51 protein-coding genes (2 of these 51 running past the window's edge) are annotated in these 57,671 nt (G+C 56.2%); 30 read left to right on the top strand and 21 right to left on the bottom strand.

Going from position 1 to position 57,671, the window contains the following annotated elements; translation table 11 throughout:
* Window positions 1–874: the 5' portion of a CaiB/BaiF CoA-transferase family protein gene (locus GGE09_RS13650; protein WP_309746699.1), read on the bottom strand. 308 nt of this gene lie to the left of the window's left edge; only the first 874 of its 1,182 coding nucleotides appear in the window; it begins with the start codon at window positions 872–874; its stop codon lies beyond the left edge, outside the window.
* A gap of 97 nt (window positions 875–971) precedes the next feature.
* Between GGE09_RS13650 and GGE09_RS13655 the strand changes: the two genes are divergently transcribed.
* Window positions 972–1,904, top strand: coding sequence for a LysR family transcriptional regulator (locus GGE09_RS13655; RefSeq protein ID WP_309746700.1), 933 nt, complete (start codon window positions 972–974; stop codon window positions 1,902–1,904).
* A gap of 16 nt (window positions 1,905–1,920) precedes the next feature.
* Here GGE09_RS13655 and GGE09_RS13660 read toward each other — a convergent pair whose 3' ends face one another.
* On the bottom strand, window positions 1,921–3,390 hold the full coding sequence (locus tag GGE09_RS13660; protein WP_309746701.1) for a LysR family transcriptional regulator: 1,470 nt from the start codon (window positions 3,388–3,390) through the stop codon (window positions 1,921–1,923).
* A 177-nt stretch (window positions 3,391–3,567) separates the two neighbouring features.
* Between GGE09_RS13660 and GGE09_RS13665 the strand changes: the two genes are divergently transcribed.
* The 5 genes from GGE09_RS13665 to GGE09_RS13685 all read left to right on the top strand — a co-directional run bounded on the left by GGE09_RS13665 (window position 3,568) and on the right by GGE09_RS13685 (window position 9,334).
* The gene (locus GGE09_RS13665) at window positions 3,568–4,467 is read left to right on the top strand and encodes a siderophore ABC transporter substrate-binding protein (protein ID WP_309746702.1); all 900 of its coding nucleotides are present in this window, start codon (window positions 3,568–3,570) and stop codon (window positions 4,465–4,467) included.
* Between the two features lie 7 nt (window positions 4,468–4,474).
* Complete coding sequence (locus tag GGE09_RS13670) at window positions 4,475–5,479, top strand: iron chelate uptake ABC transporter family permease subunit (protein WP_309746703.1); 1,005 nt, start codon at window positions 4,475–4,477, stop codon at window positions 5,477–5,479.
* On the top strand, window positions 5,476–6,441 hold the full coding sequence (locus GGE09_RS13675) for an iron chelate uptake ABC transporter family permease subunit (RefSeq protein WP_309746704.1): 966 nt from the start codon (window positions 5,476–5,478) through the stop codon (window positions 6,439–6,441). The genes GGE09_RS13670 and GGE09_RS13675 overlap by 4 nt, the downstream gene beginning before the upstream one ends.
* Window positions 6,438–7,196 carry an ATP-binding cassette domain-containing protein gene (locus GGE09_RS13680; RefSeq protein WP_309746705.1) on the top strand — a complete coding sequence of 253 codons (759 nt, stop codon included), beginning with the start codon at window positions 6,438–6,440 and terminating at the stop codon, window positions 7,194–7,196. Before GGE09_RS13675 ends, GGE09_RS13680 begins: the two co-directional genes overlap by 4 nt.
* An 89-nt stretch (window positions 7,197–7,285) precedes the next feature.
* Window positions 7,286–9,334: a TonB-dependent receptor domain-containing protein gene (locus tag GGE09_RS13685; protein WP_309746706.1), complete on the top strand. Its 2,049-nt coding sequence runs from the start codon at window positions 7,286–7,288 to the stop codon at window positions 9,332–9,334.
* Between the two features lie 74 nt (window positions 9,335–9,408).
* On the opposite strand, the gene GGE09_RS13690 is transcribed toward GGE09_RS13685, so the two are convergent.
* The 4 genes from GGE09_RS13690 to GGE09_RS13705 all read right to left on the bottom strand — a co-directional run bounded on the left by GGE09_RS13690 (window position 9,409) and on the right by GGE09_RS13705 (window position 15,132).
* Window positions 9,409–12,579 carry an efflux RND transporter permease subunit gene (locus tag GGE09_RS13690; RefSeq protein WP_309746707.1) on the bottom strand — a complete coding sequence of 1,057 codons (3,171 nt, stop codon included), beginning with the start codon at window positions 12,577–12,579 and terminating at the stop codon, window positions 9,409–9,411.
* 3 nt (window positions 12,580–12,582) lie between these two features.
* Complete coding sequence (locus GGE09_RS13695) at window positions 12,583–13,731, bottom strand: efflux RND transporter periplasmic adaptor subunit (protein WP_309746708.1); 1,149 nt, start codon at window positions 13,729–13,731, stop codon at window positions 12,583–12,585.
* A 137-nt stretch (window positions 13,732–13,868) separates the two neighbouring features.
* Window positions 13,869–14,483, bottom strand: a complete 615-nt coding sequence (locus tag GGE09_RS13700; protein ID WP_309746709.1) for a TetR family transcriptional regulator — start codon at window positions 14,481–14,483, stop codon at window positions 13,869–13,871.
* 193 nt (window positions 14,484–14,676) lie between these two features.
* The gene (locus tag GGE09_RS13705) at window positions 14,677–15,132 is read right to left on the bottom strand and encodes a MarR family winged helix-turn-helix transcriptional regulator (RefSeq protein ID WP_309746710.1); all 456 of its coding nucleotides are present in this window, start codon (window positions 15,130–15,132) and stop codon (window positions 14,677–14,679) included.
* A gap of 85 nt (window positions 15,133–15,217) precedes the next feature.
* Here GGE09_RS13705 and GGE09_RS13710 point away from each other — a divergent pair, with 85 nt between their 5' ends.
* Genes GGE09_RS13710 through GGE09_RS13725 form a run of 4 tightly spaced genes read left to right on the top strand, consistent with a single transcriptional unit; the run spans window position 15,218 to window position 19,039 of the window.
* Window positions 15,218–15,736 (top strand): TRAP transporter small permease subunit, encoded by a 519-nt coding sequence (locus tag GGE09_RS13710; protein WP_309746711.1) that lies wholly within the window; start codon window positions 15,218–15,220, stop codon window positions 15,734–15,736.
* Complete coding sequence (locus tag GGE09_RS13715) at window positions 15,733–17,043, top strand: TRAP transporter large permease subunit (protein WP_309746712.1); 1,311 nt, start codon at window positions 15,733–15,735, stop codon at window positions 17,041–17,043. Before GGE09_RS13710 ends, GGE09_RS13715 begins: the two co-directional genes overlap by 4 nt.
* A 14-nt stretch (window positions 17,044–17,057) precedes the next feature.
* On the top strand, window positions 17,058–18,089 hold the full coding sequence (locus GGE09_RS13720; RefSeq protein WP_309746713.1) for a TRAP transporter substrate-binding protein: 1,032 nt from the start codon (window positions 17,058–17,060) through the stop codon (window positions 18,087–18,089).
* A gap of 56 nt (window positions 18,090–18,145) precedes the next feature.
* Complete coding sequence (locus GGE09_RS13725; protein ID WP_309746714.1) at window positions 18,146–19,039, top strand: alpha/beta fold hydrolase; 894 nt, start codon at window positions 18,146–18,148, stop codon at window positions 19,037–19,039.
* Between the two features lie 133 nt (window positions 19,040–19,172).
* Here the strand turns inward: GGE09_RS13725 and GGE09_RS13730 are convergent, their stop codons facing one another.
* Window positions 19,173–19,838 (bottom strand): hypothetical protein, encoded by a 666-nt coding sequence (locus tag GGE09_RS13730; RefSeq protein WP_309746715.1) that lies wholly within the window; start codon window positions 19,836–19,838, stop codon window positions 19,173–19,175.
* Between the two features lie 413 nt (window positions 19,839–20,251).
* Between GGE09_RS13730 and GGE09_RS13735 the strand changes: the two genes are divergently transcribed.
* A complete protein-coding gene (locus GGE09_RS13735) occupies window positions 20,252–20,605 on the top strand; it encodes a PRC-barrel domain-containing protein (protein ID WP_309746716.1) in 354 nt (117 codons plus the stop codon).
* Between the two features lie 134 nt (window positions 20,606–20,739).
* Here the strand turns inward: GGE09_RS13735 and GGE09_RS13740 are convergent, their stop codons facing one another.
* The 3 genes from GGE09_RS13740 to GGE09_RS13750 all read right to left on the bottom strand — a co-directional run bounded on the left by GGE09_RS13740 (window position 20,740) and on the right by GGE09_RS13750 (window position 24,212).
* Complete coding sequence (locus GGE09_RS13740) at window positions 20,740–21,372, bottom strand: glutathione S-transferase family protein (RefSeq protein ID WP_309746717.1); 633 nt, start codon at window positions 21,370–21,372, stop codon at window positions 20,740–20,742.
* A 295-nt stretch (window positions 21,373–21,667) separates the two neighbouring features.
* Entirely contained in the window at window positions 21,668–22,597 is a 930-nt protein-coding gene (locus GGE09_RS13745) for a dimethylarginine dimethylaminohydrolase family protein (protein WP_309746718.1), read from the bottom strand.
* A gap of 16 nt (window positions 22,598–22,613) precedes the next feature.
* Window positions 22,614–24,212, bottom strand: coding sequence for an amidohydrolase (locus GGE09_RS13750; protein ID WP_309746719.1), 1,599 nt, complete (start codon window positions 24,210–24,212; stop codon window positions 22,614–22,616).
* 149 nt (window positions 24,213–24,361) lie between these two features.
* Between GGE09_RS13750 and GGE09_RS13755 the strand changes: the two genes are divergently transcribed.
* The 6 genes from GGE09_RS13755 to GGE09_RS13780 all read left to right on the top strand — a co-directional run bounded on the left by GGE09_RS13755 (window position 24,362) and on the right by GGE09_RS13780 (window position 30,848).
* Entirely contained in the window at window positions 24,362–25,240 is an 879-nt protein-coding gene (locus GGE09_RS13755; protein WP_309746720.1) for a LysR substrate-binding domain-containing protein, read from the top strand.
* Between the two features lie 100 nt (window positions 25,241–25,340).
* The gene (locus tag GGE09_RS13760; protein ID WP_309746721.1) at window positions 25,341–26,387 is read left to right on the top strand and encodes an ABC transporter ATP-binding protein; all 1,047 of its coding nucleotides are present in this window, start codon (window positions 25,341–25,343) and stop codon (window positions 26,385–26,387) included.
* A gap of 72 nt (window positions 26,388–26,459) precedes the next feature.
* A complete protein-coding gene (locus tag GGE09_RS13765; protein WP_309746722.1) occupies window positions 26,460–27,548 on the top strand; it encodes an ABC transporter substrate-binding protein in 1,089 nt (362 codons plus the stop codon).
* A 51-nt stretch (window positions 27,549–27,599) separates the two neighbouring features.
* Window positions 27,600–28,427, top strand: a complete 828-nt coding sequence (locus GGE09_RS13770; RefSeq protein WP_309746723.1) for an ABC transporter permease — start codon at window positions 27,600–27,602, stop codon at window positions 28,425–28,427.
* A gap of 16 nt (window positions 28,428–28,443) precedes the next feature.
* The gene (locus GGE09_RS13775) at window positions 28,444–29,241 is read left to right on the top strand and encodes an ABC transporter permease (RefSeq protein WP_309746724.1); all 798 of its coding nucleotides are present in this window, start codon (window positions 28,444–28,446) and stop codon (window positions 29,239–29,241) included.
* A complete protein-coding gene (locus GGE09_RS13780; RefSeq protein ID WP_309746725.1) occupies window positions 29,238–30,848 on the top strand; it encodes a 5-guanidino-2-oxopentanoate decarboxylase in 1,611 nt (536 codons plus the stop codon). Before GGE09_RS13775 ends, GGE09_RS13780 begins: the two co-directional genes overlap by 4 nt.
* On the opposite strand, the gene GGE09_RS13785 is transcribed toward GGE09_RS13780, so the two are convergent.
* A complete protein-coding gene (locus GGE09_RS13785) occupies window positions 30,845–31,549 on the bottom strand; it encodes a GntR family transcriptional regulator (protein ID WP_309746726.1) in 705 nt (234 codons plus the stop codon). The genes GGE09_RS13780 and GGE09_RS13785 overlap by 4 nt on opposite strands.
* 175 nt (window positions 31,550–31,724) lie before the next feature.
* Between GGE09_RS13785 and GGE09_RS13790 the strand changes: the two genes are divergently transcribed.
* From GGE09_RS13790 to GGE09_RS13820, 7 genes are all read left to right on the top strand, one after another.
* Window positions 31,725–32,762 carry a C-terminal binding protein gene (locus GGE09_RS13790; protein WP_309746727.1) on the top strand — a complete coding sequence of 346 codons (1,038 nt, stop codon included), beginning with the start codon at window positions 31,725–31,727 and terminating at the stop codon, window positions 32,760–32,762.
* A gap of 69 nt (window positions 32,763–32,831) precedes the next feature.
* The gene (locus tag GGE09_RS13795; protein WP_309746728.1) at window positions 32,832–33,848 is read left to right on the top strand and encodes a TRAP transporter substrate-binding protein; all 1,017 of its coding nucleotides are present in this window, start codon (window positions 32,832–32,834) and stop codon (window positions 33,846–33,848) included.
* A gap of 90 nt (window positions 33,849–33,938) precedes the next feature.
* Entirely contained in the window at window positions 33,939–34,538 is a 600-nt protein-coding gene (locus tag GGE09_RS13800; protein ID WP_309746730.1) for a TRAP transporter small permease, read from the top strand.
* Entirely contained in the window at window positions 34,531–35,859 is a 1,329-nt protein-coding gene (locus tag GGE09_RS13805) for a TRAP transporter large permease subunit (RefSeq protein ID WP_309746731.1), read from the top strand. The genes GGE09_RS13800 and GGE09_RS13805 overlap by 8 nt, the downstream gene beginning before the upstream one ends.
* Before the next feature lie 36 nt (window positions 35,860–35,895).
* Window positions 35,896–37,512, top strand: coding sequence for a GMC family oxidoreductase (locus GGE09_RS13810; RefSeq protein WP_309746732.1), 1,617 nt, complete (start codon window positions 35,896–35,898; stop codon window positions 37,510–37,512).
* A gap of 36 nt (window positions 37,513–37,548) precedes the next feature.
* Window positions 37,549–38,391 (top strand): fumarylacetoacetate hydrolase family protein, encoded by an 843-nt coding sequence (locus GGE09_RS13815; RefSeq protein WP_309746733.1) that lies wholly within the window; start codon window positions 37,549–37,551, stop codon window positions 38,389–38,391.
* 208 nt (window positions 38,392–38,599) lie between these two features.
* Window positions 38,600–40,348, top strand: a complete 1,749-nt coding sequence (locus GGE09_RS13820; RefSeq protein ID WP_309746734.1) for a sugar phosphorylase — start codon at window positions 38,600–38,602, stop codon at window positions 40,346–40,348.
* On the opposite strand, the gene GGE09_RS13825 is transcribed toward GGE09_RS13820, so the two are convergent.
* The 4 genes from GGE09_RS13825 to GGE09_RS13840 form a co-directional block, all read right to left on the bottom strand.
* Window positions 40,345–41,565: a glycosyl transferase gene (locus GGE09_RS13825; protein WP_309746735.1), complete on the bottom strand. Its 1,221-nt coding sequence runs from the start codon at window positions 41,563–41,565 to the stop codon at window positions 40,345–40,347. The two genes, GGE09_RS13820 and GGE09_RS13825, sit on opposite strands and share 4 nt — an antisense overlap.
* Before the next feature lie 12 nt (window positions 41,566–41,577).
* Window positions 41,578–42,363 (bottom strand): HAD-IIB family hydrolase, encoded by a 786-nt coding sequence (locus GGE09_RS13830; RefSeq protein ID WP_309746736.1) that lies wholly within the window; start codon window positions 42,361–42,363, stop codon window positions 41,578–41,580.
* Window positions 42,364–42,524: 161 nt separating this feature from the next.
* Complete coding sequence (locus GGE09_RS13835) at window positions 42,525–43,139, bottom strand: hypothetical protein (RefSeq protein WP_309746737.1); 615 nt, start codon at window positions 43,137–43,139, stop codon at window positions 42,525–42,527.
* Complete coding sequence (locus tag GGE09_RS13840; RefSeq protein ID WP_309746738.1) at window positions 43,136–43,858, bottom strand: hypothetical protein; 723 nt, start codon at window positions 43,856–43,858, stop codon at window positions 43,136–43,138. Before GGE09_RS13840 ends, GGE09_RS13835 begins: the two co-directional genes overlap by 4 nt.
* Before the next feature lie 160 nt (window positions 43,859–44,018).
* Between GGE09_RS13840 and GGE09_RS13845 the strand changes: the two genes are divergently transcribed.
* Genes GGE09_RS13845 through GGE09_RS13865 form a run of 5 tightly spaced genes read left to right on the top strand, consistent with a single transcriptional unit; the run spans window position 44,019 to window position 49,589 of the window.
* Window positions 44,019–45,338, top strand: a complete 1,320-nt coding sequence (locus GGE09_RS13845) for a homoserine dehydrogenase (RefSeq protein ID WP_309746739.1) — start codon at window positions 44,019–44,021, stop codon at window positions 45,336–45,338.
* Window positions 45,335–46,336 (top strand): thiamine pyrophosphate-dependent dehydrogenase E1 component subunit alpha, encoded by a 1,002-nt coding sequence (locus GGE09_RS13850; RefSeq protein ID WP_309746740.1) that lies wholly within the window; start codon window positions 45,335–45,337, stop codon window positions 46,334–46,336. The genes GGE09_RS13845 and GGE09_RS13850 overlap by 4 nt, the downstream gene beginning before the upstream one ends.
* A complete protein-coding gene (locus tag GGE09_RS13855; RefSeq protein WP_309746741.1) occupies window positions 46,333–47,322 on the top strand; it encodes an alpha-ketoacid dehydrogenase subunit beta in 990 nt (329 codons plus the stop codon). The genes GGE09_RS13850 and GGE09_RS13855 overlap by 4 nt, the downstream gene beginning before the upstream one ends.
* The gene (locus GGE09_RS13860) at window positions 47,322–48,572 is read left to right on the top strand and encodes an acetoin dehydrogenase dihydrolipoyllysine-residue acetyltransferase subunit (protein ID WP_309746742.1); all 1,251 of its coding nucleotides are present in this window, start codon (window positions 47,322–47,324) and stop codon (window positions 48,570–48,572) included. Before GGE09_RS13855 ends, GGE09_RS13860 begins: the two co-directional genes overlap by 1 nt.
* A gap of 48 nt (window positions 48,573–48,620) precedes the next feature.
* On the top strand, window positions 48,621–49,589 hold the full coding sequence (locus GGE09_RS13865; RefSeq protein WP_309746743.1) for a sugar-binding transcriptional regulator: 969 nt from the start codon (window positions 48,621–48,623) through the stop codon (window positions 49,587–49,589).
* On the opposite strand, the gene GGE09_RS13870 is transcribed toward GGE09_RS13865, so the two are convergent.
* The 6 genes from GGE09_RS13870 to GGE09_RS13895 form a co-directional block, all read right to left on the bottom strand.
* Window positions 49,586–50,908: a hypothetical protein gene (locus tag GGE09_RS13870; RefSeq protein ID WP_309746744.1), complete on the bottom strand. Its 1,323-nt coding sequence runs from the start codon at window positions 50,906–50,908 to the stop codon at window positions 49,586–49,588. The two genes, GGE09_RS13865 and GGE09_RS13870, sit on opposite strands and share 4 nt — an antisense overlap.
* 73 nt (window positions 50,909–50,981) lie before the next feature.
* Complete coding sequence (locus GGE09_RS13875) at window positions 50,982–51,728, bottom strand: 5'/3'-nucleotidase SurE (protein ID WP_309746745.1); 747 nt, start codon at window positions 51,726–51,728, stop codon at window positions 50,982–50,984.
* Window positions 51,728–52,894 carry an MBL fold metallo-hydrolase gene (locus GGE09_RS13880; RefSeq protein ID WP_309746746.1) on the bottom strand — a complete coding sequence of 389 codons (1,167 nt, stop codon included), beginning with the start codon at window positions 52,892–52,894 and terminating at the stop codon, window positions 51,728–51,730. Before GGE09_RS13880 ends, GGE09_RS13875 begins: the two co-directional genes overlap by 1 nt.
* Window positions 52,891–53,970, bottom strand: a complete 1,080-nt coding sequence (locus tag GGE09_RS13885; protein ID WP_309746747.1) for an ABC transporter ATP-binding protein — start codon at window positions 53,968–53,970, stop codon at window positions 52,891–52,893. Before GGE09_RS13885 ends, GGE09_RS13880 begins: the two co-directional genes overlap by 4 nt.
* Window positions 53,958–55,661 carry an iron ABC transporter permease gene (locus GGE09_RS13890; protein WP_309746748.1) on the bottom strand — a complete coding sequence of 568 codons (1,704 nt, stop codon included), beginning with the start codon at window positions 55,659–55,661 and terminating at the stop codon, window positions 53,958–53,960. Before GGE09_RS13890 ends, GGE09_RS13885 begins: the two co-directional genes overlap by 13 nt.
* A gap of 8 nt (window positions 55,662–55,669) precedes the next feature.
* Entirely contained in the window at window positions 55,670–56,650 is a 981-nt protein-coding gene (locus tag GGE09_RS13895) for an ABC transporter substrate-binding protein (RefSeq protein ID WP_309746749.1), read from the bottom strand.
* 335 nt (window positions 56,651–56,985) lie between these two features.
* Between GGE09_RS13895 and GGE09_RS13900 the strand changes: the two genes are divergently transcribed.
* A protein-coding gene (locus tag GGE09_RS13900) for a Na/Pi cotransporter family protein (protein WP_309746750.1) crosses the window boundary here: on the top strand, window positions 56,986–57,671 show its beginning. Its footprint extends 940 nt past the window's final position; 686 of the gene's 1,626 nt are visible here — the first part of the coding sequence; it begins with the start codon at window positions 56,986–56,988; its stop codon lies off the right edge, out of view.

Below are 57,671 nucleotides of genomic sequence, written 5' to 3' on the forward strand. Positions count from 1 at the left end.
CGATTTTGGCGGCGACCAAGGGAATGGTCCAGTCGCGGGCGTTGATCTGATCCATTCTGTTTTGCAGTTGCGGGTGCGTCAACAGATCGTCGAGTTCCAGCAACTTGCAGATGGCGGCCCACTGGCCCTCGGTCACGGCACCAACAAAGATCTGTTTGCCGTTTTTGTCTTTGAAGATGTCATAGACGGGCCATGAAAACTCTCGCTCGGGCATGGGCGGCGGGTTTTTACCCTCTAGTTCGAACTGCACCATATGTTGCGCGACCAACAGCAGGCAGTTTTCGAACAGGCCCACACGAACCTCGCGGCCTTTGCCGGTTTCTTTGCGTTCCATCAGCGATGCGATGACCGAAAATGCCGCAAATAGCCCGCCCATGATGTCATTGGCCGAAGACCCGACGCGCAGCGGGGTGCCCGTTGGGCCGGTCATATAGGCTAGGCCCGTCATCATTTGCACCACTTCATCCAGCGCGGTGCGGTTTTGATAAGGGCCAGACAGAAAGCCCTTGCAGGCGGCGAAAACCAGTTTGGGGTATTTCGCCCGCAGAGTTTGCGCATCGACACCTGCTTTCACCAATGACGCATCGCGGAAGTTTTCGACAAAGACATCGGCCGTGGACAAAAGTTTGTCCAGAGCGGCGCGGCCTGCATCGGTTTTCACGTCGATGGTGACGGATTTTTTGCCCCGATTGAACAGTGGAAACATCGGCCGCCCCATGCCCGTCAGGCTGCGGGTTTTGTCGCCCTGCGGCGGTTCGACCTTGATCACCTCGGCCCCGAGATAGCCTAAAAACATGCCGCAAGACGGCCCCATGATCATATGGCTCATTTCAACAACGCGGATGCCCGCCAAAGGGGCAAAAGTATCAGTCATTTAAGAATCCTCCAGTTGAAGACAGGTTAGTTGGCAATCTTCCCACAATGAATTATATAGTTTCGATCATCGGTCTCTATTTTTTCGAGAGTGGATTATGGACATTCGCCAGATCAAGATTTTCAAAGCCGTATTTGATGCGGGCAGTATTGTCGGGGCGGCGGAACTGGAACGCTGTGCGCCTTCGGTGATTGCGCATCATCTGGTTAATCTGGAACATCGGCTGGGTCAGACCTTGTTTGACCGAACCTCGCGCGGGGCATTGCCGACGGTGGCAGGGCAGCAGTTTCACACCCATGCTCTGGCGATTTTGCGGGCCATCGACAATGCCGCGAGCGACATGCGCGATACGCAGGAAACCCTGTCAGGGCGGGTGACCATCGGGCTGGCTTTTTCGGCGGTTTATGGTGTGGGGCTGCAACTGATCAACAGCATGGCAGAGCGTCAGCCCGGTGTGCAATTGGAACTGGCCGAGAGCGTTTCCGGCACCAGTATTGATCGTCTTCTGGCGGCGGATATCGACCTTGCGCTGGCCTATAATCCACCTCGGGACTCACGGCTGCAACTGACGGCTGTTCTTGAAGAAGACATGATTTGTCTGGGCAAAAGGGATCTGGTGGGCGACCCTGCAACCCCGATGACGCTGGCGGATTTTTTGACTTGTAAATACGTTTTGACCCGCAAAGGTGCGCGGGGGCGGCCTACGGCGGATGACACGGATATTCAGAAACGTCTGGAACATACCGCCAGCTTCTTTTCCGAGAATGTATCCGCCGCCGTGTTGTTCGTGAACAGCGGGTCTGGCGTGATGCTAGGCACCCGCAGCAATCTGTTACAGGGCGCGTTTGACGGGGATGTTATCGGGCGCGAGATTACGACCCCCGTGATCACCCGTTCGTTGTTCCTGTGCGTGCGGCGTGACACACCGACCACCAAATCAATGGCGTTCACGCGGGAATTATTGATACAGCTTTTGAAAGAGGAAATCTCCTCGGGGCGCTGGCATTGCCGGTCTTTGTTGGCGGAATAGACAGCGCTTTTGTGTCTTATAACACCGTGCTGGTTGGCTCGGAACGGGCGGTTTTCCCCCCGCCGCGCCGCGCTGCCCAAAGGTCTTTGGCCTGTTCGCGTGCCTGTTCGATGGATGTGGTCTTGGACAAAACTGTCAGCGCCAGTGCGGCGGTTTCAAGGATGGTTTCAAGGGCCGCTGTGGGGGCGACCTCTCCGTCCCAAATTGCCTGCCATGTTTCAAGGCGGTTGAAGTCGTCCCTTTTATCAGCGCTTTTATCTGCCCGCCGGACCATTTGAGCAGCTGAACTGCCCACCCTTTCCTTCAAAAGCGTTCCCGCACGCATCAAAAACAGATCCTGTCCTTTGCCGGGTACAACTTGCGCCACGTCGCGGTGGCCTGATAGCACGGCGTAGGTTTCCCATCCCAGCCGAACCGCCGCATCCCGTTGCAGCATCGGGCGCCCGTGGGCGCGCATGCCGGTCAGCGTCACGGCAGCCCCGCCGGGGTTGAGCATGGGGGCGATAAAATGGGTGGCGTTGGGCATCATAAATAAGGGGTAAAGCCACAAAAGCTGCCGTAAACTGGGGGCAAAGTCTTCGATGGGCAGAAAGGACAGACCCGCGTTCCGGGGCGTTGGCAGGCTGGAATCGCAGTTTCGCACGACGGGCAGTTGGGCATGTTCAAAAGCGCGCCGCACGACGCCGTCTTCATAACCGTGCATAACAACCCTGTACCCCGCTTGTGAAACAAGACGGGCAGAGTGGATAAACAGGGGCAAGCCGTGGGCACGGGGGGACAGATAGGCGGGCCAATCCAGATCGGCCTGACCTGCACCCGGAGCTGCAAGGCCGCTTTGGCTGCGGGCAGCGCGCGTGAACCCGGCAAGTTCCTGATCCGTCATGCCGCGTGATTGCAGCGCAATCAAAAATGCGCCGATTTGCACATCAACTACCTGCTTTGATAGCAAAATGCGAAAGGCGTCTTCGGCCTCGGTTTCGTCCAGAGGGCGGGTTTGCCCTGTGGCATTCCCTATGGTTGCGATATAGGCTGCCAAGCGCCGTACAGGGTCGGAATCACTGCCCAAAACGGCGATGCGGTGGGCAATATCAACCGCGCTCGGGCCGGTGCGGGGTTCTTTCCATTGATTCAGAGCCAAAGGCGGGCGGCGCAGCAAAGGCGTGCTTTTGGGCGTGTCGTCTTGGGATGGACCCAATAGGGAATTCGCCTCGGCCACAAGGGCGCGGATGCGCGGGCGCAGGTCTTCGGCAAAACGGGTTGGAACCAAGCCTTTGCCAGTGCGCTCAAACAGCTCATCGTCAAAGTGATCCCGCAGTTTTTTCAGTATCCTGCTCATGGCGGGGGGTGTTTTGCCCAGCTTTTCCCCTGCGCGCGCCAGACTGCCCTCTACCAGAATCGCATCAAACACGACCAGCAGCTTAAGCCGGTCGATGTCTTGAATCATTTCAGCGGCAGATGGGCCGATGCGCCCCGTCGCGATATTCATGAAAGTGCGTCCTTCCGGAAACTACAATTTAGAACCATTCCAATTCGAACGGGTTTGTCTTGGGATTGAACTGCCTATAACAAACAAAACTAGTCAGGAATAGGGTTTACGGCCTGCAATCGCAAAACCGTGAGCACCCAAGCTGAAAACCAGAAACCACATGAACGGAAAATGAACATGCGAGCCCTTTTAAGTGCGGTAGTTTTAAGCACGGTTGCAACTTTGGTAAATGCGCAGGATAGCACGATTGAAACGGCACGGGGGGCTGTCACGTTTGCAGCAGTTCCGCAGAAAACAGTTGTGCTGGATTTGGCGGTTCTGGATATTTTTGACCGTTTAGAAATTCCTGTGGCAGGTGTGACCAGTGGTGTGAAGCCGGAATACCTGAACGGCTATGCAGATGCGCCTTATGCGCAATTGGGCAGTGCGTTTGAGCCGGACATTGAAAAACTAAACGCGCTTTCCCCTGATCTGGTAATTGTAGCGGGGCGTTCCAGCACAAAATTTGACGATCTTTCGAAGTTTGCCCAAACGATTGATCTGACCTCGGACAGCACCGATTTGTTCGGCTCGCTGACGCGCAATATGACTGAACTTGGCAAGCTGTTTGGCAAAGAAGAACAGGCAGAAACCACGCTGGCTTCCCTGAATGAAAGATTTGCGGCTGTCCATGACAAGGCAGCCAATGCGGGCACGGCCCTTGTTCTTATCACCACTGGCGGGCGGATGAGCACCCACGGCGCAAAGGGGCGTTTTGCTACGATCTTTAACGAGATGGGCTTTACTCCGGCGGTTGCAGACGTGAAAGCAGGCAACCACGGGCAGCCGATTTCCAACGAGTTTATTCTTGAAACCAATCCCGACTGGATTTTTGTGGTGGACCGCGATGCAGCGATCGGGCGGGATGGGCAGCCTGCCAAACAGATGTTGGATAACCCGCTGGTACACAAAACAACCGCTTGGACAAAAGGCCATGTGGTGTTTCTGGACCCGGCCGACTGGTATCTTGTCGGGGCAGCCGGCCCATCCGCACTGGATCGGGCTTTGAACCAGATTTCGACAGCACTGCAAGACTGACCCTTTGATGCGCGCTGACCTGCAAATCCCCGTGCCCGCAAGGGCGCGGATCGGTGCCATATTGTGCCGCTCGCCTTTGGCTGGCGGCATGATTTTGGGGATGTTGGTGGTGGGCAGCCTGCTGGTTGGCGCTACGGGGATTGGTTTGTCGAACCTGATGAATGACCCGGATGCGCGGGCAATTTTTCTGATCAGCCGACTGCCCCGCACGGCGGCGCTGCTGCTGGCGGGGGCAAGTTCGGCAATTATGGGGGCTATAGTCCAGCGGCTTGTCAGTAACCGGTTTGTGGAACCTTCGACCATGGGCACTGTTGATAGCGCGAGTTTGGGTCTGTTGATCGGGTTGTTGTTTCTGCCCGAAGCGCCGCCAATGGTGCGCATGTGTATTGCAGCCCTAAGCGCGTGGATTGGCACTGCTTTGTTTGTGCTATTGTTGCGGGCGGTTCCGCTCCGCTCGCCTTTGATGCCGCCTTTGCTGGGTATTGCGTTTGGCGGGATTATCGGTTCTGCCACCAGTTTCATCGCCTATCGCTATGATCTGATGCAATCCCTGTTTTCATGGACATCGGCTGATTTTTCGGTGGTCCTAAGCGGGCGCTACGAGTTGCTGTATATCGCAGCGGGGATTACTGCGCTTGGCTGGTTTGCGGCGGACCGGTTTACTTTGGCTGGGCTGGGGGATGATGTGGCCCGCGGGCTGGGGTTGAACCCGACGGCCATTCTGGCCTTGGGGATTTCGATTGTTGCAGCGGTTACTGGCGCGATTGTTGTAACGGTCGGGTTTATTCCGTTTCTTGGACTGGTGGTGCCCAATTTGATCGCCCGCTGGCGTGGCGATAATCTGCGCCGCGCCTTGCCTTTGGTGGCGTGGCTTGGGGCATCAGTCACGCTGGCCTGTGATATTTTCGGGCGGCTGGCATTTTATCCCTATGACTTGCCGATTGGTGTGACCATGGGCGTGCTGGGCGCTTTTGTATTCCTTTGGCTTTTGCTTAACAGGTTCGCGCGATGACCCCTGCAACCCGCAGCTTGCGGGCCAGAAAAGTGCTTGGCGGCGGGGCGGTTCTGTGCGCAGCGCTGGTACTGGCGTTTATGACGATTGGGGCGAGCGGAAGCTGGTCTTTCATCCTGTCGTTTCGTGGGGATAAACTAATCACTATCGCGCTTGTGGCTTGGGCCGTGCCGCTGTCCACCATCTTGTTCCACACGTTGTCAAACAACCAGATACTGACTCCTTCGATCATGGGATTTGATGCGCTTTTTGTGCTGGTGCAGACCTTGGCTGTCTTCCTGCTCGGCTCTACCGTTGTGGCGCGGATTGATCCGGTTTTGGTGTTTGGCGCAGAACTGGCGCTTATGACGCTGTTTTCGCTGGCGCTGTACCGCCTGTTATACGTCAGACTATCCCAGTCGCTAGAGCTGTTACTGTTGGTCGGGATCATCTGCGGGGTTTTGTTCCGTTCCATCGCAGGTCTGTTGCAGAGGTTGATTGATCCGGGTGAATTCCTTGTGCTGCAAGACCGTATCTTTGCCAGCTTCAGCAGTGCCACTCCGTCAGAGCAAGCCTGCGCTGCCGTTTTAATTGTGGGCTCTTCACTTTGGGCCTGGGTGCGCCTGCCTGCCATTGACGCCATGATGCTGGGACGTGACCGCGCCATCGCGGTTGGGGTGAACCACCGGCAACTGTCCGTTGAACTGTTTCTGATCGTTACCTTTCAGGTCGCCGCCGCTACAGCGCTTGTGGGGCCGATTACGTTTTTCGGCCTGCTGGTGGTGCATCTTGTCTATCGCCTTTTGCCCGGTGCCTCCCACCGGGTCACCATCCCGCTGTCTGTCATGTTGGGCTTTCTACTGCTGATCAGCGCGCAAGTGGTGCTGGAGCGGATTTTGGGTTTCGTTGGTACCGTCGGCATGATTGTCGAGTTTCTGGGCGGCATCGTTTTTGTTCTACTACTGATCGGGAGCCGCAGATGATCCGCGCCGAGAACCTAATGAAATCCTACGCTGATACGACTGTTGTCGATATTGCGGAACTGAAGTTGCCACAGGGCGGGGTGACGGCGCTTATCGGGCCGAACGGTGCGGGAAAATCAACGCTGTTGTCGATGATCGGTCGGCTGGAAACGCCAACTAAAGGCAGTGTTTTTCTGGATGGTCAAGACATTCGCAGCATCCGCAACACAGATCTGGCGCGCCGCCTTGCGGTTTTGAAACAAGACAACACATTGTCCGCGCGCCTGACAGTGCGCGACCTTGTTACCTTTGGCCGCTATCCCTATTCCAAAGGCCGCACCACGCCGCAAGACCGCCAGAAAGTAGCAGCCTCCCTTGAACTGGTCGCTTTGACGCCCTTTACGGACCGGTTTCTGGATGAATTGTCAGGGGGCCAGCGGCAGCGGGCTTTTGTGGCTATGGTTCTTGCCCAAGACACGGAATACGCGCTGTTTGACGAACCCTTGAACAGTCTGGATATCAGCCACGCGGTTACGGTCATTCGCCTGTTGCGGCAGGCGGCCTCGGATTTGGGCAAGACCGTTGTTGTTGTGCTGCACGACCTGAATTTTGCCGCGCGCCACGCCGATCACATCATCGCCATGCAAGCTGGCAGGATCGTTGAATCAGGCCCCGCCAAACAGATCATCCGCGAAGACCTTTTACGGTCTCTCTATGACACTGAACTTAGCGTAACCACCAGAAACGGAAGGGTGTTTGTCGATGTTTTCGGCTGAAACCCTTCTTCAGAACTGCCCCTCCCGCCACTTGGCACATGCTGACAGCCAGACACTTCGGGCACCCCACACTTTCGAAAGGATTTAAGATGAAAAGTGTAATGAGAACCCATCTTGGGCGGACAGCAGGCGTCAGCGCCATTCTGGCCTCTGCCGCGCTGGGAAAACCTGCCTTTGCCCAAACTGCCGAGCCACTGCCCTTTGACCTTGGCTCGATCACAATTACCGCAGGCGGGTTTACCCAAAGTGTGACGGACGCACCCGCGTCTGTGACAGTTGTGACCAGTGAAGAACTGGAAAAGGGCAATATCACCAACCTGTCCGATGCCCTGCGCGAAGTGCAGGGCGTGACAACCACGGGTGTCGCAGGGGAAAAAGACATTAAAATTCGTGGCTTGCCCGGGGATTACACATTGATCCTGGTGGACGGAAAACGTCAGGGCACACGGGAAAGCCGCACCAACGGGTCGGCTGGGTTTGAACAAAGCTTCATTCCTCCTGTCGGGGCCATTGACCGGATCGAAATCGTCCGTGGGCCGATGTCCTCGCTTTATGGATCGGACGCGATGGGGGGGGTGATCAACATCATCACCAAACCGGTGTCAGCGGAGTGGGGCGGCTCTATCACGGCGGAAACGCGGATACCTGAAAATGGTGAAGACGGTGCATCGAACCAGTTGTCGTTCTATCTGAACGGGCCGCTCGTAAAAGATAAGCTGGGGCTGCAACTATGGGGACGGGGGCTTGTTCAGGACGAAGCAAACCTGATCGGTGGCCCTGCGGAACAGCGCGACATCGACCTGACGGGGCGATTGACCTGGACCCCTGTGCAGGATCAGGAATTTGCGCTGGAATACGGCCAGTCCAAGATCAAACGCTACACCACGCCGGGGGCTAGCCTTGATGTTATTGAGGACCCCGACCAGCAGGATAACTCCCGCGAGGATCTGTCACTAAGCTATGTGGGCCAATGGGGCCAGACCACCACAGAGCTGAATTTCCAACGGGAAGTGGGCGAGCGGACCAGTTATGACTGGACTGGTAGCGCACTGGAGGAAAGCCTGCGCTCGCCCGAGATTGTGAACACAGTGATTGACGGGAAGGTCACAGCGCCTTTCAGCTTGCACGGTGAGCATACTTTTGTTGGCGGGTTTCAGTTGCGACGCGCGGGTCTGACCGATCAGAACCCCGGTCTTGGCGACGGGATTGATCACAAGTACACCTCAGACGAATGGGCAATTTTTGCCGAGGACGAATGGTGGATCACGCCTGATTTTGCCCTGACAGCAGGCCTGCGCTATACGGACAGTGACGCCTTTGGCGGTAAACTGACCCCGCGGCTTTATGCGGTCTGGAATGCCACGCCTTCGCTGACCATCAAAGGCGGTGTGTCCACGGGGTATCGCACGCCCTCTATTCGCCAGACTGTTCCGGGGTATTTTTATACCACACAGCGCGGCGCTGGGGTGATTGTGTCAAATGCCGATCTAAAGCCTGAATCAAGCACTAATTTTGAGGTTTCGGCCCTTTGGGAACGGGATGCCATCGAATTTGGGGCGACAGTTTTCAGAACCGAATTCAGCGACAAGATCGAAAGTTTCAATACAGGCACGCTGATCAACGTGGGTGGCACAGATTATAACCGTTGGGAATATCGCAACATCCAGGATGCGACCATTCAGGGTGTTGAACTGACTGCGCGGGCTGATCTGTCTGATGCGTTGTCGATCCGTGGATCCTATACCTTCACGGATTCCAGCCAGAATTCAGGGGAGTACGCCGGATTGCCACTGTCCCGTTCGCCACGTCATGCGGCCAATGTGCGGCTGGATTGGATGACGCCGACAGACGGGCTAGATGTGTGGGGGGCGCTAAGCTATCACGGGTCTGAAGTGAATGCAGGCGCGCGGATCGGCACCAACGGCACGCCCTATGCCTATGATTCCGCAGGCACGGCGATTGCATATAAATATGATGCTTATACCACGCTCGACATTGGTATGACTTATGCGATCAATGCAAAAACCACGCTGAATGCCGCGATTTACAATCTGACCGATTCATCTGTTACTGAAATCGAAAGCAACACCTATCAACCCGGCCGTTCACTTTGGCTGGGTCTGACAGCGAAGTTCTAAGGCGCGCTGTTAACCGCTTCGAAAGCTGTGTCAAAGGAAAGCCCCGACTTTTTCAAGTCGGGGCTTTTTAATGTTTAGCCGTGTGCCGGAGTTGCGGCGGGTGCCGTGGTCGTTGGCTTGCGGCGGGAAAACACCTTATCAATCACCACAAAAAACACAGGCACAAAGATGATGGCCAGCGCCGTGCCGGTGATCGTGCCAAACAGCGTGGCGTAGCCGATAGCCTGCCGCGCCCCTGCACCTGCACCGGTTGACAGCACCAAGGGCACTACCCCCAGACCAAAGGCAAGCGAGGTCATCAAAATCGGGCGGAACCGGGCTTTGGCGGCGGCGCGTGCGGCCTCTAGCGCGGTTTCGCCAAGGGTTGCCATGCGTTCGCGGGCAAATTCAACGATCAGAATCCCGTTCTTGCCTGTCAAACCCACCACGGTCAGCATCCCCACTTGGAAATACACCCCGTTGGACTGGCCCCCGATCAGTGCGCCAAGCAGCGCCCCGAGGATGCCCACCGGCATTGCCATCAGCACGGCCATCGGAATGGTCCAGCTTTCATAAAGGGCTGCAAGGCACAAGAAAACCGCCGCCAATGCCAATCCGTAAAGAACCAAAGCGCCTGCTCCTGCCTCTTTTTCCTCTAGCGACATGCCGGTCCATTGCAGGTTAAAGCCGGGGGGCAATTGACTTGCCAGTTCTTCCATCACGGCAATCGCCTCGCCCGAGGTATAGCCTTGCGCGGGTGCGCCCTCTATTCCCATAGCCATCAGCGCGTTGTAGCGGCTGACCTGCTGTGGCCCATAGACCCATTCCTGTGTCGAGAAAGTCGAGAAATCCACAAAATCCCCGTTCACATTCTGAATCCGCCACAGGGACAAGTCTTCTGGCGCAGATCGCGCCGCTGGCTCGCCCTGTACAAAGACCCGTTTGACCCGACCTTCATACAAAAAGTCGTTGACGTAAGCACTTGACCAGATGGTGTTCAGGAAAGTGCCCACATCCGCAGCCGTCACACCGACAGCCCCCGCTTTGGCCCAATCAATGGTCAAGCGGAACTGCGGCGCGTCTTCTACGCCATTTGGCCGGACTGCCGTCAAAGCAGGGTGTTGCGAGGCCATGCCTAGCAACATATTCCGCGCTGCCAAAAGCTCTTCGTGGGTTTTGGCACCAGTGGCTTGCAGATAGGCGCTGAAGCCGTTGGAATTGCCAAGTTCGGGCATGGCAGGCGGGGCAAAAGGCACGACGACGGCTTCTTGAATGCCCCCCATCAAGGGACCAAAGGCCCGCCCTGCAACGGCTTGGATTGAATCCTTTGCGGCTGTGCGTTCTTCCCAATCATTCAGCCTAACGAACATCATACCCATGTTCTGACCCTGACCTGCAAAGGAAAACCCGCGGATCGAGAAAACGGAATCAACGTTTTCATGCTCGGCTGTCTGCCAATAGTTTTCAACCTTGCGCAGCACTTTTTCTGTGGCACCCGCTGTCGCGCCCGAGGGCAGTTGGATGATTGTGAACAGTGAGCCCTGATCCTCTTCTGGCAGGAAAGAGGTCGGCGCCCGTTGATACAGCACCACCATGCCGCCAACGATCAAGGCATAGACCATCAACATTCGCAGCGGCGCACCCGTTGCCCGTCGCACAGTTGCGGCGTAGCCGTTGGTCAGCCCGCCAAAATAGCGTTCAAACCCGCTGGCAAAACCGGTTCCCAAACGCGACAATAGACCAAGACGCTTGCTGCCTGCATGGGCGTGGGGCTTGATAATCGTGGCACACAGCGCCGGAGTGAAAATCAAAGCAACCAGCACCGACAAGCCCATTGCGGACACGATGGTCACCGCGAACTGCTTGTACATCTCACCTGTGGAGCCGCCAAAAAACGCCATCGGAACGAACACCGCAGACACAACCAAGCCAACACCCACCAGCGCGCCCGAGATTTCGTCCATGGATTTTTCGGTGGCTTCTTTCGGGTTTAACCCTTCATCATGCATGATCCGTTCGACGTTTTCGACGACAACAATGGCGTCATCCACCAACAGACCAATAGCCAGAACCATCGCCAACATGGTCAGCGTATTAATGCTAAAGCCAAGTGCTGCCATGATGCCAAAGGTACCCAACAACACAACAGGAACTGCCATAGTCGGGATCAAAGTGGCGCGGAAATTGTGCAAGAACAGCAGCATTACCAAAAATACCAGCACAATCGCTTCGGCCAAAGTGTGCAGCACAGCTTCGATCGAGATTAGAACGAAAGGGGTGGTGTCGTAAGGAATAACATAGCTGACACCCGCAGGCAGATTGTTGGCAAGTTCCTCGATCTTTGCTTTAACGATGTCAGCGGTTTCCAAGGCATTCGCACCCGAAGCCAGTTGAACCGCCATACCCGCCGCAGGTTTACCGTTGAAAAAGCCTGCGATTTCGTAGTTTTCAGTGCCCAACTCGGCCCGTGCCACATCGCGCAACAGCACCAGGCCTCCATCGGTATCCGCACGCAAAACGATGCGTTCAAAATCCTCGGGGGTTTTCAGCAGGGATTGCGCGGTGATTGTCGCGTTTAACTCTTGGCCTTCAACCGCTGGCATTGCGCCAAATGACCCAGCCGAAATTTGCGCGTTCTGCGCCGTGATTGCTGCCACAACAATTTCAGGGGACAGGTCATAATATTTCAGCTTTTGCGGGTCCAACCAGATCCGCATGGCATATTCCGAGCCGAATACCTCGACCTTACCAACACCCGTCAGACGGGACACCGGTTCCACCATGTTAGAGGCAAGGTAATCTGCAAGGTCAATATCGCGCCGTGCGCCGTCATCAGACACCAGCCCGATAACCATCAGATACCCCGTTGCCGATTTTTCCACTGTAACCCCTTGGCGGGTAACGGATTCCGGCAAAGATGCTTCGGCCAGCGCAAGTTTGTTTTGCACCTGAACCTGCGCAATATCGGGATCGGTGCCCAATCCAAAGGTCAAGGTAATGGTGGCCCGCCCTGTGGAGGTCGTAGAGGAACTGATATAGCGCAGCCCGTCCAGTCCGGTCATTTCCTTTTCGACGATCTGTACCACCGTATCGGATACAGTTTCTGCCGAGGCACCGGGGTAGGTGGCGCCGATAACAATGGAAGGCCCCGCGATGGATGGATATTGCGCGATGGGCATACGAGAGACCGACAGCGCCCCGACGGCCATTACGATGATGGCAAGGACCCAAGCAAAAATGGGCCGATTTATGAAAAATCGCGACATGGATTAGTTTCCTTCAGAGGCGTTAGGGGCGTCTGCGCCCTTGGCCGGCAAGATTTGAGCATCAGCTCCCGGTCTGGCTTTTTGAAAGCCGGAGGTGACCACTTGATCACCAGTTTTCAGACCCTCTGTTGTGACCCAGAACCGCCCCGATGAGCCAAGGATCGTGACGCCCCGTTCAGCGATTTTCCCGTCCTCAACAACCCAGACATTTGCATTGCCGTTGGCAACCCGCATCACGGCACTTTGGGGCACCAGAACAGCCTCGGCTGCGGCGGCTTGGGGGACTTCGACCTCGATATAAAGGCCGGGCAATAAACGATATTGGGGGTTTGCAACCGTCACCCGCATGGTGACCATGCCAGTGGTCGGTTCGACCTGTGGCTCTGCTGCCCTGATGTGACCCTCTTGGTTGTAGATTTCACCGTTTGGCAAAATCAGCGTTGCATCGACCCCTTTAAAAAAGGCCCGTGTTTCATCCGCACTGTCCCAGCCCAGTAGATCATTCACTGATTGTGTGACATCCACATAAATCGGGTCCAGCGTACGGATCGTAGCCAAAACTGCGGCTTGTTGTGCGCTGACAAGCGAGCCGGTTGTTGTGTCTGACAGGCCGATCACCCCCGTAACAGGAGCGGTAATTGTCGTGCGGTCCAGATTGATTTGCGCACTGGTCAGTTGTGCCTTGGCAGATTGCAAGGACGCAGCCGCCTGACTGCGGGTGGCCAAGGCTTGGTCACGGTTTGCAGCAGAACCAGCGTTTTTGGAAAACAGGTCTTCGGCGCGTCCTGCATCAACTTTGGACAGATCATAACTGGCCTGCGCCTGCGCCACCGCAGCGCTGGCGGCCTCAACTTCGGCGCGGTAAACATCGTCTTCTATCTGGTAAAGCGGTTGGCCGGTTTCCACCCATGCGCCCTCTTCAAACAAGCGTTTGCTGATGATGCCAGACACCTGCGGACGCACCTCGGCTACGGTAGAGGCTTTGACCCGACCAGGCAGACGCTTGGTGATGACATGTTCTACCACTTGCGCGGTCATTGCGGTCACTTGGGCGGCTGGGGCCTGTTGTGATACGGCTGCTAGGGGCCAAAGACAAAGGGCTGCAACGGCGAAGGACTGACCTGCCCGTGTGCGAAGTGATGTATGTCTCATGTGAGAACCTTTCTGGGTAATCGGGCATTTTGACACTGCCAAATGGCACGGTCAAAACGCCCCCTGATAAGAGGGACGGTGGCAGTTTTCTGGATGTTTGAGGGGCCGTTCGTCCAAGTGTTGTTTCGTAATTGCGTTCAGTCCCTTGGGTTTTGAACGCGGATGAATTCCATTTGTTTGCGCAACATTTTGCTGCCCAGTTCCGCAAGCGCGAAGCTTTTGTCACTGCGAAGCCATTCATTAAGCAGCCCTGACATCGAAGACATCAGCAACACGGTGGTTTCTTCCGGTGTGAAATCGGGATTCAAGCTGCCCTGCGCGCCCGCAAGTTCGGTCAGTTTGCGTAGGGTCTGACACAAGTCGATATTCACTTCGGCTGACCATTGCGAGCCGGCTTTATCCAGCATATGTGCGTTCATGATCCTGAACATGCGCTGCTGGCGCTGGTCTACTTCAAAGATCTCCAACATTTCGATTGCGGATTGTTCCAAAAGACCCAAAGGATCCGCGGGATTGTTTTCCGCTGCGGTGTGCATCAAGATTTTTTGCGGGGGAACACTGCGTTCATGAAGGGCGCGCAGCAAGTCCAGTTTATCCTTGAAATGCCAATACAACGCCCCCCGCGTTACACCGGCCTTTTTGGATATTTTTTCCAAAGAGACTGCTGCTGTGCCTTGTGTGCAGAACAATTTTTCCGCCGCATTCAGGATCGCGGTGCGGGTTTGTTCAGCGTCTTCCTTTGTTTTGCGCATGTGAGCCTCTTCTTTCGAGGCACTCTCTACAAACATTCATGAATGTATGTAAACGCCTTTCGAACACGGCGTGGATCAACAATTTGTGTACGGAATTTCTGGTCTTTTTCCCGCGCTGTACTATCAGTCGGCGTATGGGGTTTGCCGTCTGCGGGGCACCTTTTGCATCGCGACTTTGCGTTTCTGGCGGGCTTTAGCTGCGCCAGACCTCTACACTGCGGGCGAGTTTATCCAGCAATCGCAGCAGGTCTTCGGCTTCCTGCGGCTCCAGAATATCCAGCATCTTCTTTTCGGCTTCTTGAAAGGTTGCAAGGATCTGGTCATGCACGATCTGCCCTGCAGGGGTGATGTTCAACACCTGCCGTCTGGTGTCAACCGGATCGCGGCTGCGGGTTAGATAGGCCTTTTTTTCAAGCGACCCTACCGCGCGGCTGACGGTATTTGACGGCTGTTCTGTAACCTCGCAAATGTCGCGGGCATTCAGGTCACGCTGAAAGCTCAGGCTCATCAAAACGGTTAATTCCGGACGGATCAATCCCGTGTCCCGCTCCATTCTGCGCAACACGGGTTCGCGCCAGAAGTTGGTCAGAAAGGCCAGTCGGTACCCAATGGGAAACGGGGTGGCATCAAGAATATCAATAAGTTTCATCCCAATACGCTAATTCAAAAAAAAAGATTGCTCCATATGGAAATATAAATATATAGTTCCATATGGAGCAATCTTGGGGAGGAACATGGCTCAGTACCTTAAACAGATGTGCCTGTCGTTACTGGCTGTTGCGCTGATTCTGCTTATGGGCACGATTGTGTTGCAGGTGCTGTTCAGCGCAACCGACGTCAATCCCGTTGCGACTTTTTCACAGGCCCTGACCCTTGTCGGTACAGCCGTGACCCTGAATTCATTGCTGGATTTTCAATGGCATCTTCTGGTGGTTGTCGGGCTGATCCCTGCGGGTCTGGTGTGGTTGATGGATGGCCATGTGCGCGTCGATTTCTTGTACCAAAACCGCAGCCCCCGCACCCAAGCGCGGATAAACCTTTTGGGCAATCTGTTGTTTGCAGGCCCTTTTTTCGCGCTGGTTCTGCCTGCGTCCTGGGATTTCATGCTGCGGGCCTGGACCTCGGATGAAGGATCACGCAACGGCGGATTGAATGATTTGTGGCTGATTAAGGCGGTTCTGCCACTGGGTCTGGCCTTGTTTGCACTGGCGGTTCTTGTTGAAATACTTCGTCTGGTAAGGGCCGTAAAATGAGCGATAGTCTCCTCCCTCTTGCGATGGCGGCGCTGACACTGACGGGTATCATGGCGGGCTACCGCGTTGGCATGGTACTGGCGGGGGCTGCGGCGCTGTTCATCCTGATTTCCGATTTGCCCGTGGCCTTTTTCAACCTTTTGGTCAGCCGGATTTACGCCAATGTTCTGTCCAACTGGCTGCTGGTCGCGATCCCGATGTTTATCATGATGGGGCTGATCCTGGAAATGTCCGGTGTTGCAGAACGGTCCTTGCGGGCAGCGCAAAAAGCCTTGGGGGGCAGCGCGGCTGGCATGGGGATTTCGGTGCTGGTGATCGGTGTTTTGCTTGCGGCGTCTTCCGGGATTGTCGGGGCGTCGGTTGTGCTGCTGGCCCTGCTGGCCTTGCCCCGTCTGGCAGAGGCTGGCTACGACAAACCGACCTCGGCAGGTTTGATCGCGGCCTCTGGGACACTGGCGATTTTGATCCCGCCGTCGGTGATGCTGATCGTCTTGGGCGACCAGTTACAAACGCCTGTGCCTGACATGTTTGCGGGGGCGATCGGGCCGGGATTGATGCTGGTGGTGGCCTATGGGATTTACGTGATCTGGAAGGCGAGAAAACTGCCGTTCCTGCCCCGCGAAAGTGACGTGTCCTATCTGAAAATTCTGTTTGATCTCGGCCCCTTACTGGCCCTTGTTATATCGGTGCTCGGGTCCATCGTCGCAGGGGTTGCAACCCCGACCGAGGCCAGCGGTCTTGGCGCATTCGGGGCGGTTCTGATCACGCTTATATACGGGCGGTTCAGCTTTACCATGCTGCTGGGTGCGGCCACAAAAACCGTGATCGCAACATCAGTGGTTCTGTTTGTGATGATCGGCGCCACCTGTTTCTCTGCCGTCTTCAAAGGCGTCGGCGGCGCGGATCTGGTCAAGGCAGGCGTGATGGCGTTTGGCAGCGATCCCTTCACCGTTCTGGCGGTTGTTATGGGGGCGATTTTCGTGCTGGGCTTTGTGCTCGACTGGTTGGAAATCACCCTAATCCTGATCCCGATCTTTGCCCCAATCGTGGCAGGTTTGGACTTTGGCAACGGCCTGTCAGGCGATGCACTGATGATCTGGTTCGGGGTTCTGGTAGCGGTCAATTTGCAGACCTCTTTCCTGACACCACCCTTCGGCTTTTCACTCTTTTATCTGCGCGGGGCCGCCGGAGACAGCCTGACCACCCCGCAAATCTACCGTGGCGTTTTACCCTTCATTGCCTTGCAAGTGTTGGTTTTGGTGCTGCTGATCCTGTTTCCCGGATTGATCACCGGATTCACATCATGAAAGGGAGGAACCTCATGAAAAATACCATCCTTGCAGCCACTGCAACCGCAACCCTTGCCGCTTTTTTGGCCACTGGCGCTTTTGCCGACAGTTTCACCATGCAAAGCGCCTTTGGCGGGCTGCCTGTGCTGGACCCGACGGCGAAACGTTTTGTCCAGAATGTATCAACGCTGACCGATGGCGCGGTGGATTTCAACTATATGCTGGCAGGCGAATTATCCCCGCCGTTTGAAATCTTTGACAACGTCAGCGCGGGCGCCATTGATGCGGGTTGGTCCTTTGCCGCCTATGCCGCAGGGAAAGAACCTGCCGCCGCGCTGTTTGGGTCGGTGCCTTTCGGCGGTGATCCTTTGTCCTATATCAGCTGGCTGAACTTCGGCGGCGGGCAGGCGTTGTGGGAAGAGATTTACGAGCCCTACAACCTTGTGCCCATGGCCTGCGGTGTGATCATTTCCGAAGCTGGCGGCTGGTACACCAAAGAAATCAACACACCCGAAGACCTGCAAGGCCTGAACATCCGCATCGGCGGTCTGGGCGGGGCGATCCTCAGCAAACTTGGCGCGAATGCCATGTCCCTGCCTGCGGGTGAAATTTCGACATCGTTGGAAACAGGCCGTCTGGACGCCACAGAGCTGAGCTTTCCTTTGGTCGACAAGTTGTTGGGCTTTGATAAGGTCGCAAAGAACTACTATTTCCCGGGTTGGCACCAGCCCGCTGGTTTCATCGAATTTTACATGAACAAGGGCAAATGGGACGGTCTGACAGACAGCCAGCGCACGGCGATCAAAGTGTCTTGTGCGGATGCAAATCTTTATGCCATGGGTGTGGCCAGTGGGGCGCAAAGCCCGATCCTCGACGATTTTCGCGCCAATGGTGTTGATGTAAAACGCTTTCCCGACAGTGTCCTGGCGGCCTTGCGGTCAGCCGCAGACGAAGTCTACGCCGAGGAATCCGCAAAGGACGAAATGTTCAAACGGGTGATTGAAAGCTACCGCGCCTATGCTGCGGATTATAGCGAATATCAGGCCCTGTCCGATCTGAACTAATCGCAACACCTGCCCTCTGCGCGTTGGGGGGTAGGCCCTTTTGACCGGATGACCGCTTGACCTACCGACTTAAAGATTTTGGCTCTTACACCGCTGGCGGACGCCATGTGCATGTGACGCAGGGCGAACCCCAGATGGTTCAGTTCACCCGCAGCGCGGCCTATAAAATGGATCCGCGCGGCCATTTCGCGATTGAACATGCCTATGTGCAATATTTCATCCCTGAATCCCGCAACAGCGCCCCCCGTGTGGTGCTGGTGCACGGGGGTGGCATGTCTGGAAGTTGTTGGGAAACCACACCGGACGGTCGCGCGGGCTGGCTGCATCTGCTGCTCGATCGCGGCTATGAAGTGCATGTGATTGACAACGTTGAACGGGGGCGTGCGGGGTTTGCACCGGGTCACTGGGACGGCGCACCGCTGTTGCGCAGTCTGCAAGAAGCATGGCTGCTGTTCCGTATCGGTGCGACGCCGGGGTTTGAAACCCGCACGGCCTTTGACGGTCAACGCTTTCCTGTGGCCCACTTCAATACCTTCGCCCGCAGTTTTGTGCCCCGTTGGTTGGGCACAACACAGTTGCACACCGCAGCCCTGTTGGCTGTTTTGGCCAAGACAGGCCCTGCTACTGTCATCTGTCACAGCCAAGGGGGAGAGGTGGTGTTTGATGCCCATCACACCGATCCTGACCTGTTTGACAACATCATTGCCTTGGAACCCTCGGCGCTGCCCAAAGACGCCGCAGCCCTTGGGGACACGCCGTTGGTTCTGGCGGTGGGTGATTTTCTCGATGTCGAAGACCATTGGATCACCCGAAATCAGGCGTGGTGTGATCTGGCCGAAACAGGGCAGAACGTGCGTTTGGTCGGGCCGGAAACCTTTGGCTATGGTAACAGTCACATGCTGATGATGGATGACAATTCCAAAGCCGTTCTGGATGCCTTGCTTGGCTGAACAAAAAAAGGCCGCCCCTTGCGGGACGGCCCTTAAGTTTTAGCGTTTTATCAGGTCAGCAAGGCAATCAGGATGATGATCCAGATCGGGACGCCCAGCAACCAAAGCAGTATCGCTTTCATCGGTATTCCTCCTATGTCCAGCGGCCAAAGCGTGCAAAGACGCGGCCTTCATCACGGTGTTGTCCACCCATTCCAGCGGCCCAATACGCAGCCGCACCCGCGATCATCAAAGAAGCAGCCAGAATAAAGGCAGAGATGACGGAATATTTCCGTGCGGTTTCGGCAAGGGCTTTGGCCTCGGCTTCGCTTACGCCAGTTGTGGCTTGTTGCGTCGCTGTGGTGACGTTTTCCACAGCGGCCGTCACAGCCGTGGCGGTTTGGGAGGTGGCCTGAACGACTGTATCCGCACTTGCGCCCAACAGGAACGCGCCCAAAAGCACCGCAAGTCCCCATACTGCCAAGCCGTGGATACCATCGCGCACACTGACCTCATCGTCATTCACCGGATCAATCCGGCGGCGCATTCGACCCGCGATATAACCGCCTGCCATGAAGCTGGACACTGTGGTCCATAGCATCCAAGACCCGATGGCAACCACGGCGGCGAGGGCGGACCCATCCCCGTCATAAGGGGAGACAAGTGTTAACCCCACTGCTGCGCCAAAAGTGGTGAAGACAAAGGCGATGGCCGATGCCACCACGCCACCTGCAAGGATCGAAGGCCAGTCAACATAGCTTCCTTCAAACTGGGCCGTTCCGTTTCGCGCAGGGGGTATTGCGTCTGTAAGTTGCGTCATTTATTTATCCCTTCTATTTTTTATGGTTGGGAAACAATTGTTTGGCACTGAAAATGGCCAGCCTTAGCCAAGGCCGAGCAGGGACAGAATTGCCATGACAACAACGACGAGTCCGACGAGGTAAATAATTCCGTGCATCTGTTTTCTCCGTTTGGTTAGGGGGGCGCTACCATGTTGTTCAAGCGGTGCGCTGATGCAGAGTTAACGTGCCATTCACGAAAAAGTTCCCAAGCTGTGTGGGAAATCCGATGCGGAGCGCGGCGCGGAATGGATCGACCGCGCTGGCATTGCGTGATCCGTTCGGGCCGGAAAAAACCCGAACTGGCCTGTTTTCGCCGAGCGATAAAATCAACCGGAACAAAGCCTGCCTGTTGTGGGTTGACTGAGTACCTAACCCTAAAGGAGGAAAGAAAATGAATACCATATCTGCACACCCGCTTGTGTCTTCTTCTGATGTGAATGGCACGAATGTTTATGGCAATGACGGCGCAAAAATTGGCGCGATTGACCATCTGATGATCGACAAAGCCTCGGGCAATGTAGCCTACGCGGTGATGGGGTTTGGCGGCTTTATGGGGCTTGGTGAAGACCACCATCCGGTGCCTTGGGGCAAGCTGCACTATGACACCCAAAAAGAGGGCTATGTGGCCGATATTTCAGAAGCCGAGGTAAAAGGCGCGCCCGAACAATTCGAAGGTTGGTCCGCGGATCGGGATTGGGAACGCCGCACCCATGAACATTACGGTGTTCCGATTTACTGGTTGTAAACCGTTAAGCCAGTTCAAATAGCAGCCCCGTTTGCGGGGTCATGCCGAGCGAAAAGATACCGACGGTGAGATATCTCATCGTCGGTTCTTGGTTTAGGGTGCGCAGATTATCGACCTAGGTTTGCACCCAAAATCTACGCCCGCAATCCAGCGCTCTCTCGTGCCATGACCGCCGTCAACGCCGGACGATTGGCGCAGCGTTCTATCCAGGCTTGAATGGACGGCTTCTGGGGCGTGGCGTCGGGTAGCCATTGGAATGGGCTCGAAAGCAGCAAATCAACTGCTGAATAGTGCGCTCCGAGCAGGTAGGGCTTGTCCTCCAGCGCTGTGTCCAGACACGTAATAATGGCATCCAAGTCGCGGAAGGTTGCGTGCAGCGCGGGATGTTCGATCTTGGCCCAGTCGAGAACAAGCACAGGTTCCATCACCCCTTGATAGTAAAACAGCCAGCTTAGGAATTTTCCGCGCTGCGGGTGTCCTACGGGCCGACCGAGCCCGGACTCTGGGAACATATCCGTCAGGTAAGTTACAATTGCACCGCGCTCGCGCACATGGTCGTCCCCTTCAGTCAGATAGGGCACCTTCTTCTCGGGATGCGGATTACGTGCATCCGGGCCTCCATTGCCATCCTGTCGTGCAACCGTAACGTTGACTACGTCGATCTGGTCGGTGATGCCCATTTCCTCGATCAGGAGGAGGATCGACGTCGATCGGGAATTTGGGGCGTGGTAAACTGTCGGCATGGGAATATCCTGAAATTGAGTCATGCCTTGTCCTATCTGATACCTGTTGACAGATTGCGTCAGCACGGACCGAACCGATCGCCTAATGCGCCTGATGGACGCCCTGCGGCAAGGGTCGCTTGTCCTGCAAAGCAACTGTGGAAACTTGGTCAGATCGTTGTCGAATTTTCCACATACCCTTCCGCGAATCATATTCTTGGAACCTAAAATTTCGTCGGAATTCAGGTTTAAATACTGCTCGTAATTTAACGGGCTTCGTTCAGAGGCCTATGTCTTTCAGAGCGGAAAAGCGGCCCCACATGCGGGACCGCTTTTAAATTCAGGCAGCAACACGTTTCAAAGATTGCGCCATACAGTGAATGCCACCACCGGTTTTGGAAATCTCTTGCGTGTCCACGGCTGCCACTTCGAACCCGCGGGCGCGAAGTTGGTCTATCAGAGTTTTTGACGATGTGGGCGCGATCACCTTGTCCTTGCCAAGCGACATGAAATTGCACCCCAAGGCCATGGTGTCCTGGAACGGCACGTCGATGATTTCATGCCCCTTTGCTTTCAGCCAATCGACAATCGCAGGGTCCGTACAGGCAAGGCAAACCGCCGTCAGTTTTTCAGCGATGGGCACCACCATCAGGTCGATGTGCACATAGTATTCGTCGATAAAGGCCAGCCGTGTTTCCCAGCCTTCCGCTTCAAACCAGCTTTGCACCTGACGTGCGCCTTCCTCTTGGGTACGTGCGCCGCCACAACCGATCAACACGCAGCCTTCTTCGATCACGTTGAAATCGCCGCCTTCAAATGTGCCTGCGGTGACCATGTCGTAGATCGGGATGCCAAGGGCTTCATAACTGCGGATCGCGGCATAGTTTTCACCGCGCCGCCACCACTGTGACATGGCGGTGATGATTGCGCCGTAGGGGGTCATGACGCTGGAATCCCGCGCATAGACCTGCATGGGCAATTCGGATTCGGGTTTGTGAAAGTGGACTTTGACACCAAAATGTTCATAGGCCGACACCAGTTCGGCGTGTTGGGCCTGTGCCACCTGAATATTACAGGGCGCATCGCGCAGAAATTTGCGCGACAGGCTGGAGGTTGCAAGGTGGCGCAGGTGGGCGGGGGAGCCGAGCAGCACATCGCTGAGCGGGTCGGTTTCATTGGCAAACCCCCAGTGCGTCAAGGGCGCAGTGCCGCCGCCTTTGGCACGGCGTTGCAGGGTGAATGCTTCGGTTGCGGGGCTATCAAGTGACATTATAAATCCTTTCAGATCAAGCGCCGGGCATGGCAGAGGGAATCCACCAGTCGCGGCCTCGGGGGGTGGTTACATATTCGGGCCAGCGGAAATGCACCGGCGGGTCGTAATCGCAAAGCGGGGCGCACCAATCGGTGCCGCCAATCCCGCCACCAGTACGCTGTTTGAATTCATCCATTGCGGCATCGCGGGCAGTTTTATCTTGTAACAGGCGTAGGGCAGAGACCGCCAAGACCTTGGCAGCGGTCTGCACCATCGGGTCGATGGTGGCGGGAATTCCGCCCATGGCATTCATCACCCAAGCGGGATAAGCGCCTGCCCCTGCGGGGGATTTAAGCGCGGGGCGGGCAATATAAAACCGCGCGGTGGGGGTGTGCCACGTCATATCGGTGTAATCATCCGATGTGGAATTGCGCTGTGACGGGGGCAGGTCGTGGCGCAGGATTGCTTCGGCCTGTTCGGGGTCAATCAGGTTGGAACATGCGTCCAAAAACGGGTGGTCCATCGGGCTCAGTCCCAGATTTTTTTGGATGTCCTGCGCGATGCCGATGGCCTCTGCACCCCATTCTGGCGCGCCAACCGCCTGCAGCGACTCCCAAACTGTGCCTGCAATCGCATGGTTCGCCAGTCCGGGGCGGGATTTGCAAACCCAGTGGCGTTCCCAACGGCATCCGGTCATGTCTGCCGCCGCAGCCGCGTTGCGATCCAGTACGGCCGTCACCTGATCTACCATGGCAAGGGTGGGAACGCGCATCATATATTGCACTTCGGCCAGACCTGCGGGCAGATTGTCGGCGGTGGCCTGTCCTGCGGTCAAAATCGCCTCGGAAATGGACCAGCCGCCTTGATGGGGCAACATGGATTCGCGCAGCATTTTGGACGATTGATACATCATCACCAGCGCATCATTGGCCCCGGGGGCACGCACAGCGGAATGGGATTGCGGGATCGGTGCACCATCCGCAGCCCCCCAACCTTCGGGGGCATCACAGATAAAGCGGTAAATCATCGAATAGGCCGCGCCGCAGTGGGTATCCAGCCGCACGGTATTGCACATGGGCAGCATGTAAAACGGGTGAAACGACAACATGGCCGCCAACCCGTCATAATACCCTTTGGCCGCGTGGATCGGTTTGGACCCGCGCACTTTTTCCGCAGGTTCGCCCGTAAAGCGCAAACCACCACGAATGCCGTGTTTGATCATCGCAGATTTGGTGGCCAGCAGGCCGCCAAGCCCCGAAATACCAAGCCCCGAATGGGGATCGGTATGCCCGCCCGCTTGATACCCCAACCCTTCACGAGGCGCTTTGTGGGTTGTGGCGGCCTGACAGTTGCCCGGCACCGCATCGTATTCCGCATACATGCCGATGATCGGCATCTCTCCACTGCCCACGTCGTTTTGCCAGTCTGCGCAAAAGGCGGTGGGCATGCCCCCCGATCCTTCTTCAACGGTGAAGCCTTCGGCGCGCAGTGTTTCAACGTACCACGCAGCAGATTGATATTCGCGCCATGCGGTTTCGCCAAAGTCGAAAATGCGCGCGCACCAGTCGGACAGGGCAGGGGCCTGTGCGCTGACATGGGCGATGGCGTCTTTTTGGGCGGTTGTTAGGGGCATTGGTATTCTCCTCAGACACAGAGTTAGCGAATGGATGCCCCCGCAAGAAAGTGAAACCTTTTCGTGGCAACGGCAAATGATTTTCACCGATCTGTTGAAAGTTGCGATATTCTGCGGCTAAGTCACCCGATCAAACAGGAGAAGCGACCTTGCGGATACCCTCGACCCAAGCCATGCGAGCCTTGGAAAGTTTTGCCCGATTGGGCACCGTTTGGCGGGCAGCCGAAGACCTGAACATCACCCGCAGCGCCGTTAGCCACCAGTTGCGCCAGTTGGAGCGGGATCTGGGGTTCAGCCTGTATAACCGTGTGGGAACACGGCTGGAACTGACGCCCCAAGGCGCGACCTATGCGGCTGATATCCGCCGCGCCTTATCGACCATCGCAGGGGCCGCCTCGCGCAATGCAGGACGCGGGGTCAGCGGGTCTTTGACCGTCAGTTGCACACCGGGATTCGGGTCTTCGTGGTTGTGCCCCAAGATCGGCAGCTTTCATAAAACCTATCCGGATGTGGATTTGACGGTCGTGACCCCAAGGCGGCTCGATGATGTCAGCACACCCGAAGTGGACCTGTTCATCGCCTTTGCAGGCAGTAATTTGCCCGATATGCAGGTGGAGCTGTTGCAAGAGGTGGAATTCACCCCGCTGTGCAGCCCCGCGCTGATGAACCGCCTGAACCTGTCTGAACCCAGCGATGCGTTGCGGGCAGGGTTGATGCACCTGTCTGCCTATGAAGATTGGGAAACCTGGTTCCGCCTTGCGGGTCTGGCAGAAGCAAAGGCCCGTCAGGGGGTGGTGTTTTGTGACATGAACATGGTCTATGCGGCCTGTCTGGCGTCCCAAGGCATTGCCATGGGGGACGCGTTTATCTGCCACGATTCGATCACATCGGGCCAGTTGGTGCGCCCGTTTGATCTGGCGATCAAATCACCGAGATCGTATTTTCTGGTGATCCCCGGAGAATCCCCACCCAGCCCCGTTGTTGCGGCCTTTCGCGATTGGATGATGGATCAGATGCCCGATCCCTAACATCCCTCAACGGCAAACTAAATTTGTCAAAGCGGGGAAAAAAATTCAGTTGCCCGTTTTGATTTCCTGCTCGTATGGTCAGCAGAATACGGAGACACTTATGCCCCAAAAAACCACGGCTGCCGAAATCGGAGCGCAGGATATCCGCAAGACCTTTGGGACGTTCACCGCCCTAAAGGATGTCAGCCTGACCGTGGGGCGGGGGGAATTCCTGACTCTGCTTGGGCCCAGCGGGTCTGGCAAAACCACCTTTCTGATGATCCTTGCAGGATTCGAGGCCCCAAGTGCGGGCAAACTGTTCTTGAACGGCACTGATGTGACCCATGCGCCTGCCGAGGCACGGGGCTTTGGTATGGTGTTTCAGGGCTATGCGCTGTTTCCCCATATGACTGTTGAGCAAAACATCGCCTTCCCGCTTAAGGTGCAGCGCCGCAGCAGCGCGGAAATCAAACGCCGCACGCAGGACATGATTGAAATGGTCGGTCTGGGCGGGCATGGCCACAAGCGGCCTTCGGGCCTGTCGGGGGGCCAGCAACAGCGGGTCGCTTTGGCGCGGGCTTTGGCCTATGAACCCTCGGCGCTACTGCTGGACGAACCGTTTTCTGCGCTGGATAAAAATCTGCGCGGTCAGATGCAAGATGAGGTTCGCCGCCTGCACCGCGAAATCGGAACCACGTTTATTTTTGTCACCCATGATCAATCCGAGGCGCTTGCCCTGTCCAGCCGCGTGGCAATTTTTGATCACGGCCAGTTGCAACAAGTGGCCGCCCCGCGCGATGTTTATGAACGCCCCGCCAGCCGTTTTGTCGCTGAATTTCTGGGCGATATCAACATTCTGCCCCTGTCGAACGGCCAGTTCGAGGGCGGCGCGATTGTTGCAGGCCCTGATGCTGGCACGCCAAGCGGATTTTTGGGGGTGCGGCCAGAATACATGCAATTGCACCAAAGCAAACCCGCAGCGGGCAACGGTATCGCGGCCCGACTAGAAGATCTGACCTATCTGGGATCTGAAACGCGCTTGTCGCTGCGCACCAAAGGCGATGTGCCGCTGATCCTGCATGTGCCGACCGCCAGTCTACCCGAAGGATTGGCTACGGGTGCAGAGGTCTGGGCGGGCTGGCCCTCGGAACGGGGGTTGTATCTGTAAAATCCAAAGATTGGAGACAGACCTGAAAATACCAATCAAAGCAAAGACCAAACCAACTAGGGATCTATAAAAATGAAAAATAAAAACACATTAAGCTCTTCCAACACGATCACGCGGCGCGGGTTTACCCAGATGGCCTTGATGCTGATGGGGGCCAGCACGCTGGCGCTGAACGGCGCGCCTGTGCATGCAGACACTGGCCAACTGGTGTTTGTAAACTGGGGCGGCGATGCGGGCACGGCCTATGACAAAGCCTATGGCGCCCCGTTTGAAGCCTTGAACGGCGTTGTGGTGAAACAAGACGGTTCCGGCCCGACCGAAGGCGCAATTGCGGCCCAGCACGAAAGCGGCAAACCCAGCTGGGACATCGTTGATGTAGACCCGTTTTCAGCCGAAACTCTGGGTAAAAAAGGCATGTTGGAACCTATCGACTATGATGTGGTGGACAAAGGCAAAATGCGCGAGGGCTTCGGCTGGGAATACTCGGCCTCTAGCTATTTCTTTTCGTATATCATCGCCTATGACGCCAAAAAATTCGGTGACACCGCCCCAGCAGGCATGGCGGATTTCTTTGATACTGAAAAATTCCCTGGTAAACGGGCCATGTACAAATGGGGCGTTGGCATGTGGGAGGCCTTGCTGCTGGCTGACGGTGTTGCGGCAGAGGATCTGTATCCGCTGGATATTGAGCGGGCCCATAAAAAGCTGTCAGGGTTTAAAGAAAACGTGGTCGCCTTTTGGGGTGGCGGGTCTGAAAGCCAGTCCTTGTTGTTGAACGGTGATGCGTCCATGGCGCTGATCTGGTCTACCCGTGCCCGTTTGATCGAAGAAGACACTGGCGGTGATGTGAAATTCATCTGGGATGAAGGTCTGATTTCACCGGGCGCCATGGCGGTGCTGAAAGGCAATCCGGGCGGCAAGGAAAATGCGATGAAGTTCATCGCCGCAGCCCAAGACCCTGAAAAACAGGTAGTGATGTTTGAAATGTTGGGGCAGGGGCCAGCCAACCCCGCCGCAGACGCGCTGATCCCCGAGGATGAGGCGCGGTTTAACCCTGTGGACGCCGCCAATTTCGCCGTGCAACTGCCCCTTGATATGGCGTGGTACGAAGAAAACTACGGCGCGGCTTTGGATGAATACCTGAAGATCATTTCGTCCTGAATTTAGTCGCCCCGACCACCGCGTCGGGGCGATCCAACTGAAAGGCGGCGCATGAAATCCATCCCCCGATATATACTCTTGCTTGGGCCACTGTTGCTGTTTCTGGGGCTGACCTATGTGCTGCCTTTTCTAGGTGTCATGCGGTGGAGCGTGACCCAGCCTGACCTTGGGTTTGACCAATACGCCACGGCGCTGAGTGATCCGCTGATCTTGTCAGTCTTTCTGCGGACCTTGCGGATTTGTGCGCTGGTGACGGTGTTTTCAGTGATCGGTGCCTATATCGTGACGCTGTTGTGGATCAGGGGCGGGCCGGTTCTGCGGCTGGTGATGGAGCTGTGTATCCTGATCCCGTTCTGGATTTCCCTGCTGACACGGGCCTTTGGCTGGTTGGCCATGCTGTCCAATCGTGGCATTCTGAACGGCTGGATGGAAAGCATCGGCCTCATTAACGAACCGCTTGCCATGGTGCGCAACGAATTTGGCGTTATCGTGGGAATGAGCCATTTCCTGCTGCCCTTTGCGGTCTTCCCCCTTGCGACTGCCATGCGAAATCTGGACGAGCGGGCTTTGATGGCTGCTCGGGGCATGGGGGCCAGTCGCGCGCGCGTGTTTTGGCAGGTGTTTGTGCCAATGACGGGATCGGGCATTTTGGGGGCGGCGCTGGTGGTGTTTGTCTTTGCGCTAGGGTTCTTTGTGACCCCTGCCATTCTGGGCGGCGGGCGCAGTGTTATGGTGGCCGAGCTGATCTACCTGTATATTTTCCAAAACCCGAACTGGGGGCTGGCGGCGGCGATCAGTGTGATCCTGATGCTGACGGTGGGCGTGTTGATGGCGCTGTTGATGCGCATCGCCAATCCAGCGGGGCGCGGCAATGGTTAATCGTCCGGGCCTCTTGATGTCTGTTTTAGCCGCGCTGGTTGCGGTGTTCCTGTTGATGCCGCTGATTGCGGTTATCCCCGTATCGTTTACCCCGCTGCGTTATCTTTCGGTGCCAACGGATGACTGGTCTTTGCGCCACTATCGCACCCTGATCGACAATCCCGAATGGGGACAGGCGGTGTGGCTGTCGGTGCGCATCGGGCTGACCAGCGCGGGGTTGGCGACCACATTGGCATTGTTCTTTAGTCTTGGCATTTGGATGATGCAGCCGCGTTTTGCGGGGCTGATGATGGGGGTGGCCTTGCTGCCGATGGTGGCGCCTCCGGTGGTGTCTGCACTGACCCTGTATTTCTTTTTGATCTCGCTCGGGGGCTATAACGATCTGGTGGCTTATGACACATTTGCGGGTGTGGTTCTGGCCCATGCGGTGATGATCGTGCCATTCGCGGTGGTGCTGATTACTGTCGCCCTTAGCCAAGTGGATCGACGCATCGACCTTGCCGCGCGGGCGATGGGTGCTGGTTTGGGCACACGAATTTTCCGCGTAATTCTACCCAATATCCGCTTTGGGGTGATGGTGGCTTTCTTTCTGACCTTCATGCTGTCATGGGAAGAAATCGGCGTGACGATCTTTATCACCTCGGTGAATATCGCAACGTTGCCACGGATGATGTGGATGGGTCTGCGCGACAATATCGACCCAGCAATCGCGGCGATTTCTGTGGTGCTGATTGTGCTGGTGGTCAGCGCAATCCTGATCCGGACCGCGGTGCAAATCATAGCGCGCAAACGTGCGGAGGGGAAAACAACATGACGCTATCGACGGGCGAATATCTGACAAAACTGCTGGAATCCTACGGCGTGAACACTGTCTTTGGCATTCCGGGTGTTCATACGGTTGAATTGTACCGTGGGCTGGGCGGCAGTTCGATCCGCCATATCACGCCGCGCCATGAACAGGGCGCGGGGTTTATGGCCGATGGCTACGCGCGGGTCAGCGGCCAGCCCGGTGTCTGCTTTATCATCACCGGCCCCGGCATGACCAATATCACCACCGCCATGGGCCAGGCCTATGCGGATTCGATTCCGATGCTGGTGATTTCAACAGTAAACTCCCACGGGCGCATGGATTCTGGCGAAGGCTGGCTGCATGAAATGCCCGACCAGCGGGGCATGATTGATAAGGTTGCAGCGTTCAGCCGAACCATTCACCGCCCCGAAGAATTAGCCCCCGCACTGGCCCAAGCCTTTGCGTTGTTTGAAGGCGCGCGGCCCCGCCCCGTGCATCTGGAATTGCCGATGAATGTAATGCTCGCCTCTGCCGATCACCTGCCAACCCCGCGCCGCGCGCCGCCTTTGGCCCGCCCCGCCCCAGCCGCCGCAGCACTGGCCGAGGCACAAAAGTTGTTAGCAAGCGCTAAGTGCCCCGTGATCCTGACAGGGGGCGGTGCCGTGCGCGCCGCCGCCGCAATTCAACATCTGGCCGAGATGCTGGACGCCCCCGTGGTGATGACCACAAACGCCCGTGGCATTCTGCCCCCCGATCATCCGCTTGCGGTCAGCTTGACGCCGTCCATGCCCGAAACCCGTCGGTTGATAGAACAGGCTGACGTGGTACTGGCGCTGGGAACGGAATTTGGACTGACCGATTATGATTTCTACGAGGATGGCGGGTTTACCATTCCTTGCCCGCTAATCCGTGTCGAATTGGACCCGCTGCAAATCCGGCGCGGCCCCGTGGCCCAGATTGGCTTGATCGCTGACGCAGAAGAATCCGCAGTGTCTTTGGCGTTGGGGTTAAAACCTTCGGGGCGTACTGATGGGGCCGCCCGTGCGCAGCGTGCCATGACGGGTTGTGCCAATCTTCCCAAAGCCTTGCGCGGTGATCTTAAGATGCTGTCCCTGATGCGGGATATGCTGCCCGATGCGATATTCGTCGGCGATTCAACACAATTGGTTTATTCTGGCAACACAGGATTTGCTGCTGCAACGCCCAGTAGTTATTTCAATTCAGCCACAGGATTCGGTACACTTGGCTATGGCTTGCCTGCGGCCGTAGGGGCAGCTTTGGGCGCGACCAATCGGCCTGTGGTCGCTTTGGTCGGGGATGGCGGGTTGCAATTTACGCTGGCAGAATTAACCAGCGCAGTCGAGGCACAGACCCCCGTGATCCTGATGCTGCATGACAATAATGGTTACGGCGAAATCAAATCCTACATGCAAAGCAACGGTATTGCGCCGCTGGGTGTGGATATTCTGACCCCTGATATAGCCGCGATTGCGCTGGCCTGTGGTTGGGCGGTTGATCGACCAACCGGTGCGCAAGAATTCACCGATGCATTGGCAAAAGCCGCAAAATCCACCATGCCTGTTATGCTGATTTTCGGCGATGACCTGCGCGAAGATTTCCAGACCGATTAGGCCCGGTCAGACAGCAATTCCATACAGCGTTCATCCGTCAAACGCCGCCCCTTGCTGTGCTGCAAAACACTGGCCGATGGCAGGGAAATTGACCGGTTGATAATCAGGATATGGTCCTGCAACAGGTCATGGGCTGCATCAAGATTCCCGCCTGCGATAAAGTCGCGCATCTTGATATGCTCGGCGAAAGAGCGTTGCCAGAAATTGCCTTCACCCGATTGCAGACGGGCACGCAGCGCCTCTAGGGCGGTGGCGGTCAGGTCATAGGCTTTTTCCACATAGCGGTTGCCTGCCTGTTGCAAAATCACCCGATGAAAGGCGCTGTCGGCCTGACTATATTGCGCCCATTCCCCAGAATTAATCGCATGTTCCATCTGGGTGATCGCCACGGTTAACCCCTGCGCCAATGCCCCTGAATCCCGTTCAAAGGCACTGCGCAGGGCCTGGCTTTCCAGCATGGCGCGAAAACTGCTCATCTCAGCCACGTCTTGCGCGGAGGGGATGAAAACATAGGTGCCCGCTTGGGGGACGATGGTGACCAAACCCATGTCGCGCAGGTCCATAAAGGCGGCGCGCACGGGGGCTTTGCTCATGCCAAGAGCGCGGGCGATTTGCTCCTCGGACAGGCGTTCTCCGAATTCGAATCTTCCAGACACAATCGCGTCTTTTAGCCGATCACAGGCTTTTTGGGTCAGCGACACAGGGGGCTCCTTTTCGGTACGTCCAGCAGGCTCGCTAGCAGAATAGCACGCAATAGACTGATTTTGCGTCGTTATAAAACATTAAAAATACCGGATTGACAAGCTGTGTATATTCTAGAATTCTAGTATGTGAAGTTAACAGCCGCTCCCGCCGAGCGCCCCAAAGAGGTTCCCCATGTCCCGTTTCCGCCTGCTGACGCCCGATGCCCAATACCCTGACGATGCCCAGATTGAACGACAGACCACAGGGGATCAGGTGGATTGGGATATTTTCCGCGCGCGGTCACCGGATCAAATATCAGCCGAGTCGCTGAGCCAATGTGATGCCATGGTGGTCTGGCATGAAATGCCGGTTAACGCCGATCTGATTTCGCGGCTGGAACGCTGCAAAATTATCGTGCGGGCAGGGGTCGGTTTTGACCACATTGATCTGGATGCGGCGGCCAAAGCGGGCATTCCTGTGTGCAACACGCCTGATTACGGCACCAGCGAGGTGGCCGACCACGCCATCGCCCTGATGTTAACTCTGCGGCGCGGCATTGGATCGTACCACAGAAACCTGATGGAATCGCCGCAAACGGGGTTTGACCATGCGCGTGCGCCTTTGCTGGCGCGACTGCGGGGTAAGACCTTTGGTGTGGTCGGATTGGGACGGATTGGGATAGCTACGGCGCTGCGGGCCAAAGCGTTTGGGATGCGGGTGCTGGCCTATGATCCGCTGGTGTCACGGGGCACGGAAATTGCCGCAGGTGTGGATCGCTGTGACCAGCTCGAAGAGTTATTGGCGCAAAGTGATGTGGTCAGTCTGCACTGTCCGCTGACGCCGCAGACCCAAAACATGATGAACGCTGCGCAACTGGCGAAGATGCAGCCCCATGCCATATTGGTTAACACAGCCCGTGGCGGGATCATCGACATTTCCGCCCTGCTGGCTGCATTGCGCAATGGCACAATTGCAGGCGCAGGGATTGATGTGCTGCCAGTGGAACCCCCCAACCCATCCGACGAAATCGCTTTGGCCTATGCAAATGGCAAGGATCCGATCGTGGGCGAGCGGCTGTTTGTTACCCCCCATGCGGCGTGGTCCAGCCCCGAAAGCGTGTCTGACGCCAGACGCCTTTCGGTGGAAACAGCCATGCAATTTTTGACCGAAGGTCGGTTGCGCAACCTTGTGAATACACCTGTCCCAGCATCGCTAAGCGACGTTGCATGACAGCAGAAACACCGGAATGGTCCAAGGGTATGGGATCTTGAATACATGCCCAAACTAGGGAGAAGCACCATGAAATTTACCTCGTTAAGCGCGATCCTCGCGACCTGTTTGATCAGCGGCGCCAGCGTATCTGCGCAAGAATTTAAAATGACTTTCCAATCGGTTGACCCGGCAGGTAACCCGAACTTTGGCATTCAGCAAAAATGGACAGAACGGGTTGCAGCCATGTCCGGGGGGCGCCTGACCATTGATTTGCTGCCTGTCGGCGCCGTTGTGGATTACAACGAAACCCAAGACGCCGTTGGTGCGGGTATTCTGGACGGCCACATCACCGACGTCAGCTATTTCGCTGGCAAAGACCCCGCTTTTGGTCTGGTTGCAAACCCGACAGGGGCTTGGTCTTCACCCGATGAAATGTTTCGTTTTATCAATTACGGTGGCGGCTATGAATTGATGAACGCCTTGGAAGAACCCTATGGTTTGCATTTCATTGGCGCGACAACAACCGGTCTTGAAGGGTTTGTTTCCAAAATTCCTTTGGACGGTGTCGCGGATCTGAAAGGCTTGAAAGTTCGCGCCCCAGAAGGTCTTATCCAAGAGGTCTTCGCGGCCGCAGGGGCTGTTCCCGTTAACCTTCCTTACTCAGAGGTTTACACATCCCTTGATAAAGGTGTGATTGACGCAGCGGATTCCACTGTGTTTTCCACCAATCACCAGCAGGGCCTGCATAAGGTTGCGGTTCACCCCGTCTACCCGGGGTTTCATTCGATGCCTTTGGTTGAGGTGTCGATGAATTTGGACAAATGGAATGCTTTGCCGGCAGATTTGCAGGCGATAATGACGGTTTCAGTGCGCGATTTTGCGCAGGATGCGGTGGCTACTCTGTCCATGAACGACCTGAAAGCCTTTGCCGAGGCGACAGCCGATCCCGCCATCACCGTTCACAACTGGCCCGCAGAAGAGCGTGCAAAATTCCGCACAATCGCAATGGACCAATGGGCGAAAGTGGCCGCGCGGTCGGAAAATGCGCAAAAAGTCTATGACCTTTTGACTGAATATCTGGCCGATCAGGGCTTGTTAAAGTGATCCAAACCGTTCGGGCGCAGTGATACGCGCCCGAACCTTTCTTGGGCGCTGCCCAACATAAAACCACGATTTTCAAATGATTGGCTCGCTATGTCCCCGCCCCCTGATCCTGATCCCCTGTCCCTTACGGCGCCCCATGTCAGCACGCCGGACCAAGAATCTTTGCCGCAGGCTGGATGGCTTGGCTGGTTGATCACCCGCATCGCGCGCCTGTTTGCCGTGGGTATTCTGGTGGCCATGGCCGTGCTCGTGATGGAGGTTTTTCTGCGCTATGTGTTCAACAGTCCGACGATTTGGGCCCATGAAACCACCACTTTCCTAAGTGCGATCACCTTCATTTTCGGCGGTTTATACTGTGTGGCCCGCAACTCGCACATTCGGGTTGTGCTGGTTTATGACCTCGTCAGCCCGCGCCTGCGCCGTATTCTGGATGTTCTGATCTCCATCGCCTGTCTGTGCGCCAGCCTGTTTTTCGCTTGGGCGTCGTGGCTGATGGTGAAAAAGGCGCTGTTTCGCCCTGATGGAAACTTCTTTTTGGAAACAAGCGGTAGCGCGTGGAATTCGCCAGCACCCGCCTTGTTGAAACTGTTCTTACTGCTCGTCTTGATCGCTATGAGCCTACAGTTCCTGATCCTGACTTTCAATTATATGCGCCGCCCAAAAGCGCCACAAGGCTATGACGATGTATGACCTTCTCGATTTCGGATTGAACCTAAAGGCGCTTGGCATCGGCTGGGGAACATTGCTGATGTTCGCCTTGCTGGTCGGCCTGTTGCTGACGGGCGCACCCTTGGCCATGGTCACGCTTTTTGTGGCGCTGATCTTTGCGGTGGGCTGGTTTGGCCCGAACGCGGTGCCGCTGATTACCAGTCGCGTTTACAGTTTTGTGTCGTCTTTTGTTTTCGTTTCCGTGCCGATGTTTGTGCTGATGGCAGCGGTGCTGGATCGATCCGGCATCGCGCGGGATTTGTTTGATGCGATGAAACTGATCGGCGGACGCCTGCGCGGTGGCGTGGCGATCCAGACGATTTTTGTGGCCGTGATCCTTGCGGCCATGAGCGGGATCATCGGTGGCGAGATCGTCTTGCTAGGGCTTGTGGCGCTGCCCCAAATGCTGCGGCTGGGATACAACCGCCGCTTGGCCATTGGCGTGGTTTGTGCGGGGGGCGCGCTGGGAACAATGGTGCCGCCGTCCATCGTGTTGATCATCTATGGTTTGACCGCAAATGTGTCAGTGGGCGATCTGTTCACGGCGTCTTTTTTGCCGGGGTTCATGCTGGCGGGGCTTTATATTCTTTATATTCTGTTTCGGTCCTATACGGACCCGAATGCCGCCCCCGCACCCCCTGAAAACCCCGTTATTCTAAAAGACCACCTACCACTGCTGCGCGGCTTGTTCCTGCCTTTGTTGGTGGTGTTCTTCGTGCTGGGTTCGATCTATGGCGGCATTGCTTCCGTGACCGAGGCTTCGGCCATCGGGGTGGCGGGCGTGATCTTTTCAACCATTTTGCGGCGTGAGTTTTCGTTCAAAATGCTGCTTGATGCCTCGCTTCACACGTTGGCGACGGTGGGGATGATCATGTGGATCGGCATCGGCGCCAGTGCTTTGGTCGGCGTCTATAACCTGATGGGCGGCATCCGGTTTATTTCGCAATTGATTTCGGGGGTTTCGGATTCTCCGACGGTTATCATCTTGTTTATGATGCTTATTCTGTTCGTCTTGGGCATGTTCCTTGACTGGGTTGGCATTGCGCTTTTGACCATGCCGATCTTTGTGCCGATCATCAAAGACCTTGGCTACGATCCGGTCTGGTTCGGCGTTTTGTTTGCCATGAACATGCAAGTGTCCTTCCTGACGCCGCCCTTTGGCCCCGCGGCGTTTTACCTGAAAAGTGTGACGCCGCCGGATATCACCTTGGGTGAGATTTTCCGATCACTGGTGCCATTCATCGTCTTGCAAATGATCGCTGTTGGCCTGTTGGTCGCCTTTCCGGCCATCGCAATCCACTGACGCCACTGCCCCTAAAATCAAACTTCGGATTACCAAATGACACGCAGGTTAGACGGCGAATACGACTATATTATCATTGGTGGGGGTACGGCAGGATGTGTGCTTGCAAACCGCCTGTCGGCCAACCCGCGCAATCGGGTTCTGCTGATCGAGGCAGGCGGAAAGGACAGCTATCCTTGGATTCATATCCCCGTTGGTTATCTGTATTGTATGGGTAATCCGCGTACGGATTGGATGATGAAAACCACCGCAGAGCCCGGATTGAACGGGCGGGCGCTGGCCTATCCGCGGGGCAAAGTGCTGGGCGGGTGCAGTTCGATCAACGGTATGATTTACATGCGCGGTCAAGCGGCGGATTACGACGGTTGGGCGCAAATGGGCAACGCGGGATGGGGTTGGGACGATGTGCTGCCCTATTTCATTCGCTCTGAAGACCGCGCCGAGGGGGAAAGCCTGCTGCACGGAGCAGGGGGGGAATGGAAAGTCGCGCGCCAGCGGTTGAAATGGGATTTGCTGGATGATTTTCAAACGGCGGCGGCGCAAATGGGCATTCCTTCCACTTCGGATTTCAACAGCGGCAGCAATGAAGGTGCGGGTTATTTTGAGGTTAATCAGAAAGCTGGACGTCGATGGAGCACAGCCCGTGCCTTTCTAAACCCAGCTTTGAAACGCCCCAATCTGCGGCTGCTGACCCAGACCCATGTGCAGCGTATAACCTTTGAAAATGGCCGTGCCACGGGGGTTCAGATGTCCTGTAAGGGCGAAGATCTACGGGCCACTGCAAAGGCTGAAATCCTGTTGGCGGCCGGGGCAATCCATTCGCCTGCCGTGTTGGAAGCCTCGGGGATCGGCCAGCCGCAACGGCTGAAAGATGCGGGCCTAGAAGTGCAACTGGACTCTCCCGATGTGGGGGAGAACCTGCAAGACCACCTGCAATTGCGTATGGTGTTTCGGGTGGAAAATGCCCGCACATTGAACCAGATCGCCAATTCCCTGTCTGGTAAAATCGCTATGGGCGCGCAGTATTTGTGGAACCGCTCTGGTCCGCTGTCGATGGCCCCAAGCCAGTTTGGGATTTTCACGCGCAGTGACCCCAGATTGGCCACGCCCGATTTGGAATATCACATTCAGCCCCTGTCTACAGATCGGTTGGGAGAGCCTTTGCACCCCTATCCCGCCGTGACGGTGTCCGTGTGCAATTTGCGCCCCGAAAGCCGTGGATCGAGCCATATTTCCGCCAAGGGGATTAGGGGGATTGGGCATTCCCCTGATATTTCCCCGCGCTACCTAAGTTCCCGCGCGGATATTGATGTGGCGGTGGCCTCTTTGCGGCAGGCCCGCCGATTGATGACCATGCCTGCTTTGCAAAAATACGCACCTCATGAAAATCTACCCGGTGCGCAGATTGCTGATGATGCTGATCTGGCACGCGCCGCAGGGGACATCGGCACGACCATTTTCCACCCTGTCGGCACCTGCCGTATGGGGGGGGATGATCGCGCGGTGGTTGACCCTGAATTGCGCCTGCGCGGGGTTACCGGGCTGCGGGTGGTGGACGCCTCGATCATGCCACGGATTGTGTCGGGGAACACGGCCTCCCCGGTTGTGATGATCGCGGAAAAAGCCGCTGATATGATCCTTGGTACAAAGTAATCGCACGATAAATACCCGTTTTTGAAAGGAAAAGTGATGAAATACCTCCGTTTTGGCCCAGTGGGTCTGGAAAAGCCTGCGTGTCTGGATGCACAGGGTCAAATCCGCGATCTGTCAGGTTTGATCGCAGATTTTACGCCTACGACTGTCACGATTGAGACGCTGAACAAATTGGCGGGCACCGATCTGTCAACGCTGCCCATCGTGCCCCCTGAAACCCGCATTGGCGCTTGTGTTGGGGCGGCGCGAAATTTCTATGCGGTTGGTTTGAATTATGCCCGCCACGCCCGCGAAACCAACAACCCCGAACCCGCAGAGCCAGTGCTGTTCTCAAAAGCCACCTCATGTATTAGCGGCCCGAATGACCCGATTATTCTGCCCAAAGGGTCAACCAAAACCGATTGGGAGGTGGAACTGGGCATCGTGATCGGTCGCAACTGCGATTATGTCAGTGAAGCCGAGGCGTTGGATTGTGTGGCGGGGTATTGCACCATTAATGATGTCAGCGAGCGGGCCTATCAATTGGAACAGGGCGGGCAGTGGATCAAAGGCAAATCCGCGCCGAGCTTTGGCCCCATCGGCCCGTGGCTGGTCACACCGGATGAGGTGGGCGATCCGCAGAACCTTGCGTTAAACCTGTCGGTGAATGGTACGATGCATCAAAGCAGCTCCACCGCTGATATGATCTTTGGCGTGGCTGAAATCATTGCCTATATGTCCCGTTTCATGCGCCTGCTGCCCGGCGATATTATCGCAAGCGGAACCCCCGAAGGGGTGGGGCTGGGCCTGAATCCACCGCAATTCCTGCGCGATGGGGATGTGGTTGAACTGTCTGTTGCGAGTCTGGGGACGCAACGTCAAGTTGTCCAAAGGCAGTGAAACAGGCCCCCGCCCATCAGTTGTGACGTGCGGGGGCTTCGTGTCTTGCGTAATTTTTGTGCAGCTTTGGCCTTCTTTGGCTAGGGGATACCCACAGCCACTTCCAAACCCAACCTATGGAACTTCTTTTCGGGTTCAACTCGCTTAGCTGAAACTTGCGTGTTAGCTTTTGAATTGAAACGAATTAAAACAGGCGAGTATTGGAAGCATGACAGACACCGCGCGTTCCCTTGGCCCGAAGCTGGCGTCTATTTTACAGCGGATCTATCCTGACCTTGATGCGGATATTCTGTCCTCGCTGGTGATTGAGGCGTTCTGGCCTGAAGGATCATCGCGGCGCAAACGGGGGCGGGTTCCGGGCAATACGCTGTGGTCAGAGCAGGACGCCCTGCTGATCACCTATGGCAATTCGATTGTGGATGGTGCCCATAAACCGCTGGATTTGCTTTATGATTTTTTGGGGACTTATTTGGAAGGTACGTTAAACAGCGTCCATATCCTGCCGTTTTTTCCCTATACGTCGGATGATGGATTTGCGGTGTCTGATTTTCGCGCGGTCAATCCGCAACTGGGCGACTGGCCTGATATTCAGCGTATTGCGGGTAAGTTCAATCTGATGTCTGATCTGGTGCTGAACCATGTGTCCAGTCAGGGCAGTTGGTTTAATGCCTATCGCCAGGGTCAAGCGCCTTATGACCGCTTCTTTTTCGAAGCCTCGCCCCAAGATGACCTTAGTACCGTGGTGCGCCCCCGCACAACGCCCCTGCTGCAAGAGGTCGAAACCGCCAATGGGCCGCGCCATGTGTGGTGTACTTTCAGTCATGACCAGATTGATCTGGATTTCCGCAATCCAGAAGTTTTGTTAGAATTCCTGCGCATTATCCGCCTGCATGTGGACAATGGGGTGGAAATTATCCGCCTTGATGCGGTGGCCTTCCTGTGGAAGGAAATTGGGTCTCCGTCGATCCACTTACCCCAGACCCATGCGGTGATCCAGCTGATGCGGGTGCTGTGTGATTACGCCTCGGAAAAGATCATTTTGCTCACTGAAACCAATGTGCCAAAGGCCGAAAACCTAAGTTATTTCGGTGCGGGACGTGAGGCCCATGCGATCTATAATTTCCCGCTGCCGCCGCTGATTTTACATGCGATGATGTCTGGAAACGCGCAGTATTTGCACAAATGGCAGCGCGCCATGCCCCCCGCGCCAATGGGCTGTGCCTATCTGAATTTCACTGCTAGCCACGACGGCATTGGCATGCGCCCGGCCGAAGGATTGCTGCCCGAAGACGAAAAGCAACAGGTGATTGACACTGTCAAAGACCTTGGCGGGCTGGTGTCTATGCGCAGTTTGCCAGATGGCGGAGAAAGCCCGTATGAGCTGAACACCACCTTTTATGCCGCCATGTCGCGCACCTTTAACGGCATCGACGCCCACCATCACGCGCGGTTCATCTGTTCGCAAACCATCGTCATGTCGCTGGAAGGTATTCCTGCGTTTTACATCCACGCGATGCTGGCCACACCCAATGATCACGAACAGGTCGAACACCGCGGCATGAGCCGTGCCATCAATCGCCACCGCTGGGATTACCCCACATTGCGGGCCTTGCTAGCAGATCGCGACAGCCCACAAGCTCTTGTTATGGCGTCTTTATCTGAACGGTTGCGGATCCGCAAAAAGCAAGCAGCCTTTCATCCAAATGCGACGCAGTTCACCGTAAACCTACATGATCTAAGGGTGTTTGCTGTCTGGCGGCAAAGCATTGATCGCGCACAATCTATTTTTGCGCTGCACAATGTCAGCGACGAAACCATCAGTGTATCGGCGGCTTTGTTGAACCTGATCGAGGATGAAGACTGGGTTGATCTGCTGGGGGATGCCAGCTTTGACGCAGGGGCCGACGGCATTACGCTGGCCCCGTATCAATGTATGTGGATCACTAATCGACGCTAGGAAAACTCCGCCTCATCCGCAGCCGCGGCACGGTGCAATGCTGCCAGAAAACCGGGTGCTGCGGCGTGAATCCGGTTCCATGTGGGGATAAACGGCGTTTCATGGGGGTTGTCCAAAAAGAACTGTCCAGCCCGCATGATATTTTCGGTAAACAGTTCAATCGCGCGTTCCTCGGCATGACGATCAATGCTCAGCCCGTTCATTTTCGCATCGTTATAATAGGCGTCCAACAGGTCAAGTGCGCAGCGATAATAGGTGGCCTTTAGGGTGCGGAACACATTTGGTGTAAACACCGTGCCATCAGCGGCCAGTTTGCGGAACAGGGCCTTACAAATATCAGTAGACATGCGGTTCAGCCCCGCGTTCACGTCCGCCTCGCTTAGGTCTTGGTGTTTGTGGTCGTAATTATCCGCAATTTCCACCTGACAGACGGCTTTCGGGGCCAGATTACGCCAAGCTTCTGACAGCACGCCGATTTCCAGACCCCAATCGGACGGAATACGCAAATCTGGCAGAATGGATGTGCGCATGGCGAATTCGCCTGACAGCGGATAGCGGAAACTGCGCAGGTAATCGATGTAATCCCGATCCCCCACCACCCGTTTCAATGCAATCAACAGCGGGCTGACCAGCAAGCGGGACACACGCCCGTTCAGCTTGCTTTGACCCACGCGGGCATAATAGCCCTTGGCCACTTGATAGGGGAAATTGGCATTGGCCACGGGATAGATCAATCGCGCCAGCAATTCATTGGTGTAGGTGACAATATCACAGTCGTGAATCGCCATCACGGCGCTGTCTTCACAGGCAATCAAATAGCCAATGGCCGTCCAGACGTTTTTACCCTTGCCCTGTTCAGAGGGAGCCAGCCCCATTTCGGCCAGTTGTTGTTCCAGCGCCAACATGCGGGGGCTGTCGTTCCAGATCACGATGTGGTTTTGCTTTAGCCCTTTGAAGAATTCTTTGGCGTGGCGAAACTGGGCTTCATCGGCGCGATCCAACCCGATAATAATGCGGTTCAGATAGGTGACCCGCGACAATTCATCGAGGATTTTGGGCATCGCATCGGTTGCCAATTCGCTGTACAGACAGGGTAACACCAGCGCCATCTTGCGATTTTGCGCAAAAGTTTCAAGCTCGTAGGTCATTTCTGCCAGTGACTGCGTGCGCAGGTTATGCAGCGTTGCGATATTTCCGTTCTGATGGAAATCAGCCATAGGTTTTCTTCCTTATTTCATATCGAGTTGCTTGATCAAATCAAGCATCGCCGTGTTCCAACCCGCAGGACCGACTTGTGTGGTGCGAATGATCCGACCGGTCTTTTCGCCCGCCAGAACGGGCAAAGGATCACGGTGCGGGTTTGCAATAATGACCCCGAAATCGGCGGTCTCTAGCATTTCAACATCGTTGGGTGCATCCCCAAGTGCGACCGTGGTATGCGGTTTATATGCGGCAATGATCTGCGCCATTTGATCGGCTTTGGTTTGGCCAAAAGACAGGGTCAAAAACCGCCCGCCCTCGCGCCCTGTGACACCTTGTTCGGCGAGGGCGTTCAGAAAGTCGCTGCGCTGTGCGGCGGTGCCCGACCACAGGCCAGGCTCGGAAAATGCCCGCTGCCGCGCAAGCCTGGCATCCGCCGCGTTTAGACCCGTTAGCGTTGCGATTTGGGACTCATCCATATCTCCGAACCCACGAAAGGGCGCTCGCAGGTTTGCTGGAAGGCCGTTCAGGATGGCACGTAACCTAGCATAGGCTGTATTTTCAGGTGCACTTTGGCTGTTCGGTGCCAATACCCCTGCGCCATTTTCAACAATCGCAGGCCAGTTTTGCAGGCTAAGCTGTTGTCGCAGCGTGATAATCTCGGGGGCGGTCTTGCTGCTGGCCAATACAATCCCAGCCCCAACCTCCCGCAAAATATCCAAGGCAGGCGCGGCGGCATCCCAACGATAATCAGTGTGGGAGAGTAAACTTCCGTCGAGATCGGTAAAAACAAGCAACGGTATTTTTGGGTTCATGCCGTTGATTTAGCGCCGAATGAAATTTCGTTGCAACAGGGTAGGGCTTACGTGGGGTTTTCGCAGACTTATCCCTGTAGATTTGGGCGTAAATTGCACATTTTATAGGCAAATGCCCAATAAGCACACAGATCTGGCACGGTGCAGGTCGGTTTGACGCGCTAATGGCGGTTTGGGGCAAAGTCTAAAATCGTGGTGTCATTCCCCCAGCGGAACACGTCGCGGGCGGCCCAATTCGGGGTCTCTCCCGCGAACAGATCAAGAAAGGGAATGGCGAGACTTGGATCTTCTGTCACGTTCTCGCGGAAGGATTGCCATGTGCGGATATCGTCCCGTTCGGCGGGGCGCGCGGCTGAATTCAGGGTGTCTTCACCGAATTCTTCGACCAAAATGGCAGCGCGTATGGCCAGACAATAGCTGACATAGGCATGGCCTTCGGGCCAAAAATCCTGTGGTGCGGAAAGGTCGTTTTTCCCATATGCTTGCGGGCAGCAGAGCGGCTTATGGCGGATCATAGAGCGCAGCATCAGACCTGCGGCAAAGCCGATAAACCTTTCCCGCTCAGATGGGTCTTGCGGGTTTTGCGTTACAAAAGCTTTGCGCCAATCCAAGAATACCCGCCCCATCGCGTGATCCGAGGTTTCATACACCATGCCCGTTGCGGCAGATTGCGCGGCGATTTCAGTTGTGAACGAGGCCGTAAACCAGCGGAACCGTTGCAAAGCACGGCGCAGCGGCAAGTGAACTGGTTGCCCGAATATCTGTTCGACGTTCATATCATATCGGCGTGCTGGCGCAGGAGAGCGGCGATGTGGGTTGCGTTATCCACAGGCTCTGCCGCGGCATGGATTTCTGCGGCGATCAGATCGGTGATGGTGATGGCATAGCTTAGAATGCGGATTTCATCGTCCAAATCAACAGAGCGTTCAGCCAGCAAAAACAAGGCGGCGGCAAAGGCGGCGCTGCGCAATTGGGCAATGCGTTCCGGCGTCATGCGCGGGGACGGGAATGTGTCGGGTGACGGTCCAAGCCCATGGGACACTACCGCAAACATCGCGGCTGCAGCACGGGCAGACGGGTCTGCATCGGTTGCGGTTTTTGACAGGGCTTCATCCAGTGCCAATGTCACGACAGTTTCGCTGATGAAAAACTGCGGGGTGTTATCTTGGCGGGCCAAAGCCACTTCTAGCGCCCAGGCAACAACCCGTCCAGTTGCGGCCAAATCCGACGGATTAGCATCTGTCAGAAAGGCCGTGGCCTGCCGGATTTCCGATGCAGAGGGCCGCCAGATGGTCAGGCTGTCATTGTAAATCACTTCGGCGCGCTGTCCGATCTGGGACAGGGTATCGCGCACCGGATCGGGCAGGTGGGACACAACGGGCTGTGCCAAAGCCATCGGAATCCGCGCTGCCTGTTGCACGCCACGGAACAGGTCACGCAACGGTATCGCAAGGTCTTCGGGTCTTGGAATGCGCAACGGGGGACGCGGTGTCATTTGCATAAGATCCTTATGGTCTGGAGCGCCAGAAAAACACCGCACTCCAGAGCTGTTTTATAGCATAGAGGCGGGGGATGTGGAAGTGAACATATATATTGACAACTGAACGAAAGTTCAATTTAGTTAAAGGCTAAAACCCACAGAGAGGAAATGAGTCATGGCAAGAAATGTCGCCCTGACAGGCTTTGCACGAGAATTGTCAGACCGTGCAAAACCGGTGCGCATCGGCTTGATTGGCTCTGGCGAGATGGGCACGGATATTGTCAGCCGCACGGCCATGATGGACGGCGTTGATGTGGCGGCCATCGCCGAAATTCGTCCCCAAGCGGCCCATGATGCGGTGGCTACGGCTTACGGGGAAACCGGCCACAGCGTTGATGCCAGTTCCACCGATGCGCTGAATCGTGTGATCGAGGATGGTCACATCGCCATCGCATCAGACGCCATGCAAATGTTCGAAAGCGGGCTGATCGACGTGGTGATTGACGCCACGGGTGTACCTGCCGTGGGGGCCGAACTAGGCTTGGCCGCGATGGAGCGGGGCAAACATCTGGTGATGATGAATGTGGAAGCTGACGTTACAATCGGCGCCTTCCTGCGGTCCGAGGCCGAGCGTCTTGGTGTGGTCTATTCGCTGGGCGCAGGGGATGAACCGTCCTCCTGCATGGAGCTGATCGAATTCGCCACATCCATGGGTCATGACATCGTTTGTGCGGGCAAAGGTAAGAACAATCCGTTGAATTTCGATGCGATTCCAGATGATTACATGGCCGAGGCCAAGGCTCGCAACATGAATGCCCGCATGTTGGTTGAATTTGTAGACGGGTCTAAAACCATGGTGGAAATGGCCGCAATCGCCAATGCCACGGGCTTGATCCCTGACCGCCCCGGCATGCATGGGCCAAACGCTGGCCCCAAAGAACTGGCCAATGTGCTGATCCCCGAAAGTGACGGTGGTATCCTAAGCGGTTCGGGGCGGGTTGATTTTTCCGTGGGGCAGGGGCTGGCCCCAGGTGTGTTTGTTGTGGTCCATGCCCAGCACCCCCGTATTCACGAACGGATGCGCGATCTGAAAATGGGCGAGGGTCCGTATTTCACCTTTGTGCGCCCTTATCATCTGACCTCACTCGAAGTGCCGCTGACCTGCGCGCGTGCGGTTCTGCACGGTAAAGCCGATATGGTGCCGCTCGATCGTCCCGTGGCCGAGGTTTGTGCGCTGGCGAAACGGGATATGCAAGTGGGCGAAACGCTCGACCAGATTGGCGAATATTGCTACCGCGCTTGGGTGATGGAAGCAGGCGAGGCCCGCTCCCTTGGGGCCATCCCCTGTGGCTTGCTGACAGGGGGGCGTGTGACCGCGCCAATCCGGAAAGGTGAATTGATCACCACCGCCAATGCTGCACCGCCTGTTGGGTCTGGCATCGCCGCTATGCGTGCGAAACAAGACGCAATGATCTTTGGGGCTGGGCACAAATGAGCGACGCAAACGACCCTTGGGCGATCCGCAAGCTGACGCCCGAAACCCTGCGTGAATCCCTGCGCAAAATGTACCTGATCCGCAAATTCGAAGAGGGCGCCGAAGACAGTTACACCCGTGGCTTGATCCACGGCACCATGCACCTGTCCATCGGCCAAGAGGCCAGCGCGGTCGGGGCCTGCGTCGGACTAAGCGACAGTGACAAGATCACATCAACCCATCGCGGACATGGCCATTGCGTGGCCAAAGGCGCTGATATGGGCCGGATGTTTGCGGAGTTTTTTGGCAAGGAAACAGGCTATTGTCGCGGGCGAGGCGGCTCCATGCATATCGCCGATGTGGAAAAAGGCAACCTTGGGGCTAACGGCATTGTCGGGGGCGGATTGCCGATTGCTGTGGGCGCTGCCCTTAGTGCGAAACGGCTCAATACGGGGGCTGTAACCGTCTGTTTCTTTGGCGATGGGGCCAACAACGAAGGCGCATTCCATGAGGCGTTGAACATGGCCTCGGTCTGGAAATTGCCTGTGGTGTTCTTCTGCGAAAACAACCGCTACGGCATGTCTACATCCACCGAACGATCAACAGCGGTGAAACAAATCGCTGACCGCGCGGCGGGATATTCCATGCCAGGTGTCACCGTGGACGGCAATGATTTTTCCGCCGTAGCGGAAGTCATGGCAACCGCCACAGAGCGTGCAAAAGCAGGGAACGGGCCAAGCCTGATTGAATCCATGACCTATCGCTGGCGCGGGCATTCCAAATCGGATCGCAACCGCTATCGCACCAAAGAGGAAATTGCTGACTGGATGGACCGTGACCCGATACCGCGGATGGCTGAAATGCTGATCGCCCATGGTATTATGGATGCACAAGGCGTTACCGCGATGGAAAACGACGCCGACCAAACCATTGCCCAAGCCATTGAATTTGCCGCCAGCAGCCCTGCGCCCAATCTAGCCGATCTGACCTGCGACGTTTACACAAGGCCCCTGATATGAGCCGCGAAATTTCTTATGCCGAGGCTATCCGCGAGGCCATGAACATTGCGTTATCCGAGGATGAACGCACTGTTTTAATGGGAGAAGACATCGGCGTTTACGGCGGTGCCTTTCAGGTCACAGGCGATCTGATTGACACTTACGGGCCTGATCGGGTGATGGATACGCCGATTTCAGAACTGGGCGGCGCTGGCGTGGCTGTGGGCGCGGCAATGACGGGTCTGCGGCCGATTTTTGAATTCCAGTTTTCCGATTTTGCCGCGCTGGCCATGGAACAAATCGTCAACCAAGCCGCCAAACTGCGCTTTATGCTGGGGGGGGCTGTGTCAATTCCGTTGGTGATGCGGTTTCCGGCTGGCTCTGGCACGGGGGCGGCGGCGCAACACAGCCAAAGTCTCGAGGCATGGCTGGCCCATGTTCCGGGTTTGAAAGTCCTGCAACCTACCACGCCGTATGATGCCAAAGGCCTGCTGTTAGCGGCAATCGACGATCCTGATCCGGTGATGATCTTTGAACACAAGCTGCTTTACAAAATGAAAGGCGAGGTGCCAGAGGGGCGTTATACCGTACCTATCGGCAAAGCTGCGGTGCGCCGTGAAGGCCATGATGTTACCATCGTTGCCACCTCTATCATGGTTCACAAGGCGCTTGAGGCCGCAAAAACACTGGCGGAAACCGGGATAAACGCCGAGGTGATCGACCTGCGCTGCATCCGCCCCATTGACCGCGAAACCGTGCTTGGTTCTGTGCGTAAAACCGGACGTTTGGTCTGTGTCTATGAGGCGGTGAAAACCCTTGGCATTGGCGCGGAAATCAGCGCGATGGTGGCAGAAAGCGATGCGTTTGATTACCTTGACGCGCCGATTGTACGGCTGGGCGGGGCGGATTGCCCGATCCCTTACAATCCTGATCTGGAAAAGGCCGCAGTACCACAAGTGCCTGATATTATTACAGCTGTGCGCGATCTGGTTGAGGGCCGCCGCTGATGCCAACCACTGTCATCATGCCCAAAGTGGACATGGATATGTCCCACGGCACCCTGTCTGTCTGGCATGTGACCGAAGGCGCGACTGTCTCCAAAGGGGATCCGCTTTTTGACATCGAAACCGACAAAGCCGCGATGGAGGTGGAAAGCCCCGCCAGCGGTACGTTACACCATATTATCGCGCTTGAGGGCGCTGTTATTCCCATCGGACAAACCGTGGCATGGATTTATGCCGAAGGAGAGGACGTTGGGGACCCCCCTGCAGCTTTGGCACAAAACGACACCGCCCCCCCCGCCAAAGCTGCAGAGCCCGAGGTGACATCGGCCCCCCCACCGCCGCAAAAACAAAACAGCCCTGCTGAACCGGTTATTGCCACAGGTGCGGGTCTGCGCGCGACCCCGTTGGCGCGCCGGCTGGCCAAGGAACGGGATTATCCCCTTTATGACATCACAGGCAGCGGCCCACGCGGGCGTATCCAGGCCAGCGATGTTCCTGACAATACCACCCGCGCGCCTGTGATCCACACGCAGGGGCGCGATGTTCCCTTGGTTCTGATCCATGGCTTTGCCAGTGACCCTGCCAGCTGGGCTCGTCTGGAACGGGAACTGGCTGGGCGGCGTGTGATCCGCATGGAACTGCCGGCCCACGGGCGATTGATCCACGATGTACCGCGCAGTTTCGCTGATCTGACCCGCCAGATGCGGCAGGCGTTTGATGCAATTGGCGAGGAAACCGTCCACCTTGTCGGGCATTCCTTGGGCGCGGCTGCGGCGTTGGCGATTGCTGACACTAGATCGCGCCGCGTATCCCGGCTGACGCTGATTTCCCCCGCGGGTTTGGGGCCTGAAATCAACGGGGCGGCCTTGACGGGGATCGCCAGTGCAAGCCGTGTGGAAAGCCTCGGCCCTTGGTTGCGCACATTGACCCATGACCTCGCTTTGATCAGCGATGGTTATATACGCGCGGTGATGCAACAACGCCAGAACCCCGATTTGCGGCAGGCACAGCTAACCCTTGCAGACGGGGTTTTCCCCGAAGGCGTGCAGGCATTTGATCTACGCGCCGCCCTTGATCGGGTGGAAATGCCCACGCGGATCATCTGGGGGAAATCAGATCGGATCATCCCCTGGAAACACGCCTTTTGCGCGCCGGGGCGGGTCTCGTTGAACCTGTTTGAACACACAGGACACATGCCGCAGCTAGAACGTACCGCAGAGATCGCTTTTCTGTTGCGACAAGAGGCTGAATAAAGTTCCTTGGGGGCACACAACCTTAACGGATAGGAAGGCCACTGTCCCATGGCACCACCGCACGCCCAAAGAGCCCGCACAAAATCCGATGCCGGAGACGAGCTGCGCCTGCGCGCCGCGTGGATTTATTATATGGAGGGCGAAACCCAAAGTAATGTGGCCGCCATCCTTGGGGTCAATCGCATCACCGTGACCCGCCTGTTATCAGAAGCCCGCCGTCGCGGTGAGGTCACGATTCAAATCAAAGGCGAACTGGCCTCACTGATTGAATTGCAGCGGGATCTGGAAAAACGTTTTGGGCTGGAACGGGCGATAGTGGCGCCTGTATCTGATGCAAAAGCCGATCCGACTGCGGTGATTGCGGCGGCGGCAGGGGCCCATATTTCGGCGTTGATGCGGGCGGGATTAACCATTGGCGTTGGCTGGGGGCGCACCTTGCACGAAAGCCTGCCCCATATTGAGGGGCGCAATCTAAAAGACGTGCGCGTGGTGTCTTTGTTGGGTGGCATAATGGAGGCGCGGCGGTTTAATCCAGCGGAATTCGCATGGCGGTTCGCGGAATTATTTGAAGCAGAAGGCTACCTTATCCCCGCACCAGCCCTTGTTGATAGCGCGGATGCCCGAAAGGTTCTGCTGGATCAATGCGGCTTGGAACATGTGTTCAAAATGGCCCAAACCGCCGAAATTGCAGTCTTTGGGGCGGGCGGAATTTCTGAAGGTTCGACCACGTATAAACTGGGCCATCTTAACGAATCCGAGCGCAAATCGTTGACCGAGGCCGGTGCTGTTGGCGATGTCCTTTACAACTTTATTGACGGGGACGGGGTTCCGGTAAATCATCCGATCAATGATCGTGTGATTTCGGTCGATCTAGAATCCTTGGCGAATATCCCGCAGCGGGTCTTGGTGTCTGGCGGCAGTGATAAAACCGTGGTGATCAAGGCTGCAATCCGCGCGGTTTCGCCAACGGTTTTGGTTACAGATGAATTAACCGCGCGCAGCTTGTTAAAAGCTTAACCCCTACAAATCAGCGCGTTCAAATCCGATAAAACCATCTGCGCCCCAGCAAAACGCAGGGCGTTTCTGTCACCGATCCGTGCTTTGGGCGCAAAGCCGAAAGCCGGCATAAATCCGTTTTGTGCCATGCCGATTCCAGTACTACTGGCGTCGATCAAAAGGGTGTTTCGAGGTCCATGTCCATAGGTGTTTGCAACCGTTGTCAGACGGTTTTCGGGGGTTAGAAAGTGGATCGGGCCGAAAGGTTTCAGCGCCGCCAAGGACGGAAGCTGTTGCGCAGCATTCACCCTTTGGGGACGGCCATAGGATATGATGCCAACGTCGATCCCACCGCTCAAAAGCCTTTGCAGCAGGTCTTGCAACCCTGGCATCACTTCCAGTTCCTCTGCGTCACGGGCGATAAGCCGTTGATCCAGTTTCGTGGCAAAACCACCCGGACAAAGTTGGCCTGTTCGCTCCGCCACATAGGTCATGGCGGCTGAAATCGGTTGCCCGAAAAACCGGTCGTGCGTCTGATCTGGCGTCAGTTTGGCGTTATATTCGTTCAGCAGAGAACATAGTTCGGCAGCGTCGATCCGGCTGGTATGTGCCGCCACCCCTTCAAAGGCGATCAGCACTAGGCGGGTGGCAGGTGGCAATTCTACCTGATCAGCGTCAGACACAAGGCGCAGTCCGAAATTTTCAGATGACTGAGCGGGCAAATCGGGTTGGGTATGTCGTTCGGCCAGTTTCCACAGGCGATTGCCAAAGCCCCCTGCGGGATCATCGGTCATTGGCAGTTGCAGGGGCGAAGGCTCGTTTGCGATCTGTTCCAGAAAGCGGATGGCGGCGCCGCGATCCATGGCGATTTCTTCGCTAAAATCCCGCCACAGTTCCGGATCATCCAGCCGATCCGGTTTGCGCGTGTCGAGCCAGAAATCCTGCCCCAGTATGGCTTGGCGGATGGTGTGGCAGTAGCTGGCGTAAAGGTATTCCTCGGGGTGCTGAAAGGCAGGCGCGTTTGAATCAACCTGCTTGGGCAGGGCATTTACCGTCACGGGTTTTTTGCGCAGCAGTTCATGAAACATCATGCCCGCCGCAAATCCCACATAGCTGCGCCGCACCATTCTGGATGCGGGTTTTTGGCTATCAAACGCGCGGTGCCAAGACAAAAACGTATCCGCCAGCAGACGGTCGCTGAGGTTATAATCCACCCCGATTTGCGCTGCCATTGCTGCCATCCGCGCCCGAAACGAACGTTCGAACCATCGCATTTGCCGCACGGATTTCCGTGTGGGCAAAGGCATTCCCGTGGTTTCATCAACTGCGGCAGAGCACATGGCGCGGTCTCGTTTGTGGTGGCGTTTTGATCAGTATAAACCGCCCGTCGCAAAGTTACACGCCCTGTCAGTTTCAACTGTCAGGCAGTTTTTCCATTACTGCCTGCGTCACATCCGTATGGCCCAACCAAGACAGGCGCGTCAGCGTTGCAAAGCCCTGGCTCATCAAGTGGTTTTCATCCCCGGGGCTACCAGCCCCCGCCCGTCCACGGGGCACCATAAGTTCTGTTCGCGCTCCATCTGTGGTAATAACGTCACTACGAGATGCAATTTTATCGCGGCCAATTTTAGCCTGACGGATTTGCGCGGGCAGGGTGGCGGGCAGGTTGATTGACATCCAATGCCCGTCCAGAACCCAGTCTTGCCGCTGCTCCCATAATTGCTCGATCAAGCGGGCAAGATAGGCTGCATCCCCTTCCGCACGGTTCGGGTTCTTAACCCGTGACATGCCGATCGCAGGAAGGTTCCAAAATGTTGCTTCGCGCGCGATGCCAAGCGTGCCGGAATAGGCGATGTCCTCGGCCACGTTCGGGCCGTCATTCACGCCAGACAAAACCAGATCGGGCTGCTTTTCGTCCTTGAACAGCCATGTCATCGCCATAACCACGCAATCCGCAGGGGTGCCAGAACAACTGTAACGCTGATGCCCTGTCTTAGTCATGGTTAATGGACGGCCCAAAGTCAGTGAAGAGCCTGCGGCGGTTCGTTTTTCTTCGGGGGCCACAACCCAAACGTCATCGCTTAATTTACGGGCTGCTTGTTCGGCCAGTGCAATGCCGGGGGCGTCGATACCGTCGTCATTGGCGATCAAAATACGCATTATTTGAGGGTTCCTTCTACGGTATGGGTCTGGCCCGTGCGGACCGTTGTGTTCAGATTTGTAATATGCGTGCCAAGATCAACCATGTCGCCAGCACTGCAAGAATGTCCGAACACACGCGGTGCGGCGCAGTCGGTCCAAAGCCGGATATTCTCATCAAGGGTTGGATGGGTTGGCAAGCGAATCCAGTCGGCTTTAGCGTGCTCATAGGCTATGGCGGCGGGTGAACCGTCGGGCAAATGCCCTGTAAACAGCATGGGTGTTTCTGTTTCCAGTGCCTGTGGAATGGCCGTTACCGCAGGGCCTGCAGAGCCCATTCCGTCATGAACCAGTAGGGGCATGGTTGGGAAGCTGGTGCCCTCGCGCCACAGGTGAGCGGCGCGTACACGATCTGTTAACTGCTGCGCCATAGTTGGATTATAGCCGGAAATCGCATCAATCTGGGCCATCAGGGATTTGGTCATACCCGCGCCAATGGCAAAAGGACCGGGCTGGATCGCGATCAGTTCAAGGGAACGTCCCGACAAAGGTGTCGGCAACAAACAACCATTTGGGCGTGCCGCAATCCAAGCCGCAATTGATGTGGCGCGGGTTTTGGCAGGCACCGCGTCCGCCCCGTAAGAAGCATCTAGCAGCAACAGATCAGAGACAGGCAGCGGCGTCATCGGGAAAACTGCACTGTAAGGCACAACATCGCCGCAATAGACGATACTAGAGGTTTCCGCCGCCACAGAAATCCAGATGCCCCCTGCCACATGGCCGGAATGACCCGTGTTCAGGGTTAAGGGGCCAATGGCAAATGGTGTTGCGATTTCAACCAGTTGGATGTTCATTTTTTCCAACGGAAAGGCCGCCAGATCGTCAGGTCTGGCGTATTGGGCAAGGGTGGTCGGGGTTTCGGACAGGGTTTCGGCGGTCATGTAAATTGGACCAGAAAATCCTTGGCCAGCCAGCCAGCACAATGCGCCCACATGGTCTTCGTGGGCGTGGGTGATCACAAGGGCGTCGATGTCTTTGGCATCAACCGCAAGGCGGGGGTGATAGCTATCATCTGGGGCGCCGACTTTGATCCCTGCGTCCAGCATAACAGTGGTGCCGTCAGCTTGCAGGCAGACACTTGTGCGGCCTTTTTCGCCAAATCCGCCTTGTAAATGAACCTGCATCATTGTTCGTCCTGACGAGGGATCAGCCAGCCGCCTGCAAAGGCCAGTCGTGCAGGTTGGTCGGGTTCCAGTGTGACGGGATCGGGTTGTACAAAGTGTACGGTCAGGTCTGGCGCGGCATCGGGGGCAAATTCGATCCGCGCAAGCCCGCCTTGATAAACCACACGGATGATTTTGCCGTCAAAGCCGGGGTCATTTGGCCCGACAATCCGTACCATTTCAGAACGGCAACAGGCTTGTGCAGCCCCTTTTTGTGCGTCGCTTGGACGGCAGCGTAGGGTGATCGGCTGGCCAAACAGGGTCGCTGTGCAAGTGCCATCGACGCCTGAACCTGAAACCTCAACCGGTAGAACCATCCCTTGTGAAATGAACGAAGCCACCATCGGTGTCGCGGGTTCATGGTAGAGTTTATGGGGGGTGTCCAACTGCACCAAACGGCCTTGGTCCATTACGGCGATCCGGTCTGCTAGGGCCATAGCCTCGGATTGGTCATGGGTGATGTAGACAATTGTTGTGCCTGTACGTTTGTGAAAATCGGCGAATTCGTCCTCCATTGAGGCGCGCAAATGCACGTCCAGATTGGCCAGTGGTTCGTCGAAAAGCACCAGTTCCGGCGTTGCCACCAGACAACGTGCAAGCGCGACCCGTTGGCGCTGACCGCCCGACAGATTGGCAGGCGCGCGGTCTGCGTAGCCTTCCATATCCACCAGTTTCAACGCCTCGGCCACGCGGTTTTCCCGTTCGGCAGCGGGGGTTTTGGCGATTTTCAGGGAGTAGCCGATGTTTTCAGCCACGCTCATATGAGGCCACAGCGCATAGTTTTGAAAGACAATCCCTATGCGGCGGTTTTCGGGTGCCACGTTCAATTTTGGCGAAGATACCACCTTGCCGCCAATGCTGATTTCACCTTCACTGACCTGTTCAAACCCTGCGATGATCCGCAGCATTGTGGTTTTGCCACAGCCGGACGGGCCAAGAACGGCAAGGAATTCGCCCTCGCGCACATCAATTGAAACGTCTTTAAGGGCTTCAAAGGCTTGGAATTTCTTGGTGACATTGTTGATGGTTAGTCCCGCCATGGCAGCACCCCCTTAGGTAATTTATGCGCAAAGAGATTGGCCGCCAGCATCAACATAAAGGTGAAGGCAACTAAAAGGGCCGAAATGGCAGCGGCGTATTTTGTGTCTCCGCCTTGTTCAAAACTAAAGATTACAACCCCGAGCGTTTCCGCGCCGGATGACCACAACAGGGCAGACACAGTAAGTTCGGACAGGGCCGTCATAAAGATCAACAACCCGCCAGCCATGGCAGCAGGGGCGATCATCGGGAAGATGATGGTGCGCATCCGCGTCAACAGCCGTGCGCCACCGATCTGTGCGGCTTCTTCTAAGGCGCGGTCGATTTGCAGATAGCCGTTCACCACGGGGCGGACGCCCAGCACCAAAAACCTAGCCAGATAGGCGAACAGGATAATCCAGACTGTGTTATACAGCTGCACGCCCAGCACGGGGATCGGTTTGAGGAACAGCAGGATTGCTGCAATCGACAGAACTACGCCGGGCAGGGCATAGGGCATTTCCACCACGATGTTCAGGATTTTTGTCCAGCGCCCGCGGTGCCATGCAATGACATAGCCCAGCGGAATTGCTACGAACATGGCGAATACGGCTGCCGCGACAGACAGCATGAAGCTGTTGGCAAAGGCCCGTTGTGCAGCGGCATGTTCCACCATCACAAAACGATAGTTTTCCAGTGTCACGCTGTCAGCGGTGAGGGTCACGCCGTAACCGCGCACCAGTGATGTCAGGATAAGACCGGTCAAAGGCAGTACAAGGATCACGGCCATCAGCAGCCACATCATCGCCTCAACAGGCAGGCGCCAACGGCCCAAAGCATAGGGGGCAAGTGCGGCTGAGGTGCCTGAAATTCGATAATCGCGGCGGGAACTAAAGTAATCTTGCAGGAAAATCCCGATCATCGCGATGATGGCGATCAGAATGGAAAGAACGGCGACCTCGGCCAGCACGTCGGGGCCCCCGCCTGCGAGTCGTTGAAAGATCAGCGTAGGCAGCACCAGATAATTGGCCGGAATCCCAAGGAATGCGGGAATGCCAAAGTTGCCGACGCAGGACACAAAAGTCAGCGCGGCGGCGGCCACAATAGCGGGGGTTGCCAGCGGCAGAATGATCGTGGCGATAATCCGGAACGGACCCGCACCGCCGCTTTGGGCGGCCTCGACCAATTCACGGGGCAATTGGCGCAGACCCGCGCGTACAATCAGAAACACCAGAGGTGAATACTGGATCGCCAGCAGCAGGACGATGCCTTCGGGGGAATACAGCGGGTTCGGCGTGCCAAGCGGTGGCGCCAACCCGACGAAATGCAGGATCGGGCTAGAGGGGCCAAAAACCTGAAGCCACGCCAATGCAGTCACCTGCGGGGCGATCATCAACGGCGTCACAAAACACAAAACCAGCGTCTGGCGCAGTCGCACATCCGTTAGGGTGACGATCAAAGCCACCGCCACACCCAGCACAACGGATGCAACCGTGCCCCCGATGCCCACAACAATTGTATTTCTGGTCGCCCGCCAAACCGTGTCATCCGCCAGACTGTCGCGGATCGCACTCAGGGAAAAATCACCACCTGGAAAGGCGGCCTCTTGCAGCAGGCGCAGCAACGGCAGGAAGGACAGCACGAAGACGATGATGCAGATGAAAGTAATCAGGGCCAAAAACTGGCCCCGATCCTTATTGCCACTTAAACTCATGGCGTTGCTTATCCGCCAAACATATCGGCAAAGCGTTTCTTATTGTCTGCGATTTTCGGAGACACAGTAGACGCGGAGATATCCATCACTTTGACGTTCACACCTTCTGGCAGCCAATCGGGTGTGCCAACAGATGCTTTTGCAGGCAGGTAGCCTTGGCTTAGCGCCAGTTTCTGGCCATCGTCTGACAAGATGAAATCCACGAATTTTTGCGCGTCTTCTACATTGTCGGCTGTGGACATGATCGCAACAGGTTCTGTCACCGCTGGAACGCCTTCTTCGGGGAAGACGAATTCAATCGGGGAGCCGTCTTTCTTTGCGTTCATCGCAAGGAAATCAACCACAACACCGTAAGCGTTTTCGCCAGACGCAACGGATTTCAGAACCGCACCGTTGCCGCGCACAGCCGTCAGACCGTTGGCTTGCATTTTTTCAAAGAAATCCCAGCCCAAGGAAGGGTCTTCGACAAAACCGGACAGTAAGAAGGCAGCGGCACCCGAATACAGCGGGCTTGGCATCACAACCAGATCTTTATAGGCGTCGCCTGTCAGATCAGACCAATGTGCAGGCTTTTCACCAGCAGCGGTGTTGTACATAATGCCTGTGGTGATCAGCTTGCTGCCGAAATAATAACCTTCGGGATCAATGGCATTTGCATCAAACCCTTCGGTGTTGGCACCTTCATATTTCATCAGGCGATCGTCAGCTTTCAGGGTTTCCATGCTGACAGCATCTGCAATCAACAAAACGTCGGGCTGGGGCGCACCTGCTGCAAATTCAGCGGCAAGTTTGCTCATCAAATCACTGGTGCCAGAGCGAAAGATTTGAACCTTAACGCCGGGATTCGCGGCCTCAAACGCTGCGACTGTTTCAGCAGCATCCGCATCTGGTTGCGATGTGTAGAGTGTCAGATCACCCGCAAACGCGGATTGCGCCAGCATTAATGCGGCCACGGTGGTGACTGTTGTCTTGATTGAAGGTATGTTCATGTTTTCCTCTCCCAGGATAGTGACACCTCTAAGCTTTCCAACCTTAGAGGAATGTCCAATTGTTTTTCCAGCTTGGCAGCAAAAGCTATCGCACCGAAGGGTATTTTCTTCTTTGGACTACAATTGTAACACTTATACTACAAATGCACACAATTGATGATTCGCGTCAAACTTTTTTCAAATACCGAGTTTGTATCGCCCGAAACTTCAGGTAGTTTAGCCCGTTCATAAAGGGGATTTCCCATGCCAAACATCTATCCGTCACCCCACCACACCCTGAGCGTGACTCTACAGTGATCATTCTGTCCTTCGTTATACATCTCGCCGGGGCAACCATGTTGCTGCTCTATGCGGTCAGATTGGTGCGGACCGGAATTGAGCGGGCTTACGGAGCGTCTTTCCGCCGCCTGATGACGCGCAATTCCAATGTTGCGGGGGCTTCGGCCACGGGGCTGGTGCTGGCGGTGATCTTGCAAAGTTCGGCAGCTGTTGGGCTGTTGGTTGCAGGGTTTGCAGGCACGGCCGCGCTCGGGTTTGGCGAGGGGCTTGCGATGACTCTTGGGGCGGATCTTGGCTCGGCGCTGCTGATCCAAGTGCTGTCGTTTCCGCTGGACTGGTTGGTGCCTTTGCTATTGGCCACGGGCGGGGCCACGTTTATCCGATCCACAGGGCGCAATGCGAAACAGGCAGGGCGGATCATTCTGGGCATTGCTTTCATCCTGATTTCATTGCGTTTTCTGCGTGAAACTATGGACCCGATCCGCGAAAGCGATTTCTTGCCCGCCTTGGCCAGCTATCTGGCGCAAGACTATATTACCGCCTTTATCGTCGGGGCTGTTCTGGCGCTGGTGATGCATTCCTCGCTGGCGGTGATCCTGATGTGTGTGACGCTTGTCAGCCTGAATGCTGTCCCAGTCGAGGCTGGTGTATCGCTGGTGCTCGGGGCCAATCTGGGGTCATCGCTTATTCCTGTCTGGTTAAGTCGTGGCATGTCACCAGAGTCCCGAAGGGTCCCGCTGGC

Origin of the sequence: Roseobacter sp. N2S, from assembly GCF_031454055.1 — a bacterium.
Classification (GTDB): domain Bacteria; phylum Pseudomonadota; class Alphaproteobacteria; order Rhodobacterales; family Rhodobacteraceae; genus Amylibacter.

Bases quoted from the DNA above. Each gene is read 5' to 3' on its own strand.
- GGE09_RS13815 (WP_309746733.1), top strand. From the start codon at position 37,549: ATGAAATACCTCCGTTTTGGCCCAGTGGGTCTGGAAAAGCCTGCGTGT.
- GGE09_RS13860 (WP_309746742.1), top strand. From the start codon at position 47,322: ATGCCAACCACTGTCATCATGCCCAAAGTGGACATGGATATGTCCCAC.
- GGE09_RS13745 (WP_309746718.1), bottom strand. From the start codon at position 22,597: ATGTCACTTGATAGCCCCGCAACCGAAGCATTCACCCTGCAACGCCGT.
- GGE09_RS13730 (WP_309746715.1), bottom strand. From the start codon at position 19,838: ATGACGCAACTTACAGACGCAATACCCCCTGCGCGAAACGGAACGGCC.
- GGE09_RS13740 (WP_309746717.1), bottom strand. From the start codon at position 21,372: ATGACTCAATTTCAGGATATTCCCATGCCGACAGTTTACCACGCCCCA.
- GGE09_RS13810 (WP_309746732.1), top strand. From the start codon at position 35,896: ATGACACGCAGGTTAGACGGCGAATACGACTATATTATCATTGGTGGG.
- GGE09_RS13765 (WP_309746722.1), top strand. From the start codon at position 26,460: ATGAAAAATAAAAACACATTAAGCTCTTCCAACACGATCACGCGGCGC.
- GGE09_RS13870 (WP_309746744.1), bottom strand. From the start codon at position 50,908: ATGTGCTCTGCCGCAGTTGATGAAACCACGGGAATGCCTTTGCCCACA.
- GGE09_RS13770 (WP_309746723.1), top strand. From the start codon at position 27,600: ATGAAATCCATCCCCCGATATATACTCTTGCTTGGGCCACTGTTGCTG.
- GGE09_RS13875 (WP_309746745.1), bottom strand. From the start codon at position 51,728: ATGCGTATTTTGATCGCCAATGACGACGGTATCGACGCCCCCGGCATT.
- GGE09_RS13830 (WP_309746736.1), bottom strand. From the start codon at position 42,363: ATGAACCCAAAAATACCGTTGCTTGTTTTTACCGATCTCGACGGAAGT.
- GGE09_RS13865 (WP_309746743.1), top strand. From the start codon at position 48,621: ATGGCACCACCGCACGCCCAAAGAGCCCGCACAAAATCCGATGCCGGA.
- GGE09_RS13850 (WP_309746740.1), top strand. From the start codon at position 45,335: ATGAGCGACGCAAACGACCCTTGGGCGATCCGCAAGCTGACGCCCGAA.
- GGE09_RS13705 (WP_309746710.1), bottom strand. From the start codon at position 15,132: ATGAAACTTATTGATATTCTTGATGCCACCCCGTTTCCCATTGGGTAC.
- GGE09_RS13685 (WP_309746706.1), top strand. From the start codon at position 7,286: ATGAAAAGTGTAATGAGAACCCATCTTGGGCGGACAGCAGGCGTCAGC.
- GGE09_RS13775 (WP_309746724.1), top strand. From the start codon at position 28,444: ATGTCTGTTTTAGCCGCGCTGGTTGCGGTGTTCCTGTTGATGCCGCTG.
- GGE09_RS13675 (WP_309746704.1), top strand. From the start codon at position 5,476: ATGACCCCTGCAACCCGCAGCTTGCGGGCCAGAAAAGTGCTTGGCGGC.
- GGE09_RS13695 (WP_309746708.1), bottom strand. From the start codon at position 13,731: ATGAGACATACATCACTTCGCACACGGGCAGGTCAGTCCTTCGCCGTT.
- GGE09_RS13880 (WP_309746746.1), bottom strand. From the start codon at position 52,894: ATGATGCAGGTTCATTTACAAGGCGGATTTGGCGAAAAAGGCCGCACA.
- GGE09_RS13795 (WP_309746728.1), top strand. From the start codon at position 32,832: ATGAAATTTACCTCGTTAAGCGCGATCCTCGCGACCTGTTTGATCAGC.
- GGE09_RS13835 (WP_309746737.1), bottom strand. From the start codon at position 43,139: ATGAACGTCGAACAGATATTCGGGCAACCAGTTCACTTGCCGCTGCGC.
- GGE09_RS13660 (WP_309746701.1), bottom strand. From the start codon at position 3,390: ATGAATATCGCGACGGGGCGCATCGGCCCATCTGCCGCTGAAATGATT.
- GGE09_RS13805 (WP_309746731.1), top strand. From the start codon at position 34,531: ATGTATGACCTTCTCGATTTCGGATTGAACCTAAAGGCGCTTGGCATC.
- GGE09_RS13885 (WP_309746747.1), bottom strand. From the start codon at position 53,970: ATGGCGGGACTAACCATCAACAATGTCACCAAGAAATTCCAAGCCTTT.
- GGE09_RS13670 (WP_309746703.1), top strand. From the start codon at position 4,475: ATGCGCGCTGACCTGCAAATCCCCGTGCCCGCAAGGGCGCGGATCGGT.
- GGE09_RS13790 (WP_309746727.1), top strand. From the start codon at position 31,725: ATGTCCCGTTTCCGCCTGCTGACGCCCGATGCCCAATACCCTGACGAT.
- GGE09_RS13845 (WP_309746739.1), top strand. From the start codon at position 44,019: ATGGCAAGAAATGTCGCCCTGACAGGCTTTGCACGAGAATTGTCAGAC.
- GGE09_RS13665 (WP_309746702.1), top strand. From the start codon at position 3,568: ATGCGAGCCCTTTTAAGTGCGGTAGTTTTAAGCACGGTTGCAACTTTG.
- GGE09_RS13800 (WP_309746730.1), top strand. From the start codon at position 33,939: ATGTCCCCGCCCCCTGATCCTGATCCCCTGTCCCTTACGGCGCCCCAT.
- GGE09_RS13750 (WP_309746719.1), bottom strand. From the start codon at position 24,212: ATGCCCCTAACAACCGCCCAAAAAGACGCCATCGCCCATGTCAGCGCA.
- GGE09_RS13680 (WP_309746705.1), top strand. From the start codon at position 6,438: ATGATCCGCGCCGAGAACCTAATGAAATCCTACGCTGATACGACTGTT.
- GGE09_RS13895 (WP_309746749.1), bottom strand. From the start codon at position 56,650: ATGAACATACCTTCAATCAAGACAACAGTCACCACCGTGGCCGCATTA.
- GGE09_RS13855 (WP_309746741.1), top strand. From the start codon at position 46,333: ATGAGCCGCGAAATTTCTTATGCCGAGGCTATCCGCGAGGCCATGAAC.
- GGE09_RS13760 (WP_309746721.1), top strand. From the start codon at position 25,341: ATGCCCCAAAAAACCACGGCTGCCGAAATCGGAGCGCAGGATATCCGC.
- GGE09_RS13890 (WP_309746748.1), bottom strand. From the start codon at position 55,661: ATGAGTTTAAGTGGCAATAAGGATCGGGGCCAGTTTTTGGCCCTGATT.
- GGE09_RS13700 (WP_309746709.1), bottom strand. From the start codon at position 14,483: ATGCGCAAAACAAAGGAAGACGCTGAACAAACCCGCACCGCGATCCTG.
- GGE09_RS13780 (WP_309746725.1), top strand. From the start codon at position 29,238: ATGACGCTATCGACGGGCGAATATCTGACAAAACTGCTGGAATCCTAC.
- GGE09_RS13690 (WP_309746707.1), bottom strand. From the start codon at position 12,579: ATGTCGCGATTTTTCATAAATCGGCCCATTTTTGCTTGGGTCCTTGCC.
- GGE09_RS13735 (WP_309746716.1), top strand. From the start codon at position 20,252: ATGAATACCATATCTGCACACCCGCTTGTGTCTTCTTCTGATGTGAAT.
- GGE09_RS13720 (WP_309746713.1), top strand. From the start codon at position 17,058: ATGAAAAATACCATCCTTGCAGCCACTGCAACCGCAACCCTTGCCGCT.
- GGE09_RS13820 (WP_309746734.1), top strand. From the start codon at position 38,600: ATGACAGACACCGCGCGTTCCCTTGGCCCGAAGCTGGCGTCTATTTTA.
- GGE09_RS13655 (WP_309746700.1), top strand. From the start codon at position 972: ATGGACATTCGCCAGATCAAGATTTTCAAAGCCGTATTTGATGCGGGC.
- GGE09_RS13825 (WP_309746735.1), bottom strand. From the start codon at position 41,565: ATGGCTGATTTCCATCAGAACGGAAATATCGCAACGCTGCATAACCTG.
- GGE09_RS13840 (WP_309746738.1), bottom strand. From the start codon at position 43,858: ATGACACCGCGTCCCCCGTTGCGCATTCCAAGACCCGAAGACCTTGCG.
- GGE09_RS13710 (WP_309746711.1), top strand. From the start codon at position 15,218: ATGGCTCAGTACCTTAAACAGATGTGCCTGTCGTTACTGGCTGTTGCG.
- GGE09_RS13715 (WP_309746712.1), top strand. From the start codon at position 15,733: ATGAGCGATAGTCTCCTCCCTCTTGCGATGGCGGCGCTGACACTGACG.